This is a genomic window from Gloeocapsopsis sp. IPPAS B-1203 (assembly GCF_002749975.1).
Lineage (GTDB): Bacteria > Cyanobacteriota > Cyanobacteriia > Cyanobacteriales > Chroococcidiopsidaceae > Gloeocapsopsis.
The window spans coordinates 1-57,671 of sequence record NZ_PEIG01000009.1 but is presented as its reverse complement, the minus strand read 5'-3'; the positions used below and the strand labels follow the sequence as shown (position 1 = coordinate 57,671).

Below are 57,671 nucleotides of genomic sequence, written 5' to 3'. Positions count from 1 at the left end.
ATCCCCAACACAAAGGTGTAGGGCGCGTTGCTTCTTGGGCACTCAAGCGAGCCATTAAATGAATTGGCTGATAAAAACCAGGTATGACTTCTTCCCAGTAGCGCCCATGATGATAGGTGATACGCGCACCCTGCTGGCGACGCCAACTAGCCATTTCTTCTTCTGTCATTGACATTAACACAGAATCGGATACATGCCGTATCTGCAAGTCACTCATTAGCTGCTTTCCTATTGACATCTCGTTCAAGGTAGTCAACGCAGGTTTTTGCTGGAGTTTTAGACTAATTTATACAAAACAATCCAGCATTGTTAAATTCATTAAGAAACCTACTGAAGTCATGAGTAACATACAATATTATGCAATTCCGAACAAGTCAGGATAGAAGTGAGATTTTTTTATAGGTAGACAAAAAACTCAGTGTAATATAAGGCACGCTAATATAGTCACGGTTACGAAGGTACTCTCTGCAATTCTAGCGACTGATAAATAACAAGAAAAAGACTGCCATAATTAGCATGCAATATTTTTGATATACCAATAAATTATAGTTATTCTAGCTCTAAAGTCTGTCAAAAATATTTTTGACAACTTAGATAAGATTGCTCTAGAAAACACAGCAATTTACATAACATTACTTATCAAACGCTATTTTCCTCTTAAAAAATATTTACAAAAAAAATTGAGAAAATTCCGAAAAACTCGATTTGTAAATAGAAGACATTAATACACTCACAGATTAGTTGCAAAGCTAACTGTCACTATAATTTCAAAGGGTGAAGCATGATGAAGTCACCAAATTTTTCATGCAGATATCAGGTAATTCTAACAAAGTGCGATCGCTTTCATCTGAGAATTTACCTCTCAAATCTTAGGTAGCTCACTGTCTCTAGCTTCACAGATTCAATTTTCCCAATTGACCCCAATATCAACGACGAAAGTCAAAAACTATGAATATACAGCAAAAAAATCAAAGCAAAATTCAAGGTTTTACTCCACGTAGACCTGCGGGAGAACGTGTTGGGAGAATGCATGGCTTTGGTCCGCGCAAAGAAGACAATCAACCAATTGGTCAATTTGTCCCTACAGGAAAGTTTGGTAGATTATTTCCGGAACTACGTCCGCTAGCACCTGCAAATAAAAGTTTAGAAGAGTTTCAAAAGAGTTTGGAAGCCCTAGGAAATGCCATGAGCGATCCTAAATTTCCAGACGATCCGAGTGAAAATGATCCTGCAGGCGACAATAAAACAGTTCCTGCAGGTTATACATATTTAGGTCAATTTATCGACCACGACATTACTTTTGATATCACTTCGCTGCAAGAAACACTTAACGATCCTTTAGCCCTCAGAAACTTTCGCACCCCTATGCTTGACCTAGATAGCCTTTATGGTGCAGGTCCAGAGGTGCAACCCTATCTCTACGAACTGGAAAGACCAGAATTTTTCTTAATCGGACAAACAACTGAAAGCCCTACAGGAAGACAAGGCGAACAATTAGGCATACTACCAAATGATATTCCTCGCGCCTCAAGTAAGCTAGGGCTACTCGGCGATCCTCGTAATGATGAAAATCTGATTGTTTCCCAATTACATCTTGCGTTCCTCAAATTCCACAATAAGGTAGTGCAAGGCATTCAAGATGACACAATTCAACAAGAATCTCCTATCCGTAAGTCTGCGTTTGAAGAAGCCAGAGATTTAGTTATTTGGCACTATCAATGGATTGTTCTTCATGATTTTCTCAAGCGTATTCTTGACAACGAACAACTCAATCTTGTCCTCAACCAGGGACCATCTTTCTACAAACCTCAAGGCGATGCATTTATTCCCCTAGAGTTTTCTGTTGCGGCTTATCGCCTCGGACACAGTATGGTACGTACTGCTTATGATTATAACCGCGTCTTTACCTTCCTAGAAACAGATAGCAAGTTTGACAGTGCCACACTCCAACTCCTCTTTGAATTTACTGCCAAATCAGGAAGAAGAGATACACCGCTAGGACTTAACCCCACACTTCCTAGTAACTGGATTATTGATTGGAGAAGGTTTTTTGAAATTGATTCAAACGTACCAGTAGGTTTAAGTCGTAAATTAGATCCTTTACTTGTTGACCCGCTTAAAGACTTGCCAAACGTTCCAGAACCGAGATCTTTAGCAGTAAGAAACTTACTACGCGGACTAAAAGTAGGTTTACCACCTGGTCAAAGTGTTGCCAAATTAATGGGATTTCAACCCTTATCACCTGCCGATATTGCAACAGGAGAAGATGGCAAAGTTGCTAAAGAACATGGTTTTGATCTTGAATCTCCTTTGTGGTATTACATTCTTAAAGAAGCAGAAATTCAAGGCAACGGCGAACATTTAGGAAAAGTAGGCAGCCGCATTGTTGCTGAAGTTTTTGTTGGTTTATTGCAAAAAGATAGTAGTTCATTCTTAGTGAGAAAACCTGATTGGAAACCAACACTTCCTGCACAAAATCCAGGAACATTTACAATGGCTGATTTACTCAGGTTTGTTAGTGATATTAATCCAGTTGGTGATTAATTAAGCGCTCCGTACAAGAGCAAAGAGTAGGGTATATTCCCTCTTTACCCTACTCTTTCTTTATTATGAAGAGTGATTTTCAATGTTATTTGCATTCAGCAGGTAAATTGAAGTCAATTTGATTACTAATTTTACAATAGCTATGGTTAATACAGAATCTAATTTTATGGTTCCACAAGGTAAAACAGCAATTATTATTATTCATGGTATTGGCGATCAAAATCTTCTTGATACTTTAGATAATTTTACCCGTGGCTTAGTTGACTATTTTGGCGATAAATTATCTTTTGATTTATCACATAGAATTGCTAAAAGAAAACAAGCAAATGAATCAAGTTGGACAGAGAGTTTTGTTCGATTAACTTCAAAAAACAGTCAAGCAGACTGGTTGATTGACGTTCATGAATACTATTGGGCATATCAAACTGAAGAGAAAATTCAAATTTGTGAAGTTCTGCAATGGATGCAAAAAACTCTACACGGAACTTTCAAGTTTTACGATCAGCATCTAGATATGAAGGTACACCGGCGATTTCCTCTCAGAAATCTTGCTTGGCTTATGTATTTCTTTAGCCTACTATATCCCGTTTTGAGAGTAGGAGCATGGTTAGGACTTTCTACTCTAAACTTATTGCCAGTTGGTCCTTTTTTTAAATCAGCTTGGTCGTACAGCAAAAAGTTAGTCATTCCTAGCATTGTGGGTTATGTTGGCGATATTGCTATTTATACAACTACAGATCGCAAATCTCCTTACTTTAATATTCGACAAAAGATATTAGCAGAATCCCAAACTTTTCTAGAAGAAATTCTTCATGATAAAGAAGCCAAATATGACCAAGTTATCATTGTTGGTCATTCGTTGGGGAGTGCGATCGCTTATGATACTTTAAATGAATTGTGCATCAAAACTTCCCTTGATTTAAATGAAAATAAAGTCACACCTGAAGAATTACACTTAAATAAAATCCAAGGATTAGTTACTTTCGGTTCACCTCTAGATAAAGTTGCATTTTTCTTGCGAGAGAAAGTTGCAAAAACTCAGTATGTACGGCAGCGAATCATTGAACAACTTAGCTCTTTTCGGATGCATTCATCAGTTATTACTGATCAAACTAAATTAAATTCATTTTTTAGAAATAATCCAGTATGCTATCAAATGCAGCATCTAAAATGGTTTAACTATTATCATAGGAAAGATCCCATCAGTGGCTGTTTAGACTGTTACGAAAATGTAGCCAATAAACGACTGGATTATAGTGCAGCTTGGGGCACAAAAGCACATAGTGGTTATTGGAAAGATACAACCTTCTTTGACAGTATTGCTAAAAACTTTTTGTACGAAAAACCACAGAAAGAAACTTCTGTAAAACAAGAAATTAACGTTTAAAACAGCGTGTTGGAGAAATATTATGGCTTTAATTGATCAAGTAAAACAAGTCTGCGATCGCCTAGCGCTTCAAGGATGGCGAGACTTACTTTTACAACACGGTTTAGATATTACTGCAACTGACTTACAGCAAGAACTGACAAAAGAATTATCAACAATTGATCGCAATCTTCCTGGATTTACTGATTTTGCAGCAGATGGAACTCGCGGTATTGAACCAGGAAGCCCTGCACGTAGTTTGTTGTATCATGCGCTAGCAAGTTCAGCGGTGCATTCTGTAAATAACAACTCTGAAGCTTATCCTACCTTGGCAGAGTTGGATGTTGTTGAAAACTATATCTATAGCCTCGCAAATCGTAGCTTAGCCGATTTTCCAAATGCAGTTATTGCAGTATTTGCGTATCAGTATCGTATTGCAGCACGGAGTCCGCATGGAATTCATGCAGATATGGCATTTTCACGCACTGGAGTGGCGCGGGTGGGGACAGAAGTCGCAAATTACAGTGCTGCTCGACGTAGTTTTTGGGTAGAATCTGAAGACAATCGCCTTGCAGTCATGCCTGCACGTTATGCAGCTTTTCTTGCCGTAGAACGTCGTTTGAGTATCGATGATGCAATTTTAGAAGAACAATCAGGCGATCGCACGCGACAATTTTTGTTTCCTGTACATAAATTATTTCCTGGTGATGAATGCTTGCGCGATGCAAATATCAGCTTAGAGTTTCTCGAATATCACCGCAACGAAAAACTACAGCGAGTACACACCCGTGGTGGAATTCCTGTTTTAAGTGGATTTGATATCAATAAACATCCATTTGTGCGCGATTCGCGTAATTCGAGTGACTTAGTAAAATTACAACCTGTCAATGCCTCAGTTTTACTCGTACCACAGCCAACACCACAGTTAGTTTACACCTCAACACAGCAAAATTCTGTCACTGGACGCGATGAAATTGTCCGGTTTCAGGTACCACCAGAAAACTTTAACAATCGATTTTGGACATCTTATCAGATTGCCGCAAATGGTCGAGGGCGAGAAGCACCTGAATACGTCAATATGCGACATTTGGTAGAAACAAGTGCAACCGGCGAACAAAGATTAGTTGACTTGAATCAAGCGATCGCCTCAGAAGAAGAATTTTTACGATTTCTTGCTGATGGAAACTATGAAGCCGCACACTTTAGCGATAACTCCTGTGATGGTTGCATTAGTGTCAAAGTGAATGGTTTATCTAGAAATCTTGCGGTGCGTCCAGCATATTCTTTAGTCACAGCCCCAGATTTCTTTCCCCTCGCCGATCAAATCGCCATTGAACGTTGGGTAGATGAGTTTTTACCAACTTTACGCGATCACTTTAGTCAAGGAGGACCATCACCCTTATCTGAAGGTAGACAACCCCCAAATCCAGATTTATTTTTACCAGATAGTGAAACTAAAGCTTTTCAACGCAATGAAACGGCGATCGCTGCAATTGTTGGGACTGCACCTCGTACTAATAATTCATCTGTCACAAGTCAAGCTGATAGTTTAGTTAGTTTTCTTCCTGATGCAGCTTCTAACGTTTTTGCCCCTGGTTGGGATGTTTCATTAGGACAAGATCGCCAAGGAAACTTCTATGCGGCTTACGGTTTGGGTAGTCCTTTTCCTGAAGATGCTAAGCTTTGTGCGGCGCTAAATTCATTTTGGCCTGCGGTAGCCCCCGATGCTGCACGCACTTTTGCGATTCTTTCTGCGCCAACAGCGTTACCATTACTCGATAGCGAACTCGGGTATCATCCCCAGCATCCACAAGTCAAAGCTGGAGAAGTTACCTCACAACTGGGATGGGATGGTGAGTATGGTCCATTTTTTGAAGAGTTTGATGGGTTATTTGTTAATTTTGCCAATAAAGACCGTTCTGATTACATTTCTAATGCACTTGCAGGGCAAATTCACGTATCAGAACTCGCGCAAGTAGATAGTATAGAACTGATTCAACGCATGGAAGCCTTACGCTTTTGCATTCGCGTGTTACCGCCAAACGATACAGTCAGTACAACTCAGTTATTACTCGTCTGTGCAGAAAAAATTGCTGATTGGACACAAAGAAGCGATCGCGCCTCATCAACATTGCAAGGTGCGGGATATTTATACATCTTTGCCACAGTTCAAGGAAGCGAACAAATTACCAATGATGTCCGTCGCAAACATATCCGAGTGCGAAATCGTTTCACTTGCCAGATCGCGCAAAATACTTTGTGTTGGCAACAAGATGATGGTGCATTTCGATGTGAATTAGTGTCTAGTGGCTAGATGTACTAACACAAAAGGTTAGCATAGAAGGGGAGGAAGACTGAATCGGGAAATACACAGGAAGATGCGTCTCCATGCTAATGCGGCTCTAACTGTAAACAAAAGACGTGAAGTCAAATGACTGCACGAGGAAGAAGAAATGAAGATCAAAGCAATGGCGAAACAATTTCGAGTTCATAGCAGAACAATTCGACGCTGAGTAGAGTGCTCAAGTCCCGAAGAAAAAAGCAGTGCACCATTGCAAGTATCTGATTACCTAAGTAGTAGTGGTACTGGCGCATTTGTCCTGAAGCTACGTCTAAAAGCCGTTGCAGAGCTTTTTGACTACGTGCTGATCGATGAACCATCGCGATCGCAAATTTGTTTGAGTGGAGTCTGTTTTGATTTCAGTTGACACGTTAAGCTTCCTTCAAGAACAAGCTAGTTTAGTAGCATTCACAGGCAACATATTAGGAGTCATTCCGTTTAGAGATCGCTGGATTGGTCGAACCCAAAGTTTGGAAAGTAGAGAGAATGTAGAAGCAATGAAAGAGTTTATGGGTAAAATTCCTATCTTGCCTTCAATCCGAGAATCTGAGCAGTTCAAACGGGCATTGCGCCAAGGACATCTGTAGTCTGACTTAGGATACCTCCAGAACTCCAATATCCCTTCGAGCAAATTATAGACAAGCTTACTCGTGACACTAGCTTAACACCTATAAACCTAGATAACTTGGAATCAAACAGTATCTAGAAACCTAGAAGTACAAAAGTCTTCAACAACCATTGAATCCATTCCAATTGAGCCAATTCAAACAAAGCAAAGTCCCTTAAGGTGAGAGGCACAATTGAGCGATCGCATCAAGAGTGTATGTAGAGAGAACGGCATCAGTCGAGAAGTTTTACGGCAAGCCTTGTTTCAACACTATGAATCTGACCCAGGTGCATGGGAAGCAATATTAAAGGAAGCCAAACGAAAAGGCGAATATTTTTGTACTGGTACTACAGAGTTACGTTATCTCTAAGAAACTATTTTTGGTAAACGTCATGCTTGGCGTTATTGGACAATTACAACCGCTCCAGTGGTGCTACCTGATAATTCGACTTGGTTAGTAATGAGCTATTATACCTCTTTGCGATCGCTTTTCAAGATCGATTTTTTACCTAGCTTTCATGTCTGACACAATCTATTTGACAAATGGCAAGACTAATTTAGTTGAGCGCTTCAACTAGTTGTATTCTCAGGCAACGGGTTTCTCCTTTGGTAAGAGTTCTAGTACTAATCTGGTTCAACGCAGCCGCAACTGCATCGCGTTCAACTTGCTTGCTCATATCTAGTTACGCCGCTGATTCTGCTACTAGATTTAGTAGAGTAGATCCGATCGCCTGTGGATTGAGGATAAAATCTATTTTGCCTGTGTTGATTGCTGCTTGAGGCATACCAAAACACTCGCAGCTACTTTTGTCTTGAGCAATCGCGATGCCACCATACTTTTTAATTGTCAGCACTCCTAGCGCGCCATCACTATCTTTACCTGAAAGAACTACAGCGATCGCTCGTGCTTGGTAACTCGTAGCAACCGACCGAAATAGGATATCTGCACTAGGACGAACAAAGTTAACTTTTGCTCTATCACTGAGGGAAAGCGTGCCATCTGGTTTGACTACAAGGTGAAAGTTTGGTACTGGAACGTAAACTACTCCTGGACGTAATAAATCTCCTGATGTTGCCTGTTTTACGTGTAAAGCAGTACGGCGACTGAGGATTTCAGCCATATAGCTAGGACAACTAGGATACAAGTGCTGCACAATTATGATCGCTGCCGGAAACGATGCAGGCAAAGCAGATAAGATTTCGCTAATAGCTCGCAACCCACCTTGAGAAGCTGCGATCGCTACTACATTAAAAGCAACATTGGGGAAGTGGGACAGAATTCGGTGTTGCGTTTGAGCCACTGTTATCACAGCTAACGTTACTAGTCCCATCCGCTTGCTGCTGAGGCGGGGGTAGTGTCAACAATTAAACTAACTATGTCAGCTAAGTGACACATTCTTATTATATATGTAAGGTAGCTTACATATAGTATTTACAGTAAAATAAATCTCAAGTTAGAAGTGTTCGGTTGATGCTGTCAGTTATCTAGTTAAGATACAACTAGCTCAAAGAGGCTGCTAAGATTTGTGTCTAAGCTCCGCACTTCAGTTGAAAATCGGCTTTTAGCTGCCTTACCCGCTGAGGAATACTCGCGGTTAGTTGCTCACATGGAACCTATTGACTTACAACTTAGACAATCTCTCTACGAACCTGACGAACCGATTAAAAACGTCTATTTCGTCAGGAGTGGTGTTGTCTCTCTACTTAGCCTGATGGAAGATGGTTCAGCCGTCGAAGTAGGTACGGTAGGTAATGAAGGAATGGTAGGTTTACCCGTATTCTTGGGAGCCAAGAGTATTCCTGGTTTGGCAATGGCACAAATTCCTGGTGAGGCGTTGAAGATGCGAGTAGATGTGTTTAAAGCACAGGTCACTCCAAGTAGCGAACTTTATAGTTTGTTGCAACGCTACACGCAAGCACTGTTTAATCTCATTGCGCAAGTAGCTGCTTGCAACCGCTTGCACTCAGTAGAAGAACGATTGTGTCGTTGGTTATTGATGACTCAAGACCGAGTGGGAAGCAGCGAGTTTCCACTCACACAAGAATTCATAGCTCAAATGCTGGGCGTACGCCGCCCCAGTGTGAGTTTAGTTGCGGCAACTCTTCAGAAAGCAGGATTCATTCGCTACGTTCGCGGACAAATGACGATCCTCGACCGAGAAGGTTTAGAAGCAGCCTCTTGTGAGTGTTATGCTATCATCCAAAGAGAGTTTGAGCGTTTGGTTAATAGCTGATAAGATTTCCATCCAAAAGCATCTGAAGTCTATTGCGATCGCGTGCTAAGTACTTTTTGGGTTCAATTTAAGAAAGTTTCAAAAAAGATTTGACCCTTGACTTAAGCGCATCCGTAGCATCCGTTAACAGATGTCGCATTGGTTGTTGTGTCTGCAAAAAGACACGCGCGCAGTTGCGTCCAGGAATTCCCGAAATTGCTCCTCCAGGATGAGTTCCTGCACCTGTGAGAAATAAACCTTCAATGGGAGTTTTGTAGTTAGCAAGTTCTGGGATCGGGCGAAAAAACATCATTTGGTCAAACGTCATATCGAGGTGATAGTAATTTCCTTCTAAAACTCCTAAACGCTTTGCCAATTCTGCGGGACTTTCTACGTGTCGGGCAATCATGGCATTCTTAAGATTAGGCGCATAATCTGCGAGTTTATCGAGGACGCGATCGGCAACTTTATGCTTAAGTTCATCTGTCCAGCCTGTACCGTCTAACCCTGTTCCTTCTGCACCGGCAATTTGATAGGGTGCAAAAAACTCGATCCACAGAGTATGTTTACCTTCAGGTGCCATTGAGGGGTCTAGTACGGTTGGGACAACAAGATACATGGAAGGATCTGCATCAGGAATTTTACCTACAGTACAGTCGGTGTGCGCAACTTCGACATGACTCACTGAATCTGCAATAAGTACCGAACCAACTAAATAGTCATCAGTATGATTATGAGCACTAAAGCGGGGAGGTTCGGCAAGCGCACAGTCAATTTTAAGAATTGATTCATTATTATGTACAATGCGACGCGACAAGGTAGAACGCAATTGAGGATCGGCAGCGTCAGCGTCACTTTTGTCAATGAGTTGTAAAAACAGGCGCTTGGCGTCAATACTCGAAATTACGCCGCGATTTCCACGATATTCCTGGTTATTTGCCACCCGAACACCAACAGCGCGTCCGTCATCAATTAAAACTTTTTCTACGTGTTGGTCGGTGAGGATATCACCGCCAAGATCTTTTACTGCAGCAACTAAGGCTTGCGTTAGCGCACCAGTACCACCTTTGGGACGACTCACACCAGGATTGTGGCGCATTGCCATCATAATTGAGCCGATCGCACTCGTTTTTTGAGAAGGTGATGTGCTTAACTCTCCTGCCATTCTAGCTAGCGGCGCTTTGAGAAATTCGGCATCAAAATATTCTTCGATAATGTCTTTGGCGCTGGTAAAGAGCGATCGCATCAAGTTTAATGTTTTATCGGGAGGTCCCATCAAAGACAACATATCTTTGATTTTGCCAGCATCATAATTTCCCGCCATATCAATAATTGACTTTGGTGGAGCATTAAATATCGGGATAATCATTTGTGTTACCCGCTGCCAAAAATCGATATACTCTGCATATTGTTTGGCATCGCGAGGGCTGAACTGTTCAATTTCAGCACAGGTTTTTTCAACCGAACGGTGAGCGAGAAAATATTTACCATCAGGATGTGGGCAAAATGCGATTGGGTCGCAATATAAATATTCTAAGCCGTATTTATGTAGTTCTAATTCTCTAACAACTGGACCTAGATGAATGAAAATATGATCGATTGCACAAGGATTAAATTGAAAACCAGGAGCTGATTCTTGCATAATTTCTTGTGTTGTTGCTGCACCTCCTGGTATTGAGTTTTTTTCTAACAGAACAACACTGTATCCTCCTTTTAAAAGATACGCTGCGCAGACTAGGGCATTATGTCCTGCACCAATAATAACAACATCGTAAGCTTGCATTTGAAGGGATTTTTAACTATGTAAAATAATAAAAAAATGCCTCAGAAAAAACTGAGGCAGTGATGTAAGCACTCTTGCTTGCCGTAGTGTGTTTTTTCACCTTTTCATACTAGAATACTAACTCTTTAAATAACAGCTACCAAAAGATGGATAAGTTGATTTTTTTGCGAGTCAAAATATTGGGTAGTTGTTATAAAAGCTACTAAAAACCAGTTAAAAATTAATAGCTTTATTCGCACAGCAGATGAAACAGAAAAAGACTTTTATACATTAGTAGAGGTAGATGTAGTACTTGTCTCTGTTGGTTTACTAAAGGCAAGAAAGGAAAACGCGATCGCCGCAGTAATTCCATTCAACCACACATTATTTCCGTAAATAGGCATCAAACCAAAAGTTGTGTTGGAAAAAGGAAATAAACCCATCAAAGCGATGAGTGCATAGGCGATCGCATAACCGCGAGTAAATGTCAGCGCACCACTAGCACTGGTGTAAGCAGCGATTCCTAACAGCCCGACTACAATATGAACTGCATTATGTAAGGAATTGGTAGGAAATAACCCTAGTACATAGCCATATCCACTATCAAGTGCTAATCTCGGTGCATCAACTGCAACTTGGGGGGCACCGGCTGGTAGTGAAACAAGTCCTGGGACGAAGCCCGCTATGCCCAATAGCAGAAAAAGAATTCCTGTAATCAAGGCGAAATAACGGATTTTTGTACTATCAATTTGATTTTGTAGTCCACTCCAAAAATTTTGTTTAGTAGCCATATCACCTGAATTTGGTAGAGCAGAATTTGCTACTGAAAATGTTTTGTTACTTTTAAATGTTTGATAAGTTCACTTTAAATAAACTCTACCAAAAGTGATAATTCAATTTTGCATACTTTTGTATTTATTGATATACACTGTCTTAAAATAACTGTCATGCAAAGAAAAGCGGTCATTGGAAATCGGTAATTGGAACTATTACCCATTACCCAGCACTAAATATGACATACATTTGTAGGAACTTCTCGGCAGGAAACTAGTGTAGCAGCACTTGCACGCTTGCTGATGTACTTCTGTTGTTCATACCCTAGCAGCAATTCCCACGCACTTGCAGGATATTTTTCTATTAATGGAAAAGCGACTTCTTCTAGGATTCGGCGTTTGTAGGATTCATCTTCTGTAAGATACAGTTCCCAATAACTCGTGGTAGCTGGTAGCCCTAGTCGTTGTGCAGCAACTAAGTAATGTCTGTACATTGTAGATTTTGTCATTTCTGAATAAATCAGACCGCCGATGCAACGGAGAAACAAACGTTTGCAGTCACTTAAGAGAAAGTTGTGATTGGCATAAGCAAGTACTTCATAAGGGACAATGTTGAAATATGCTTCTGGAGTGCTGTCTAGCTGTAACTCACCTAGCATTTGCGTAAATAATGTCGAATGCTGAGTACTTAAGTAACTGCTGCTGTAGTCTTCTAGTAACAGTTGTGTTAGCTTTGACTCGACTTCGTTAACTGCATTAGTCAGCGTGCGAAAAAACTTGTTTCTTGCTTGTAAAGAATTGAAAGATGCGATCGCCAGCAGTTTGCGGTATTCAATATCAGTCATCTCCTGCTGTAGGTAATATGCTTGTTCAGAAGTACAGGAGTTGCGATCGCAGTTAGCCCTTTCGAGTAAAATTTCCTGAACATCTAACGTTTGCAGCGATAATACGCCAATATGGGCGAGTTCCCACTGTTGCCAAGCAGTCTCAATTTTTTCACGGCACAAATGCAGGTAAATTGACCTCTCATTTGTATAATGCTGTAAATTGTCATACCAAAACAGCTTTAATCGATTAATGCGATACAGTAAACGGTGCAAGAAATGTCGAGCTAAAATACAGTCTGCTTTCGATTGATAGGCTGCGGCAATTGCGTCTTCAAGAACTACTTCAAACTCACTAACCATCCAAGGTTGTGCTTGGATTCGCTCATCTAATTCTTCTAACTTTATGAGTGCATTGAGTTGCTGCTCAGTTTGAGCATATTTCCGAGCAATTACTTGTTTTTTAATCTTAGCCCTTGATTTATAGCCATTTTTACGAGAAATCATGATTTGACTCACTGGAGTAATCAAAAGCTTTATTCACGCCGCAATATCCTGCTTTTCTTCTCCTGAAGATCAATAAAACTCGATGCAGGATAGCCATTTAGGTTAACAGGCGTGAGCTGATGAGATGGTTAATTCACATTCAATGCTTGATTTAGTTAGTCTAACTTAGTCCAACTTTGTATTTTTGTTAAGAGCTTAGCTGATTTATTTTTTAACTTAATGCCTATATCCTCTTCAGCATCTCTAACTTTTGAGATAGGTTTGTATTAAGCTTCCCTGTGTTGCTCACTACAATAATATGTGACTCAGTTAATAAAATGCTTGATTCTAATAGCAATAACGCTAGAACATTGTAGCTAATAAAGATATCTTTCCGCAGTTGGATGTGAGAAAATGGCTTTTTTTAGAAGCTTAAAGAAAGCAAACTTATCTATTTTACTTTCAAAAAAAAAAACGGTTTAAGCATAAAAAACTTGTAATATTTAATACATTAAGTTCAGAGTATTATGAGTTATATCAAGAGTAGGAAATATACAGATTCTAGCTGTTTTTTTCTATATATGTAAAGGTAGCTTGGAAACTACGCTGATTTATTTTGTCTCAAAAAAAGTTAGAAATCACAGTTGAGCAAATGAGTTCGCAGCTAAATAAACTTAGTGTACTTTCGTATACTTTGCCTCAATAGCCCCGAAGAAAGTCGGAGATTGATTGAAACTACTTCTAACTATTTATCTCAGATATCACAAGAAATATTTTTCCCAAACTGGTTACTTTTCATATGGATATTGACAGATTCGTTCAACGAGTAAACAATATGTCTTCTCGGTTGGAGGTATTATCTAAAGATGCCAACGATTCTTTTGTGCCTCGTTTAGAGCTACTACCATCAGCATTTAAAGAACTAGGTATAGCTGCACAAGAACTTCAAATAGCTGCCAAAGAACTGCATAAACAGCAACAACAATTGATGGCTGCACAAGCAATCATAGCTGCGGAACGTCAGCGCTATTGTGATTTATTCGAGTTTGCTTTTGAAAGCTATATTGTGACAGATGATAAAGGCAAAATTCAAGAGGTTAATCGTGCAGCAACATTACTATTTGAACTTGCTTCAGAAGACTTAGTTGGGAAGAATCTAACAGATTTACTTACAGAAGAAAGCTGTCAGCATTTTAACTATAATTTAGCAAGAAAATATCAAAAAATTAAATTCACTCCGCCGTTCAAAGTTAACTTTTGGCTACCTAATGGCAAGCGATTGAATAATGTAGATATAAATTATATTACAATTTGTGATGAACGCGAGCAAATAGTTGGTTTGCGTTGGCTGTTACGCGAGAATGTACAGCGACAATCAATATCCGGTTCAAGTATTGATGACGAGATTCTGAGCAATAGCTATAAGGATCGCTACTATAAAGGGGAACTAATTCCGATTAATAATCAAGAAATTTATCAAGTTTGCCAAGGTGTTGTTAAGCTAAGTACGATGAGCGATACAGGAGAAGAAGTTCTTGTGGGATTAGCAAGTTCCTCAATGCCTTTTGGCGCAAGTATCACTTCACTAGATATTTATCAAGCAACCGCGCTGACAAATAACGTTGAGTTAGTTCGCTTTCCCTTAACTCAGTGGCTTGATTGCCCTTTTAGAGTTCAAAAACTAGTCCCCAAACTGACTTCTCGCCTCCTTCAAACTGAGTTACTTTTACACATTTCAGGTCAGCGACGAGTCAAGCACCGCTTGCACTATCTATTACAATTTCTCAAACAAGAAATCGGTCAGCCTGTAACGCAAGGAACTCGTTTAAGTGTGCGTTTTACACATGAAGAACTTGCGAGTGCGTGTTGTGCGACACGAGTGACAACAACTCGCCAACTCAACAAACTTAAAGAGCAAGGAATGATTTCGATTGATAACGAACATCACATCATTTTGTTGAAGTAGGTAATTGGTGATTGGTAATGGGTAATTGGTAAAGTCTAAAGATATTTCCACTTAATATTACCTATTTGGCAGGGAACACCTTCTATTCAATGACAACTTCATCCTTACGTCTTGGTTTGCCCTAACTCAAGGAATAGTTGTTCTTTAAGTTCGTTTGTGATTAAAATAACAAATTAAGTATAAATAGAGCTTTAAACATTTAACTTTCAAGCTTTTAATGCCTTCCGTGGTATTGCAAATTTATGGCAAACTGTGAATGATAGTAATACATCTTGGTGTATCTGCTGCAGCAAGAAGGATATGGCGATCGCACTCGTTATCCTTCGATACTGATAATTACCAAAGAAAATCTATGAAAACAGCCATTTAGGAGTGTTTCGGAACAGGTTTGATTTCACATTAACGTACAACTGCCTTGTAGCTTAATGTCACGCATTCTTTTAATTGATGATTGTCCGCGCGATCGCCTTCGTATGATCTCAGAACTCGAAGGCAAATTTTCTAACATTGATATAGTGCAAATTACTTGCGCTACAGATTTTGAACAAGCATTGTCAGCAGGGCAACTGAAGATCGCCGTTTGTGACTATCAACTACACTGGAGTGATGGACTAAGAGTTTTAAGCACAATTAAGAATCGTTATCCTGATTGCCGAGCGATCGTGTTTACAGATTGCGGTAACGAGGAAATCGCCGTCGAGGTAATGAAAGCAGGGTTCGACGATTACATAATTAAGTCACCACAAAATTACAGTCGTCTGTCTGCATCTGTCCGCGTGGCACTGGCACAAAAAACACGTATCGCCGAACCAGATCGCCTGGAAACGCTGCTCAACACTTTGAATGTTGGAGTTTATCGCCTGAGTGAAGATGGTGCTTTACTAGAAGGCAATCCAGCATTTTTGAGATTGTTAGGACTCAATTCGCTGACAGAAATTCCGGCGACACAGAAGCTTCTTGAGTTGTATTTCCAGCCCGAAGATTATACGAAACTCCTCAGTCAATTGCAGCAAGACGGACAAATTCGCGATCGCGAATTTCAACTGCGTCGAGTTGATGGCAGTAGAACCTGGGTAAGAATCAGTAAAACCTTCCACATCATTAACGGTGTGAGGGTAATTGATGGGTTGATGGAAGACATTAACGAAGTCAAGCAGCGCGAAATGGAATGTCAAGAAGCTTTGGAGGAACTCGCAGTCGTTGAAGAGGAATTAAGAGCGCAAAATGAAGAACTAGCGCAACAAAATCAGGATTTAGTTGCTGCACGTCAAACAATGGCAGCAGAACGTCAACGCTATCAAGAATTATTTGAGTTTGCGCCAGACGGTTACTTAGTCACAGATACAGCAGCAACGATCCAAGAAGCCAACTGCGCAGCTGCAAACCTGTTAGAAGTTCAACCGCATTTCTTAATCGGATTGTCATTTTTAGATTTTGTTGCTGAGACAGATCGCCACGACTTAGCAGCTAAAATCACTGAGCCACGTTCGGGAGACTGGGTGCGCGAGTGGGAAATATGTATCGTTCGACAGCGGAACCGTCGTGTAATTGATGTTATTTTAACCGTTGGTGCAGTACGCGATCGCACCGGACAACTGGTGGCGCTGCGCTGGTTACTCCGCGATATTACCGAACGCAAACAAGCATTAACCGCGTTGCAAGCAAGTGAAACCCGCTTTCGCCAGCTAGCAGAAAGCATTGAAGATGTTTTTTGGATGTCCGATCCGCAGCAAGCGCAATCGCTGTACGTCTGCCCTGCGTATGAACGAATCTGGGGGCGAAGTTGTGAGAGTTTAAAGGCAAATTGGCAAGAGTGGATCGACGCTATTCACCCAGAAGATCGCGAACGAGTACGCCAAGCATTTTTTACAAATATCTTACAGGGAAAATACGACGAAGAATATCGCATTGTGCGTCCTGATAGTACGGTTCGTTGGGTGCGCGATCGCGGATATCCAGTGAAAAATGACGCCGGAGCAATATTGTACGTCAACGGAATTGCTGAAGATATTACACAGCGCAAGCACGTAGCAGCCGAACTGCACCGCCGCGAACAAGAATTTCGCGCCTTAGCGGAAAACTCCCCTGATATTATTTCCCGATTCGATACCGAACTGCGTCACCTCTACATTAATCCTGCGGTTGAACAAGTAACCGGAATGCCCCGCTCCAACTTTTTAGGTAAAACCAATGCGGAACTGGGAACATTTACCTTTGAACTAACAGCAATTTGGGAAAATAGTTTGCGCGAAGTTCTGACAACACGACAATGCAGTTTTCTGGAATTTGATTTTCCCTCCTCCGATGGGATTCGCTCGTATCAATCACGCATTGCGCCTGAGTTTGCTCAAGATGGTTCAGTGCAGTCGCTACTCGTCATTAGCCGCGATGTCACCGAATATAAACAAGCAGAAAAAGCCCTGCGCGATCGTAGCGAACGACTCAAATTGCTCTTTGAAACTGCGAACACGCTGCTTTCAACACAACAACCGCTAACTTTGCTCAATCAGTTGTTTGAGAAACTCGCTGCGCAGCTAGACTTACATTTTTATTTCAACTTCTTGGTTGAGGAACGCGACAATCAACCGATATTACACTTAGCATCTCACAGTGGCATTTCAGAAGAAGTCGCGCAAGAAGTTCAATGGCTCGAACTTGGGCAAGGAATGTGCGGTATAGTAGCGCAAGAACGCCGTCAACTCCTCGTCAACGATGTGCAAGAGTCACATCTTCCGAATACGCAAGCGATCCGCGCACTAGGAATTACAGCTTATTCAGGTCAACCTTTAATTGTCCAAGGACGCCTCTTGGGTACGCTGTGCTTTGCCAGTAAGACTCGTACCAGCTTCACACCCGATGAAATAGACTTAATGCAAGCCGCCTCAGATCAAGTCGCAGTCGCGATCCAACGGGCTGAATTACTCGATTCATTGCAACAACAAACCGAACAGTTGACGCAAGCTAACCGCATCAAAGACGAGTTTTTGGCAGTTCTTTCGCACGAATTGCGATCGCCGCTGAACTCGATTCTAGGCTGGGCAAAACTTTTGCGCACTCGTAAATTTAATGAAGCAATCACTGCACGAGCGCTAGAAACGATCGAACGCAATGCCGAACTACAAACTCAACTCATTGAAGATTTGCTTGATGTTTCGCGTATCCTCCGAGGCAAACTGAGTTTGAATGTTACTTCAGTTGACTTGGTTGCAGTCATCGAAGCTGCTATGGAAACAATGCGTTTAGCAGCAAATGCCAAGTCAATTCAAACTGAACTACTGCTCGATCCGACAGTAGGGCGAGTTTCAGGAGATGCAACCCGCTTACAGCAAATTGTCTGGAACTTACTTTCTAATGCGATTAAATTTACGCCTACTGGTGGACGGGTAGAGGTAAAGTTAGAGCGTTATGAGTTCTCAGGTTTGAAAGATCAATTAAGGAATTCTACAACTCAAAACTCTCAAAGTTTTGCCCAAATTCAAGTCAGCGACACAGGTAAAGGAATTGGTGCTGATTTTCTACCTCATGTTTTTGATTACTTTCGTCAAGCTGATAGCTCAATTACGCGCACCCAAGGCGGGCTGGGGTTAGGACTTGCGATCGTGCGTCATCTTGTTGAAATGCATGGCGGTACGATTACTGCAGACAGCCCAGGAGAAGGACAAGGCGCTACATTCACGCTGAGATTACCACTGTTACCGCTACAGTCTGAAGTTACAGCAAGTGAGCCAAATAACGATGCGATCGCGCTTGATGGCGTGCGAATTCTTGTTGTTGATGATGAATCAGATTCCCGTGAACTTGTAACCTTCATACTTGAGCAATACGGTGCAGAAGCGATCGCCGTTGCATCTGCTGCTGCTGCAATAGAGAGCCTGCAAGACTTTTATCCAGATCTGGTTATCAGTGATATTGGTATGCCCAACGAAGATGGCTATTCACTCATTCGCCGAATTAAAGTTTTAGCCTCAAGCCAGGGTAGACAAATTCCGGCGATCGCCTTAACTGCGTATGCTAAAGAAGAAGATCGGCAAGCTGCTGAAATTGCAGGTTTTCAACTACATATCTCTAAACCAATTAATCCGAGTGAATTGGTGAGTGCGATCGCGCGTTTAATCGGACAGCGCTGACTAAAAGCGATCGGATTATTGCTCTACCCCCAAGGGATGATGCCGATCTCTCTCAAAAGCAGGAGTGAATAGATCTTTGGGGAGGATAGATATAAAGCAAAATCAAAATAGATAGCCCTTTTAGAAGGTTTCGTGTTTGTGCAATCTTCTCGCAACTACCGGATCTTGGTTGTAGACGATTTAGTAGATAATCTGTTTTTACTACAAACTTTTTTAGAAACAGAAGGATTTGAGGTAGAAACTGCAACCAATGGCAGCCAAGCCCTCAACCAAGTATGCACTAAGCCACCCGACTTAGTGTTGCTAGATGTAATGCTACCAGATATGAATGGCTATGAAGTCACTCGACAAATTCGACAGAATCACACTTTACCCTTTATTCCCATTCTGTTGGTTACAGCCCACGAGCAAATTGATGCAAGAGACGGATTTTATGCAGGAGCCAATGATTTTATCCGTAAACCCATTGATTTTGAGCAACTCTTATTAAGAATTGCAGCTGCTTTGCAGCTTGATAACTACAGTCGTGGTTGAACTAATGGTTATATCAACTCCGGTTGAAGAACTAGGCATGATTGAGTGGCTAGTGAGGAGTGAGGAGTGAGGAGTGAGGAGTGAGGAGTGAGGAGGGGCTACTTACTCATTATTTAAATGTAAGTCATTAACCGGATTTTATTTTAAATTATTTTTAATGATGTATTTTTGATCACAAGATATTTTAAAAGTAATCTCTACCTTTAGTTAGAAAAATAACTTAGTAGCAATTGTTAGCCTTCCAATTACTGATGTTTTAGCAAAACATCAGTAACGATTAAGTATAAATACATTTTATTCTAGTTAGAATGTTTTTTGATTATTTCTGTATTTAGCTACATTAGGTTTCTGAGACTAGGCAGTAAAAACACTAACTCAATTATTACAATCCTCAAAAAATAGCTGTAAATCCTGTTTTTCTAGACTAGAACTTTTGCATAAGTCGAAGTTTATGAATGTCATTCTGAGCGGAGTGTAATGTAGCACAGAATCTCGCGAGATGTTACGCTTGGCTCAACATGACAGTTTAAGTACTTTTGCAAGAAGTCTACTGATTCCTCAAATTACGAAGAAGCATTGAGGTAATTAATCTACACCAAAAAACTTAGTTTTACAGCTATATTTGTTTGGCTAATTTTAATTACAAGTCAACGTAAAAATGATCACAAATTTAGTTTATATTCTTGAATATTTCATTTCTTTAAGAAAGTTATTTAGTAGTAAATTGCTTTATAGAATGACTTAAATAAGAGGATAGAGGTATTGCCTTTATCAAACAAATTGACCTCCAATTGAAGCCAGAAAGGGGACTTATTTATTGCTACGTGTTGCTCGTTGGCTGTTAACGAGTAACAACAATTTCCTGAATGGAGGATTTTAGTAAAGCATATGGCAACAAAATTTCCTAAGTTTAGCCAAGATCTCGCGCAGGACCCGACAACACGTCGCCTGTGGTACGGGATTGCCATGGGCAATGACTTTGAAAGCCATGATGGGATGACCGAAGAGAAGCTCTATCAAAGGATCTTCGCAACTCACTTCGGTCATGTGGCAATCATTTTTCTGTGGACATCAAGCTTGCTGTTCCACGTCGCTTGGCAAGGTAACTTTGAACGATGGATTAAAGATCCATTAAATGTCCGTCCTATTGCTCATGCAATCTGGGACCCTCATTTTGGTAAAGCCGCAGTTGATGCGTTTACCCAAGGAGGTGCTAGCTACCCAGTCAATATTGCTTACTCGGGTGTCTATCACTGGTGGTACACGATCGGGATGCGGACAAATAACGACCTGTATAGCGGTGCAATATTTCTGTTACTGCTAGCAGCATTATTCTTGTTTGCTGGTTGGTTGCATCTCCAGCCAAAGTATAGCCCTAGTTTGACTTGGTTTAAGAGCGCGGAGCCTCGACTAAACCACCACTTAGCAGGTTTATTTGGCGTCAGTGCCCTTGCATGGACTGGTCACTTGGTTCACGTTGCGATTCCCGAATCGCGCGGACAGCACGTTGGCTGGGATAACTTCTTAACAACACTGCCGCACCCAGAAGGATTGAGACCATTCTTTACTGGAAACTGGGGTGTTTACGCCGCCAACCCTGACACGGCAAACCATGTATTCGGTACATCGCAAGGTGCAGGAACAGGGATTCTGACGTTTTTGGGTGGTTTTCATCCACAAACACAGTCGTTGTGGCTGACAGATATGGCGCATCACCATTTGGCGATCGCTGTTATCTTCATCATCGCCGGTCATATGTACCGGACAAATTTCGGAATTGGTCACAGCATCAAAGAGATGCTCAATGCCAAAAACTTCTTTGGTGTTAAAACTGAAGGTCAATTCAACCTACCCCACCAAGGACTGTACGACACCTATAACAACTCACTGCACTTTCAGTTATCGATCCACCTAGCAGCACTCGGTACTGCACTTTCGCTGGTGGCGCAGCATATGTATGCCATGCCTCCCTATGCGTTCATTGGGCAGGACTTTACCACACAAGCCGCGTTGTATACTCACCATCAGTATATTGCTGGGTTCTTCATGATCGGTGCGTTTGCTCACGCCGCGATTTTCTGGATACGCGACTACGACGAGGAGCAAAATAAAGGTAACGTACTCGACCGCGTGTTGCAGCACAAAGAAGCGATTATTTCGCACCTCAGTTGGGTATCGCTATTCTTGGGTTTCCACACTCTAGGACTTTATGTACACAACGACGTTGTTGTTGCCTTCGGTACACCAGAAAAGCAAATTCTAATTGAGCCAGTATTTGCTCAGTTCATTCAAGCTTCGCACGGTAAGGTACTGTATGGCTTTGACACTCTATTGTCGAATCCAGATAGTATTGCGTCTACTGCGGGTGCTGCATGGCTACCAGGGTGGTTAGATGCAATTAATAATGGTACTAACTCGCTATTCTTGACGATTGGTCCTGGCGATTTCTTAGTACACCATGCGATCGCGCTTGGTCTGCACACGACTGTTTTAATTTGTGTCAAGGGCGCATTAGATGCCCGTGGTAGCAAGCTGTTTCCCGATAAAAAGGACTTTGGCTTTACCTTCCCCTGCGATGGTCCTGGTCGTGGTGGTACTTGCCAAACTTCCGCTTGGGAGCAGTCTTTCTTCCTGGCTACTTTCTGGATGCTTAACCTGCTGGGTTGGACTACCTTCTACTGGCACTGGAAGCATCTCGGTATTTGGCAAGGTAATGTCGCCCAGTTCAACGAGTCTTCAACTTATTTAATGGGCTGGTTGCGCGATTACTTGTGGCTCTACTCGGCGCAGTTAATTAACGGTTACAATCCCTACGGCATGAATAATCTGTCGGTCTGGGCTTGGATGTTCTTATTTGGACACCTCGTTTGGGCAACCGGCTTCATGTTCTTGATTTCGTGGAGAGGATACTGGCAAGAGTTAATCGAAACTCTCGTTTGGGCGCACGAACGCACACCACTAGCAAACCTAGTTCGCTGGAAGGATAAGCCAGTCTCTCTATCTATCGTTCAAGGTTGGTTGACTGGTTTAGCTCACTTCACGGTTGGCTACGTCCTCACATATGCTGCGTTCCTGATAGCCTCAACTGCTGGTAAATTTGGCTAATCAAATTAAGTTAGCTAAATTTCAGTTTTAAATAAGTCATATTTCCTCGTCGAAAGGCGAGGATTTTTATTGCAAAATTAATAGCCTGGATTTAATATCCATGACAAGTTAAATGAGTTTAGTAAGTGGGTGAAAATAAACGTAATTAAAAGGTTGGTAACTGGTCATTGGTCATTGGTAGCAATTCGTTTGTGTGGCTAAATGCTAATTGCCAAGTGATAAAAGCTTTTTAAGTTCCCTATTACCCATTACCCATTACCCATTACCGACCTTAACAAGTGTGATATTTAATTATGTCCACCTACTTTGCTGTATATTGACCAACTTAGAAACTTTTCACATTTTGTTAAAAGACTTATTCACTATGACTTGAACAAAGCAGCACAGTTATAATATTTTTATTTATTAAAAATTTAGTAAAATATGATAACTTCAACCAAAGGTTTAAAAGTTATTTTAATAAACTAACCTACAGTGACTTAATAACAGCATTTTGTATCTTTACCAACACAAATATTTAATAGACATCTACTTCTTTAGTTATGGTTTTAGGCTAGTAATACCGGTTATTTTATGTATTAGTGAATTCCTGATCAATGTGTACCTACTTGCCTGAAAGTGGTTAAGATACAAAGCCTACAGAAATGTAGCTCTGCCAAGGCTTATGTATTTGTCAACGCTTCAGGCTTTTTATTGTTAGTAAGCTGGCGAATAGATAAAATTATAATATGATTGAAAGGAGTTGGATGTAAAAAAACAACTATCGGTAATAAAATATACTTTTAGTTTTAAAAGAATTTAAATATAGCACAGAATTACTTAACAAAAAATAGTAATATAGCTTAAGAAGGATTGAATTCTATAAAATATTTTAAGTCTTACTCAGTTTTTGCAGAATATTACTGATGATTGTTATTGGCACTACAAAAAAACAATTCATCCAAAGCTAAGAAACCTAGTTAGCTTAATTAACATAGACGTATTAATTAATGTAATTTATTTTTGAACTCATTAAAAATTAGCATTGGAGCAAAGCGTGAACACTGTAGTTAAAGAACAGCAAATTAATTTAAATGGTTTCACAATTCGTTACTTTACAGCAGGCGAAGATGGTTTACCATTAGTGCTCTTACATGGAAATGCTGCCAGTGCTATTGATTGGTCTTGGGTATTGCCTAGACTAGCAAATCAGTATCGCGTCTATGCGCCAGATTTTCCTGGTTTTGGCGACAGTAGCAAACCTAATCTCAACTATTCACTAGACTTTTTGACGCAGTTTGTCAGTGACTTTCTCAATGCACTGAACATAGAAAAAGCGGTATTGGCTGGAAACTCGTTAGGTGGTATTGTTGCTTTGCGGTTTGCATTATCGAATAGCGATCGCGTTGCGTCACTCGTGCTAGTAGACAGTTCAGGATTGGGTTATGCTGTCACTCCACTGCTATCGCAGTTGACCTTACCTGGATATGGGGAGATTATGATCGCGGGATGTAAAACTCCTTTGGGCGCAAAGCCGCGATCGTGGTTGCGAGCAACATTACTGTTTACACATCCTGGAAAAGTCCCAGCAATATGGATCGCCGAACAAGAGCGAATGTCACTACTCCCTGGCTTTCTGGAGGCTAGCTTATCCGCGTTACGAGCGCAGTTAAATTTCATAGGACAGCGTGAGGTATTACTTGATACACTAAATCAGTTGACGATCCCAACGCTTGTTGTCTGGGGTACGAATGACTCGGTTTTCCCCAAATATCAAGCAGAAACCGCCGTCAGCCGATTACAGCGAGGACAACTTGCTTTGATACCCGATTGCGGTCACTTACCCCATGTCGAACGTCCTGATCTGTTTAGTAACGCAGTGAATCAGTTTTTAGTTGAAGTTAAGTAGATGAAAGTAGGTAACTGGTAATTGGTAATTGGAAAGATTACTTATTAAAAATTACCTGTTACCCATTACCCATTACCAACAACCAAAAGTATGCCTGCCCCTTCTGTCCTGATTTCAAGTATGACAAGCGCCGTTAACACGCAAGACTGTACCTGTAACATAGCTACTTGCAATCGGTGAAAGTAGAAATGCTACTGCCCAGGCAACTTCTTCGGGCTTGCCAAAGCGACGTAGAGGCACCTCAGATAAAATCCGTTGCTTTACTTTGTCGGGTACACTCTGGAGCATATCTGTATCGATAAATCCTGGTGCTACCACATTAGCTCGGACTCCGTATCGCGCCGCCTCTAACGCTAGTGTTTTCGTTAGACCAATTAAACCTGCTTTGGATGCAGCATAGTTAGTTTGACCAACATTACCACGTTCGCCGGAAATTGAACTGATACAGACAAGCGATCCTTCACCCCGCTCGTACATTTTGGGAATCACAGGCATGAGTGTGTGATAGACTCCCTTTAAATTCGTGTCAATGACTGCATCCCAGTCTGAAGTTGTTTGTTTGGGGAAAAAATTGTCGCGCGTAATTCCTGCATTTGCCACAACTCCGTAGATCGAACCTAATGTTTGTTCAATCTTTTCGACGACTTGCTCCATCGTTGCAGGATCAGTAACATCAGCTGCGATCGCCATACCATGTGGATTAATGCGATCGCTGCGATGCGTATAAGCAACCTTAGCACCTAACTGTTCGAGTAACGCAACAGTAGCGGCTCCAATCCCGCGATTACCACCAGTAACTAAAACAACTTTATCCTCTAGTCCCAAAGATACCATCAGTTACTCTCTACAAAGTGAATATAAATTTAAGACTGGTAATAGGTAATTGGTGATTGGTAATTGGTAATGTATTGAGAATATCTATTACCCGTTACCCATTACCCGTTACCCGTTACCCATTCCCCAATCTTTATTGCAATCGTTCTACTGCGATCGCTGTCCCCCCACCAGTACCATGACAAACCGCCGCTAACCCTAGCTGCACATCGCGTTCCTGTAAAGCATTGAGTAGCGTCACAATAATTCGCGCCCCAGAAGCACCGATCGGATGTCCCAGTGCGATCGCGCCTCCATGAACATTAAGCTTCTCGTAGGGAACACCCAGAAGTCGATTAAATAACACGTTGCTTAAGGCAAACGCTTCGTTGTTTTCAAACAGATCAAAATCGTAGATTCTCATCTTTAACTTGGCTAATAGCTTTTGCACTGCCACAATTGGCACTTCTGGAAAGCGCCAAGTTTCTCCACCTACCCACGTCCCGCCAAAAATCCGTGCCATTGGTTTGAGTCCGTGCTGTTCCACGGCTTTTTTGCTCGCTACAACCAGCGCTGCGGCTCCATCTGAGAGTTGGCTGCTGTTACCAGCCGTGAAGATTCCATCTTCGATAAATGCAGATTTGAGCCTGCTGAGGCTTTCTAATGTGCTTTCTGGGCGAATTCCCTCGTCTTTGTCTACAAGGAGGGTTCCAGTTTTACTTTTGACTTCAATCGGGGCAATTTCGCGTTTAAAAGTTCCTTGTGCGGTGGCGATCGCTGCTCGTTGGTGTGAATATAAGGCGACTTCATCTAACTCCGCCCGCGCGATATTGTAAGCTGATGCCAGGCGCTCAGCTTGTTCTCCCATAGTTTCTGAGGATGTGGGATCGGTAAGACCGTCGTAGAGTAGGATATCAGTGAGTTGCTCTGGCGAACTCAGCGATTTGTATCCCCACCGTGCGCGGTGTGATATTAAAAAGCCTGTCTGCGACATTGACTCCATTCCGCCTGCAAGCACGAGATCTGCAGCTTGGGCGTTAATCGCAGTGGTTGCATTAATGACGCTCATCATTGCTGAAGAGCAAACCATGTCAACGGCGTATCCGTTTACTGATTCTGGAATTCCAGCTTTTAAAGCTGCTTGACGCGGTAATGACTGTCCGTGTCCGGCGCGAAGTACGTTACCCAGGATGTACAAATCTAAAGATTCACCTGAGATTCCGGCTTGTTTTAAGACTGCTTGGATTGTGTGTGTACCTAACTCCACCGGAGAACAATTTGCAAGTACTCCTCCGAATCGACCCAGGGGTGTACGTGCTGTGGAGATGATGTAGGCTTCTTGCATATAACTTTGTTGAGTGAAAGGGATTTTTAACGAACCACAGAGACGCAGAGGAGCCAGTGCGTTGCGGAGGTTTCCTCCGTTGTAGCAACTGGCGTAACGCAGAGTAAGAATAAGAGGAGATGTATTAATTTATGTTTTATCTTTGTGAATGTAGTGTTTGTGCTTGCGTATTTGTCAACATTATTGTTAATAGATAGTTAGGATATTTCATTTAAATGTAGGAGCGATCGCTATGGATTGGTCAAGTAATGTTGAACAGTTTTTTCGACAGTTAAGTGAAGTTCAAAAGGCTGCTTTTAATAACTGGAATGACACGATGCCGAGTATGGAAAATGTGAATACACAATTTTCTGATACTGTTGAAAAAACATTGAACTTTCAAGAGGAATTAATCAAAAACTCGCTGGAAACTCAAGCTCTAATTGCTCGTATGTCGATTGAAATTCAGCAGCAATTGTGGAATGGATATTTTCAGACAATACGGAAATCACAAACGCAAAAATCTGAATGAGTGTTAATATAAGAAGTTAACCTCGATCAAAAAAACGTCAGAATCCAGAGCAAAAGCTACCTATATAAATTCCTGGATTCTGATTTATTAGAACTCAACTAATATGAATTGAATTTATTTTAGCCATTTATTTATATTATCCTCAAAAAATAGTGAAAATATTGTCCTCCTCAACCAAAATAATGGTAAAAACTTGATAAAACTTCTATCGTAAGATTCAGCCTGTTACAACCAAAGAGAGAAGTTCATATCAAGTTAGTATGTGAGAAAAAATACAAAATATTATCAAATTCAGTCAATCACTTATAAGGTTCGTTAATTTTCCTCTCTTATTCTCAACCAATCAGCGATCGCTATAGGCAGGTTTTTTTGTACTTTACTACTCACATACATCCCAATATGCCCAACCGGAAAAGAGCTTACAGTGTAGTCGCTAATAGTAATGTATTTCTCCAAAGCCAATGAAGAAATAGGCGGTACTAAATGATCCTGCTCAGCGTATATATTGAAAACTGGCATGCGAATATTTTCTAAATGTATTGGATTTCCTTCTATTTCTAGCTGACCTTTAATCAGTTTATTTTCTTGATAAAAGTCCTTCATATATTGTCGAAAGGTTTCTCCAGCTAGATCGGGACTATCAAAAATCCACTTTTCCATGCGGAAGAAGTTGATAATTTTTTCCTCAGAGTCACTACTTTCTAAGAATTTGATATACTTTTCAACTCCTAATTGAAAAGGTTTCAGCATCAGAAATTGGAAATTTAGCCAGTCGCCAGGAACGTTACCTAAAGTATTAATCGCAAGATCTACATCTAGAGCTTTTGCGCCTAAAGTACAGCCACTCCAAACATTAAGTAGTCCCTCTTGAGTATGAAAATCAACAGGCGTAACCATCACAATTAGGTTTTTCACCTTCTCTGGATAAAGCGAACTGTAGCAAAGGCTAAAGGTTCCTCCTTGACAAATTCCTAAAAGATTAATTTGCTCCAGGTTGTGGCGATCGCATACGACATCTATGCAGTTATTAATGTAGCCATTGATATAGTCGTCAAGTGTCAGCCAACGATCGATCCGAGTTGGATAACCCCAGTCAATTAAGTAAACATCAACACCGAGTTTGAGCAAATTAGCAACAAGCGATCGCTTCTCTTGTAAATCAACAATATAAGGACGGTTAACTAAGGCATAAACAATCAGAATCGGGGTGCTAAGTAAATTTTTGACTTGTGGAATAAAGCGGTACAGTATTACCTTGTCTTCGCGATAGACTTCTTCCTTCGGCGTCACTCCAATTAAATTGTCTTCTTCGCGCAAACGGCTAAAAATTTCACCACGTTGCCAAAGTTCGGCTATTTCTGTAAACATTATTGCCTTTTTAAACTATTCTCCCCACACTCCGCCCAAAACACTTGCAGTTCTAATGTTCTCTTCTTTAGTTGGTACGGCTGGTTGTGCCTTTGTTTGCGATGTTAAAGCTTTTTTCAGGCTTTTAACTTCCTTGCGCAACTCGTAGATGCTGCGGTAAAGTTCATCAATTTCACTTTTAACTGGCAGGTCATACATTTTGAGAAATAGTTCTATCAACTGTTGCTGATAAAACCGATATTTCATGGCTGTGTTCAAGAAGTTCCCTTGAATTTGTAGGGCTTCTTCCGAACGAAATGTCTGTGCAAATATGCGGTCAAATGAGTGACTCCAAACTTGCAATAGCTTTCGCCAGTTGGGATCTTGTTTATTGAAATCCAATTGCTGTATTTCTGCGAAGGTTTTTACCCAAACATCAGTAATGACAATTTGATAGTCAAAGCTTGCTTTACAGAAGTTAAGCCAGGTATCGATTCCTTGAAATAGCTTGTGATTGAACTCACGGGTAATTCCTAAACTGGGACTTTGTAACCATTGACTAAAAGTCTTTTCATAAATATCCCAGTAAAGATCGTTTAACTCCAGCAATAGTGAGCGATCGCCAAATTTACTATTATTTATCACTAATGCTAATAGATCTATCCAAAGTTGATTGAACTCTTTTGTAGTTTGCCATAACTGAGCATAGTTACTCTCGATCTGCCCGTCTTTATTGGTATTGCATTCTAGGGGTGTTGCTTGATCCATCTTATGTTTTTCCCCCATTTTTGAACGCCTGTGTAGCTAGAAATACTAGTGTAGCCGTACTCATGATTGCACCCCACTTGAGGAAGGGATTCTTATCTAACCAGTCACCGATACTCGGTATTGCTAAATTACCAAAGTCTCCCTCAACTTTGTCGTTGGCTGGAATTGGTTCGTAAAGATTATTAGGTGCATCTTCAGATTTTGGTTCTGACGTGCGCTGGAGTTGATAGCCAACGTTGGCTAGCACAAAATCGACTAACGAAGGTGACAATCGCTGAAGGAGATCGGTGACTCTGGCTACATCTCCGACGAGAAAGTCACGAGTAGGATGAGTTGCAGTATAAACAATTGCGTCAGCAACTAAGCTAGGTTCGTAGTAAGGTGGTGCACCTGATGGTTTGACACCTAATCTTGTCAGCACATTGTTGTAAAAGGGCGTGTTAACTGAAGCGGGTAATATACTTGTCACACTAATCGGTATTTTTTCATGTTGTAGTTCGACGCGCAGGGCTTCTAGAAAGCCTTCAACACCATGTTTTGCAGAACAATACGAACTTTGCAGCGGTAGACTTCGCCTACCCAAAACTGACGAAATATGAATTAACGCCCCTCGTCCCTCACGCTTGAGATGCGGTAGTGCTGCCATTGCACCGTATGCTTGTCCTGTTAAGCCGATATCAATAACACGCTTGAACTCATCAGGCTTTGTGTCTTCAAAACTCGCAAATACGCCAGTAGCGGGAGTATGCACCCACGTATCTAGTCGTCCATACGCTTCAACAGCACGATCTGCGATCGCTTTAACTTGATCGAATACTGTCACATCAGCAACGACTGCGATCGCCTCACTCCCCAATTGCCGAATTTCTTCTACTAAAGATTGCAGTCCCGACTCACTCCGTGCAGCGACAACAAGTTTAGCTTTATGTTTAGCAAATTGCAGCGCCGCTTCGCGTCCAATCCCGCTGGAAGCCCCAACGACGACAACGACTTGTTGATCAATCGGCTTCAGTTGCATCAATGGTACTCCCTAATTCTTTATCATTACTAAAGCTTGGATTACTTTCTTTATAGTCATAAATGGAAGTAACTAATAACTTTATAATTTTTGGGATAAATTTTATGTTCTTTTTCTTCTTCAAAGTAGTTTTTTGTTTGCAGTAAATTAACTATATTGATAATTAAAAAAATACTGAAAATGACCATCCACAAAGCCTCTTAAATTTGCCAGTTGAGTTTTAAACAACAAATATAATTCCTATTCTTTCAAGTAGCAGCGTCTGGAGAATGCTGGGCGAATGAATTCGCTTGCTAAATAAACAAAGTCCACCTCCGTGGACTTTCTGCTAAAAAGCTTTTGAGTGTACGAAGGTACACTTTGCTTGGATAGCCTTAACTTTAGTCGTAGAGCAATATGTGATTCATCCAGGAGGTCTACTAATAATATGCATAATATCGTACTCTTCTGAAAACTTATCAAATCGATCTACTCAGCTTTTTCTATCTAAAGAAATGAATTAGTTTTAACAAAGTTAGTATTTTTTATTACAAATAATAGAAACAATTTAATATTATCTTTGAATTCATCAAATCAACTGTTTATTGAACTACATAAGTCATTAAAGTTATAGGTGTTTTTATAATTGCCAAACAACTTAAACTATAATACGATTTAAGTAACAGTAAAACGAGAAAATTGTGCAGGCTATGAGCAACAATTCCTCTACTCTGTAGCTGTTTGAGTACGATTGTAAGAGTTTAAAAAGATACCAAAGAGAATAGCAAAAGTCAGGTCAATCACACCTGGAATTAAATAAAAAGGGTGAAGATTGCTGATCAAAGTATGATAAGCCAGCACAAGGAAGACCGAAGATTGCGCAATAATTCCAAGTTTCACGATGCCATGATTGCGGGAGATGTCGTTACCAACCCACCAATAGCCAATCCCGATCGCAAATACTAATGCGAGAAATAGGTGTGAATATTCAGAATTGATGAGAGGTTTTTCGCCAAGCACCTCGCGAATCCATTGGTCGGATAGTAGCAAAAATATCGATTCAACCCAATTAATGACAGCCTTGAGTTGAAATATATATTTCCAGGTCATTTGATTGTTCATAATTGCACAAAGTACACAATATTTTTGGCTATAACTATCAATTTAATTAGTTTTCTAAATCAGCCATTGAAGATTGTAATTTGCTTTTAGCTGTTTTAAACTCAGTTGCCATTTGGAGAAGTTGCTCATGGCTAAAATTGTCACGGAGTTTGGGGAATATATCGTTTTCTTCTTGATTAATATGGGTTCGCACTGCAGTTCTTAGCTGCTCAATGTTTGCTTTAAACTCAGATGAAGTAGGATCTAGAGGTTTAATTTCATCTAACATATCCATCACTTCATCGGTCTGATCGAATATCTCCTGTGTGTGTTCATAATACGGACAAATTGCTGGGTAAAGAACTTGTTCTTCGGCTGTACCATGAACTTTTATGTCTTTGTAAAGTTGTCCAAAATATTCTTGGATTTTTTGCGGATCTTGAGCATTCAAAATTTCCCTAAACAGGATATCGGCTTTAGTATGATCCATCAGCAGCAGTTCGCGGATGCTCATCTCGTTATCGGTGCGCGTGATTACACTACCCACGACACCAGTTAAAGCCGCAACAGCATCTTGAACCCGCGCCCACAATCCCTGTTTTGCCTCAAGCCCTGTCAGTTCACGAACGCCTAAGATTTCTAAAATTCCTTTAAGTTGCTCTTGATGTGCGCGGTTTTCAAAGTTAACTGTATTTAAAGGAGCGATCGCCGCTTCAACATCAGCACCAACAACTTGCGCAGCCTTGTGAACAAGCAATCCTGCCATTACTTGCTTATGCTTGAGCAGTTCATGTTCTTGTACTTTCTCAAACAAACTCACATCGGAACTTGCCATGCGTTCTTGAATTTGCTCAATTATTTTCTGAGTGGTTGTTGTCGGTTCACCTTTAACACCGTACTGAACGATCGCAGTATCGAGAACACCTAGATTTTTGCGATCGTCTTCTAGCATATTCTGTAGGCGAGCGCGAATATCATCAGTGCAATCCTTGATAAGTTGCTGCTCATTGTTAATCAGCAGATTTTGTAGTGCTTTCATATCTGCTAATTTTGTGGCAATTGCCAGGCGCTTGGTGTCATCAAGACTCGATACCATTTTTGATTCTCCCCTTATAGTTGTGAACCAATAAAATCTACATTGGCTTCAACCTTGTCCTCTGTAATGGTTTTTGCTCCGCCATGAACAATGATGGCTACTGTCATCTATGACTCCTACTCAATTCTTGTCAGATACGATCGCGATCGCCACGTGAAGGAGACGTACTTGATACGTGAACTCTTTATTCAGCTAGCATTTAATACTTGTTTTACATTCAAACACACCCAAAAAAATCGCAGCTTCATCCTGAGAGGTGTCTTAGCTGCGCTTAAGGAAGGCTTTTTTATCAAGTAACTTTGTTATTTATGATACAAAATTGACTAATACCAATTTCCTAAATTCTAGCCACAAATTAATCCCGCGTCAGCCATCTGTAGCAATCTTAAGCCGGATTGTGCCACAATTTCAGGGGTGGTTTACGGCGGCAGTACCGAACCAGAATTGACGAATCCTGCGTCTTGAATTGCCGCAAAAGCAGTGTCTCCTAAAATGCGGTGCGCCTTTGTTGTTGGATGAATGCCATCCCAGAACAAAAACGTGTCTGGACTACCACAGCTTGAGCCAGCTAAACACGGACTGATGACATTAGTAAAGCCAAAAGCAGCGGGATTTGCGGTTGCTTCTCGATAAAGTGTATTGGCATCTAGAGTAGCGATCTGAATGTCAGAATGCTGTTGAGATATTTTTAGCGATCGCCTCAAGCCTTGATTGTGTGTTTGTGTTAAGGCACTAAGTCTCACAGAATTCACAGTAGTTCGCGTAGTTGGTAACTGTCCCAAATCTGGTAAATTTGCGACCAGGATCTTTTGAGCACCGACATCAGCTAGAGAGGCGATCGCCCTGGAAATATTTTCAACAGGTAAAGTAGTACTGCTTGCTCCCTGCAAATAATCATTCGCCCCTGCCCATACAACATACAGTACATTAGAATGCGTCTTTTGATGTGTCTTTACATGTGACTGCACCTGTGTCAACAACCCTGGTACAAAATTGCGATCGCTTCCAGTCGTAGCTCCTCCGTAAGCAAAATTGTGGACTTGATTCGAGGAGAGATGCAGGCGATCGGCAAGATACTCAACCCAAACTCGACCATTTGAATAACGCCCCTGAAAGTAGGGTGGTGATGGTGGATACATCCCTCCTGTTGCTCGGAACACCGTACCCGCATCCGAAAGACTGTCCCCAAACACATAAAGTTCTGTGATGGAAGGAGTATTCTGAATAGATGTCGTCAGTACAACCATGACAAAAGTCAGGAGCGCAAGTCCTGCTACTAAAAAGTTCTTTGCTTGCATGAAATTCTGCTGCAAACTACCAATGGTATTTCTACTTCCATTCTCAAAACTAACTGCAACCGTTGTTAATGGTTTTAGTTCTGAGTAAGGATTGAGTCTGCAATAAATTGCTTCTCTAAGGTAACAAGCGAAATTAATGCCGTGGAGGACGCAACCGAATACTTTTAGGTGTGGATTTTGCCAATCGTCTGAGTGACAACTGCGCGCATAATACCAAGTTAGCCATACAGCCCACCTGCGGATTGATTCCCCCTCTCATAGCTCAAGTCCACTCAAAGTGGACTGAAAAGCTGATTTTTGCTGTTAGCCCGCACTTTATAGTGCAGGGTGGGCAATCGGGTAACAGATGAAAATGGTGCAAAATTTGAATTGAAAGTAATGGAAGTTGTGTGTTGAGTTCATATGATATTTGTTGTTACGACTTTTGTGTTACCACAATAGCTGCAACAGCTTCATCTATCAGTTGTAGCGATCGCCACTTGAAATCTAAACCCAAACGCTCAGTTGCAAAAATCAATACCGCTTGGGCATACTCTATAGACCTCCTGCGTGAATACTAGGCGAATAAATTCGCTGCTATCTAAACAAAGTCCACCTCCGTGGACTTACTACTAAAAATCTCATTTTAGTGTACGAAGGTACACTTTGCCTGGATAGCCCCGACTTCAGTCGTAGGGCATCTACGATTCATGCAGGAGGTCTTATCTATCAGTCAATGTCATAATTCAACACTCAAGAACTAAATAGGTTGTCTATCGTTGATGGAAACGGAAGTTGAACCTTCTCTACTAGGAGCTTTGCTAACATCTGCTTTCTGCTTGTAAACGGCTGGAAGTTGCCACCAAGATACGTGGGGAAACTCATGATGTTCTTGATGGTAGCCAAAGTGGTAGCAACTGATGAATGACCAAAAAATTGGCAATGCAATCGTTTGAGCGCAATGAGGACGAATATATCCTTCTTCGGGTTCTCGATGGGGCAAAAACGTACCAAAATAAAACAGTTGAACGGAACTAAGAATTGAAGGCACAATCCAAAATAGAATGAGATTTGTCTGAGCAATCGGCAACATATAGTTAGCTAGATTGAATGCGATAACCATACCTAAAAATTGATTCCAACTCCAGTAGTTCTTCATGAAGTGGAAATACCAATAGATGGGATTGCTGCTATTGCCATCATGATGATCGGGGTCAAGTTCGCTAGCAGGATGATGATGATGTAACCAATGTTTTTTCAGAAGCTGTCGATATGAAAAAAAGGCATAAAAAAATACAGCTAACGAACCGATAAAATGATTGATTTTCTTGTTTTGCTGAAAAACAGAGCCATGCATAGCATCATGAGCAGTAATAAATAGTCCCGTATAAAGAAACGTTTGCCACGCTATGACGATTGGTAGCAACCAGCTTGAAAAATTAGCAACGTTAAGGCAAAGTAGCAAAGTTAAACTAGCTGCCCAAAGACTAATAATGAGTAAAGCAACAGCAAGCCCATAAATATTATTATTTTGTTTATGAAAAATTTGCTCGAACTTTGCATTGTCAAAGCGCAAGCTATTGTGCACAGCGCAGCATCGGAAGCGATCGCAGATATTCAAACAGATACTCCTCGTGTAATCAAACGAAAGCATGAATTGCCCAATCTAGATTCGGTTTAGTGAACCGAACTCTAAGCATAAAATGAGTTCTCTTGACTTTTACAAGTTTAAAAACTCATTTAACTAACTATTTGTGCAACATTTTCATTCTATTGAACTAACAAGTTTCTACTTATATCTGTAGTTCTACTTGTAAATCATCCTAAATATTTATTTGTGCAGAAACAGTCAATTTATAAATATGAATTTTCTGTTAGCAAAGACGTCAAGCTAGGTTAATATTAGGCTAGCGTTACCAGATATTGGTAATAGTCTTCCTCTAGAAACTCAATTTCCATAGGTAACACTGTTGCTACTCAGACTTCCTCTACTTTCTGAAACAGATTAATGTTAAATATATTTGTATTGCTGAAAACAAAATTATCAAGCAAGATCTTTCCTTAGATGAGATGCAAAGGAAAACAATTGTCTCCTAATAGCAATACTACCTACAGTAAGAAGAAGTAAATTTGGATAATTTGTACTCCTTAAAAAAACTCTTTGTGTGAGCTACTAACGTCTGATGCCTTTAATATTTCAAAATGGCAATTCAATGGACACTACATATTCCACCTGCAAAACAAAGCTAGGGATTAGCCCGAACTAAAGTCAAGTTGTATTTATAATTACAACTGATTTGTAATTTTGACGTTTAATTGTGAGAACAATCCTAAAAATTGCGATCGCTGTATTTTCATATACTTCGTGGCATTAGTTGGGAAAAGGAGAAAGGGACATGGTTAAAGACAAGGAACATTTAAGTCATCTCAATTAATAGCTTTAAAGGTAGCTCTCTTGATACCTTTAGCATAAATATGCATTAAAAAATAGTGATTTTTTAAGGGTTGTTCAAACTCAAACTCTAGGTTAACTAATGAATTCACTGGTCTAAATTTATTTAAGTTATCAGGAGCAATTTGAAAGCTATAATTTGGTACATCTACCATTAGCTTCCCCTCTTTAAAGAATAGTTGCCAAACTGTCTCTGTTACCTGGTTGAGGAATGTAATATCATGGTTTGGAAATTCCATCTTAGGAGGTTCAACAAACTTAGATTCAGAATTCATAAAGTTTAGATGACTAAGAATTTTGCCGACTGATTCTTGCCGTTCATTGTAAATTTCTACGAGCTAGTATCCTAAATTTATATTAGTTTTTTTTGATTTAAACCGTCATTTAATTAAGCAGAATACAGACTTTAAAAACCAAAAAACATAGCAGACTTAATAATATAAGCCTTTCGTAAAATTACATCTATTAATTAATATACTTTTATTGTTTTGAATGGCAGCTTTCTTAAGACAGAAACGAGTGTTAACTTAACAAGTAGTCAGGAATACAAATAGATAAAAAAGCTTAGTAGAGATGATTAGACCTTCTGTATGAATGGCAGATGCCCTACGACTAAAGTCGGGGCTACTCAAGCAAAGTGTACCTTCGTACACTCAAACAAGGTTTTTATGGGTAAGTCCACGGAAGTGGACTTAGTTTATGTAGCAGCGAATTCATTCGCCTAGTATTCACGCAGGAGGTCTATTGAATTCAACTTTGCGAGTTGTCTTCATATCGTCTCATCATTACCGTAAACTTATCATCTTGTCTAACAAGTGTTGGTTTAAACTACTTCACAGCAGTCTAAGGTAGTTTACCTCAAGTACTCACCCACTGCTTTATGGTAGAAGCAATTTCGCTTAGTGGCAGGACGAGATCTACAACCCTAGTGGCGATCGCAGCACTAGGCATCTCGAAAAACTCGGAAGTATTTTCATCCTGGGCAATAACTTTACCACCCGTCTTGTGAATGGCTTGCACTCCTGTGGCACCGTCGTTACCTTTACCAGACAGCACAAACGATCGCCCGTTTTTTAAAACTAGCCGCTACTGACTGCAACAGTAAGTCAGCCGAGGGACGTGCCAAGTCTACAAATACTGCTTCAGATAGGCAAATACCGTTTGAGGTAACGAACAGATGCGAAGTAGGAGGAGCGATATAAACTATACCCGATCGCAATTGCTCGCCTGCTTGTGCCTGCACTAATTCTTTCTTTCGTGCACCTGGAACAGGGAACCGCCACACTCTGGTCAAGTCAAGGCTGCATCTGTTTCTGGGAAACCTCGGTTGCGTAGAGCCACCCCATCAACTTCTACAACATCGGGTTCCTCCCGATTGCGATCGCTATTCACAGCAATAGCTCCTGACTCAACTATTGGTTCATTATTAAATTGCTTGACGGCTGACTTTCTAATAATTATTGATATCTGCATATCCAGCATAATAACAACGCAAAGGCACTGCATCTGTCATTACACTACTAAAGCCACCAATCACCTACAAGAATATGTAAGTAAGCATAAGTCAATAGATTTTTAGCCTTGGTTTAGTTCCTTTTCCATTGACTGGAGTGCAGGCGGGATCTCCATTCCCATTGCTTGTGCAATCTCTTGCGGTGGCTTTTGACGCGAAGGCGATCGCAGGTATTCACCCGTCAGAATGCGATCGCTAACTTTCATATTGTGCCTAGTGCTGTAGAAGCGATGTGTTTGCTTAATCTTGCTTCGCTCTTGGATCGATTCATTGGCGATTTTTTTGCGAAGTTTGACAATCGCATCCATGATGGCTTCAGGACGGGGAGGACAACCAGGGATGTAAACATCAATGGGCAGAATTTTATCTGCCCCGCGAACTGCTGTAGGAGAATCAGCACTGAACATACCACCCGTAATCTGCACGCTCCCATTGCAATAACGTACTTTGGCTCAGGCATTTGTGCGTAAAGACGCATCGTCGGTTGAGACATTTTCATGTTCAGTGTGCCTGCCAAAATAATTAAGTCTGCTTGACGCGGGCTAGCACGCGGCACTAAACCAAATCGGTCAAAGTCGAACCGCGAACCAATCAACGCCGCAAATTCAATGAAGCAGCAAGCGGTACCGTACAACAGAGGGTATAGACTGGATAATCTAGCCCAGTTATAGACATCATCTAGTGTCGTCAAAATGACGTTTTCGGAGAGTTTCTGAGTGACTTCATAGCTCGCTGGAGCGATTATTCTTTCTTTTCCAAAAGAGTCATCTGAATTGAAATCGATAGAACTCATAATTTATTTACGAAAGTGCGATGAATAGCTTGAATAAAAATCTTAATTGACGTTAATGACTATGTTTGTCTTTTACCCAAGATTAAGCTTCATAATGTACGCTCCCTTCTACCTCCAGGCATGGGTATTTATCAATTTAGTTTGTTGTAAAAAATACATTTTTTTAATCGAAAATGGCTGATTTGCGATCGCAAGTAAAATACTAAATTTGCAATTCTGATTTGACAATTTTACTTGGATGTAAACTTAGTTTGTAGCCTTTCATACAAATAACAATAAGACTACTTCTTGTATTCAACCAAACATACAAACTTCACACCAAAATATGTCTCAAGTACAAGGATAATAAGCTGTAAGGATGAAGCTGCCATTTTAAGAAGCACTCATAATCAAATTACTAGAAGATGCTTCAATATTGATGAATATTTACTCAATATCTAAAACAGATTAGTAAAATAGTTAGGTACAAAAAATAGAAGTTTAATAATGCTAACACAGCACGGTTCAATCAATATCTAATTGTTTACTAACTTTTGAAAAGGACAAAGTTGTGCAAAAGAAAACTTATATCTAGGCAGTCTAAAATCGCCTTAAATTAACACCAGATAAACAGAAAATTGCCTTAAAAAAACGTAAAAACTATGGCAGAACTAGATTTGACTATGGAGAGTAAAGAGGATAGGCGACACGTGCAAGATAAACAACTATCCCAAAATCACATTTTGATCCAAAACCTCATCCGTGCTGGGGTACCTTCAGAAGAAGCTTATCAAGTTGCACCGCTGTTGAAAAAGGTACAGCGATCGCCAGATGAAGAAGCTTTGGTTAAGAAAGTTTGGCTGCGGGTTAGAAGCCAATAATAGGAACTAAAATGCGTCCAACATAACCGGCGTGGTTAAATTGTTCGAGGACATCAGTTGCGATCGCCTCCGGTGCTACGCTGCGCGCAATCGCTTCCTCACCCGATGCAATCAAAGCAACGCAAGCCCCGCCAAAACCTCCACCTGTAAGACGTGCGCCAAAGACTCCTGGGGTTTTCTGCAAAATGGCGACTAAGGTATCGACGGCGACGACGGAAACTTCGTAATCATCGCGCTGACTTGCATGGGAAGCATTCATTAATTCGCCAAAGCGTTCAGCGGATACTCCTTGTGCAGCTTCTAGCACTCGGTTGTTTTCGGTAATGACATGACGCGCACGACGTTTAAGTGGTTCGGGTAAGAACTCTACAGCTTGTGGATCGGTGATGTCGCGCAGTGCTACAAGATGCAATAGCCGCGCCGCCTCCTCGCATTCAGCCCGACGTTGATTGTAGCCGCTATCTTTTGCGAGTGCGTGATGGACGCCACTATCGATGACTAAAATTTCCGCACCTTTGGGAAAAGGTAACACTCGCCGTTCTAAGGTGCGCGTGTCAAGAAATAGCATCGAGTCGATATCAGCTAAGCTAGACGCCATTTGATCCATAATGCCGCAGTTTAAACCTGCGTACTGAATTTCTGCTTGTTGTCCAATTTGGGCAAGTTCAACATCATTAAGTGGCAGATCGAAAAGCGATCGCACTCCCCTTAGTGTTGCGACTTCCAACGCGGCGCTACTGGATAAACCTAAACCGATTGGTACGGTAGAGTTAACCCATATATTTAGTGGTGGTATTTTATACCCTGATTTGACCAATAAGTCGATACAGCCAAAAATATAACTTGCGAATCCAGACGACGGGCGATCGCCAGAAATACTTATTTTCTCGTCTAAATTTTCCGAGTAAAAGTGATGCTGCAAATCGCGACTCAAACCTATTTGTACGGTTGTGCGTTGGGGAATTGCAGTGGGGAGAACAAATCCATCGTTGTAATCAGTATGTTCGCCAAGTAAATTGACTCTTCCAGGCGCACTTGCTTCAGTTTCAGGTAGACTATCAAATATCTGTTGAAAGTTCATAAGTTCGTAGGTGGGAATAAACGGAATCGTAGAAACTGGTAATTGGTAAATATCTTTTTGTTTCTCATTACCCATTACCCATTACCTATTACCTATTCCGCAACCATAGAGTTGTGTCATCACTATTAATAACGACAGCTTGTAACTCTTTTGCTTTTTCCTCTGGTAGGGCATCATTAGCAAACATCCCGGCGGCGAGTTCAGTTCCTGCTAAATATTTCAGGCGATCGCTTGTCCGATAGGGAGGATAAAATTGGGCGTGCAAATGTGCTTCGGGATGCGCTTCGCCATCGGTAGGTGCTTGAAACCACGCCATCAAGTACGGAAATGGGCGCTGCCATAAGCCATCATATTTAAGTGTCACCGTTTTTAAAGCTTTGGCAAGACTCCAGCGTTGCGCTGCACTCAGGTCACAAAAGGTGGCAACGGGTTGAATCGGGGCAATCCAGACCTCATAAGGATAACGCGCACATACCGGCACGAATGCGATCGCTGCTTCATCTTGATAAACGATTCTTTGGTTGTCGGCAATCTCCTTGACAATCAAATCTTGCAGCAAACCCCGTTGATGTTCTGCGTAAAAGCGCCGTTGCATCTCTAGCATGCGTGCGGGTACGGGTGGAATAAATGGATAAGCATAAATTTGTCCGTGGGGATGGTGTAACGTTACGCCCACCTCCACACCCTTATTTTCAAACGGTAGGACGTACTGAATTTGGGAATTTCCCCCAAGGACGCGCGTGCGATCGCCCCACACTTGCAACAGCAAATCTAAGTGGTCGAGTGCCAATGAACCCAGTGAAGCTTGCGGATCTTGCGTAAATACCACCACCTCACAAGCACCATGCGCGGGTAAAGTTTCCACAATCGACGGCGGCGGATCGTGTGCAGCCACTGTGAGTGAGGGAAAGCGGTTCTCAAACACGGCGACGTCATATCTACCTAATGGTAGTTCCGTCGGAAACGTGGGATTGCTGGTAGGTGCGAGGGGGTTATATTCTGGAGGCGGCATGAATGTCCGCGCTTGACGGTGACTCGCGTAGGCTACCCATTCACCGCGTAAGGGATGCCAGCGCAGATGCGGATTTGCTTGCACTGGTTCATTACTGGGGCTGACGGCTGTGATATTGCTATCAATTGGGTAGCGACTGTATAAAGTTAAATGACGACCATCTGGCTTTAGCAGCTTGTGGGAGTACATACTCCTCCTGATAAAGTTGCCTGACGAATTGCCTCAATCGAGATTTTGGGCGTGCGATCGCTATACACTAACCCGTTAGCTTCTTGAAACGTATCTGCAAACTGCGTGTAACAAAATCCGCTGAACATTTCGATATTATTCACTGTTTCCAAGAGTGCCGTATACTTCATTTCGAGTTCGGAAATATTGAAACATCGCTCATATCCCCAAGCTTTATCAGCATCCGGTTTATCATCTGGGGCGTAGGCAATCCCGCCAAACTCGGTAAGCATGACAGGTTGCCCTTGATGCGGATAGTGATCTAAGGTTAAGATTCGTCCTCCAGGACGCCGCCGTTCAAAAAGATCTGATAGCTTGACTTCTGGTCCATAACGATGCGCTAACCGCAAAGCGTTGGTTTCGTAGTCATGAATTGCGAGAATATCGGTATCAGTACTTTCCCAACCATCGTTACCCACCACCGGACGCGATGGATCGAGCGTCTTGGTAAGGTGATACATTGCCAGAACATAGTTGCGGTGTGCTGGTGTTTCAACTAAGTTCGGGACTCCCCAAGATTCATTAAATGGCACCCAGACGACAATACACGGGTGACTGATATCTCGCTCAATCACCTCTGTCCACTCTTTGGTAATGCGTTCTACAGCTTTGGGAGTAAAACGGTAAGCGCTGGGCATTTCCTCCCAAACAAGGAGTCCTAAGACATCTGCCCAGTACAAGAAACGCGGATCTTCAATTTTTTGGTGCTTGCGAACTCCATTGAAACCCATTGCTTTGACAAGTTCCACATCGCGCCGCAGCGCCGCATCTGAAGGTGGAGTCATTAATGTATCTTGCCAGTAACCCTGATCGAGAACTAACCGTAAGTAATACGGGCGACCGTTGAGCATAAAGCGATCGCGTTGTATCCCTACTGTCCGCATTGCCGTGTAAGATCTTACTTCATCTAAAAGCTGATCGTTTTCCCATAATTGAATTTCGGCATCGATCAGTGTTGGTTTCTCTGGACTCCAAAGCAGTTCGTTGCGGTAGTCGTCGATTCCTGGATCGGAAAGCGCTATGCGGCGATGAATCTCTCCGTTGAAAACTTCGTAAGTATCTTTTACTAATACTGTATCGCCAATACTCAGTTTTACCTTAAGCTGGATACCATCTTGGCGATTGCCAGCGATCGCAGCATAAAAACCAATTTCCCAACGTTCAAATTCTGGTGCCCAGCGAATGCGATCAATATAAGTTCCGCTTACACGTTCAACCCAGACTGTCTGCCAAATGCCACTCGTGCGCGGATACCAAATACTATGTGGTTCTAACTGCCAATCTTGCTTACCACGAGGCTTAGCCAAGTCATGCGGATCGTCCTGCGCCCAGACTGTAACTTTCGTTACCCCACTGTTATTTAACACAGGTGTAATATCAATACTGAATGGAGTATGTCCGCCTTCATGATCAGCCATGAAGTGCCCATTAACCCAAACACGAGCGCGATAGTCTACAGCTCCAAAATGTAGCAACAATCTGCCTTCACCCGACGGCGTTGCAAATTCTCGCTCGTACCAGCAGTTGGAGTGAAAACCTAGATCGTTAATACCACTTTTGGTAGATTCGGGAGCAAATGGAACTTCTATAGTATACATCCACTCACTAATATCACTAGGCTGAACAAACTGCCCTTTGTCGTCAAACACAAATTTCCACACGCCGTTTAAACTATGCCAGTTCTGACGTTGTAGTTGTGGGCGTGGGTAGCCATCTACCACTAACTTAGTCCTATTAACGTCAGCATTACGGTGTAATTCAATCTCCCCACTCGACATCTCCAATAACAAATTCATTAAAACATATCCTTTAGACGCTACACGAAAAATTCTTTTTCCTTAAACCGAGGGCAAGCCAAGCTCAACTATACTTCAGACATATAACATTTTTTGCAATATTGTTGAGGGAGTAATCTAGGTTTAATTACTTATATCAACTACTAATATTCAGTGCTAGTACTTGCCATTGAACAAGGCAAAGTACCTCTCTTAAGAGAATAGGATTGCATTAACGATGCTTTAAAGATTCAATAGCACGCTAAATATGTTTAAATTGCGTATTTAAATATATTATTCAAAAGTTTTGCGACTTCACACTAGCGAGAATGGCATCCTATATTTTGAAGATTTTAGGCAAATCAAGTAGTGGCTATTTTGTTAATAGCAAAATAGTTCAAAAGTTTTATGTATACAATAAACTTAGGAACTAGGAATAATTTATTTGCACAAACTAAATTTGTAACTCTTCAAAAGAACTTAGGAGCCAAGTCTATCGCCCGTCTAAGGCTTTAAGTTGTTGACCAATCCAATAAGCGCCCATAGCCGCGCACTGAGGGCAAATATCTCCATAACTATCACCCTGGTCATTGCAGACAATTAATCTTGCCTTCTGCATCTGAAACTGCTTTGTACATATCAAGCAAGTTTCACTATTTTTCAAGGTATTACATTCAATTTGAAATTGCATATTTTAGTTAGTAGGCTAATAAGTTATTCATTGTCAAAAAAATGCTGCTAGTAGTAGGTTAAGTATTTTACTTAAATGTCACTTCTACCTTAAGAGTAAAACTAATATAAACTAAGATGTATCTATAAAAACGATTTAATTAAAGGTTACAGATAAAGCTAGGCTTGAGGGAATTGTAACGGCGTTTCACAACTTGGACAACCTATCGTTAGTACTCACAGGCTTGCATCAGAGCATTTTGCAATAAACTGATAAATTCCAATGTTGCATATTGGAGGCATGAATTCACGTCATTTTCCATAAGTGAAAAAATGAATACAAGATTACGTAAACTTAAACTAAAACTTTAGGTAGAGTTTCCTTGAATCATTTGTTGTACACGTTGAAGGCAATAGATTGCTCTGAGCAGCAGTTTTGTCTTGGCACTTAGGCAAATTTATGTTTGTTAAATAGTTTTTTGGTGTGGAGTGCAGATTCAAATTAATTGAAAAGAATCAACCTAGTTAAGTTTATAGGAAAAATAAATTACTACCAATAAAAAACATAGTTCTATTATTAAGCCATTACAATCGTTTGTATTTATGCTTACAAATAAAAATCATACAGTTTCTTCCCTTTGATATAAACAAATATGCTCTGTAATGTAGATGTTAATTGATTTAATGTAATTTAATCTCTAATTTAGAGTTACTAATCTAAAAGCAGTAATTTATTCCACTCAATAATCATGGCAATAGTTCTTGAGGTGAAGTGCAAGAACAAGGCAATTTTGTGTTTATCTAGTAAGTCTCTTCATAATCACTTTAATTAAAAAGCTTGAAATAATTTATGCCCAGAGAAAACGCTCAATCAGCAGAGAATGGTAGTAATGGTGCGGTGTCATCCAGCGTTGATGAAGCCAAGCTATCAATAGCAACAGAACCACTAGACTCATCATCAGGCTCCAAAACCGATTTCAGAACAATAGAATTTACAGAGATAGCAGATGTCATTTGTTTATCTCACTTGCGCTGGAAGTTTGTTTATCAAAGACCTCAACATCTTCTAAATCGCTGCGCTCAAAGAAAACGAGTCTTCTTCATTGAGGAACCTATTTTTAGCTCACATCAAGAAGAAAGGTTGGAGATCAATCGTGATGAAAGTGGGGTTTGGGTTGTTGTGCCGCACTTACCAGAAGCATTGAGTGAAGAGGCGATCGCTCCCACCTTACAAAAATTAATTGATAATTTGTTTGCCCAGCAGAACATCAGCAAGTACATCTGTTGGTACTACACTCCAATGGCGATCGCCTTTACACGTCATTTGCAACCTGAAGTAGTGGTATACGATTGCATGGATGAATTGTCTGCATTTAAAGGGGCATCCCCTGCTTTAAAAAACTATGAAGCTGAATTATTCCGTCGTGCAGACTTAGTATTTACCGGAGGACAAAGCCTTTACGAAAGTAAAGTCAACCAGCACCCGAACGTTTATGCTTTTCCTAGCAGTGTTGATGTAGCCCACTTTGCCCAAGCAAGATCTCAAGCAGAGGAACCAGCCGATCAAGCTCATATTCCTCATCCCCGCTTAGGCTTTTTTGGCGTGATTGACGAACGCATGGATATCGAGTTAGTCGCTGGAATTGCTGATGCGCGTCCCGACTGGCATTTGGTGATGCTTGGACCTGTAGCAAAAATCGATCCGGCAACTTTACCACAACGCGCAAACATTCATTACCTCGGTGCGAAAGATTACAAACAGCTACCTGCGTATTTAGCTGGATGGGATTTGGCGATACTACCGTTTGCACACAACGAATCAACCCGCTTTATTAGCCCGACGAAGACTCCGGAGTATCTCGCTGCGGGTAAGCCTGTGGTATCCACCTCAATTCGCGACGTGGTGCGTCCCTATGGTGAGATGCAGTTGGTGCGAATTGCAGACACAGTTGAGGAGTTTGTCACCGCTGTGCAAACAGCAATGCAAGAGGATGTTGCATTGAGATGGTTAAGCCGAGTAGATACCTTTTTAGAACAGATTTCATGGGATCGCACTTGGGGATCAATGATCCAACTCATTGATTCAGCGATCGCGGCTAAACATGACAGCACGACCAGTATTCCACAAGCACCAAGCATTATTACTAGATTTGTCTTCGATTACTTGATTGTCGGGGCGGGGTTTTCTGGCAGTGCGATCGCCGAACGGTTGGCAAGTGATGGCAAAACAGTGCTGATTGTAGACAAGCGCAATCACATTGGTGGCAACGCCTACGATTGTTACGACGAGCATGGCGTCCTAATTCACAAATATGGTCCGCACATTTTTCATACCAACTCCCGTGAAGTCTTCGAGTATCTTTCACGTTTCACACAGTGGCGGGCTTACGAACACCGCGTTCTTGCAAGTGTAGATGGGCAACTTGTCCCGATTCCGATTAACCTCGACACCATCAACAAGCTGTATGGTATGAACCTCAATTCATTTGAAGCAGCAGAATTCTTTAAATCGATTGGGGAATCAAGGGAATACATCCGCACGAGTGAGGATGTCGTAGTGAGTAAAGTCGGCCGGGAGTTATACGAAAAATTCTTCCGAGGCTACACGCGCAAACAATGGGGACTCGATCCCTCAGAACTCGATAAATCGGTAATCGCGCGGATTCCCACTCGTACCAACCGCGACGATCGCTATTTCACCGACATCTACCAAGCGATGCCACGACACGGTTTTACACGGATGTTCGAGAATATGTTGGCTCATCCCAACATTAAAGTCATGCTAAATACGGATTATCGAGAAATTGCCAAAGCGATACCTTGCCGCGAGATGGTTTACACTGGACCGGTTGATGAGTTTTTTGATTTTCGCTATGGTAAGTTACCGTATCGATCGCTCGATTTTAAACACGAAACGCATCACGCTGCTGTGTTTCAACCAGCACCAGTCATTAACTATCCCAACGAACACTTGTATACTCGTGTCACAGAGTTTAAATACCTAACTGGGCAAGAACACCATAAAACAAGCATCGTTTACGAATTTCCCCAAGCTGAGGGAGATCCTTACTACCCCGTACCGCGCCCTGAGAATCAGGAAATCTACAAGCAGTACAAAGCACTCGCTGATACAACACCACGAGTGTATTTTGTCGGAAGGCTAGCAACGTACAAGTATTACAACATGGATCAATGCGTTGCCCAGGCGCTGGCGGTTTACAAGCAAATTGCACTTAAAGCTTGAATTGGTAATGGTGAAACAAGTTGCAATCAACACATCACCTGTAGTAAGGGTCAGTGTTAAAAGCTAGTTAGGACAGCGGTTTGCGTTGCGTGCGGGGTTTCCCCGTTGAGCAAACTTTACAAGACAAAGGCTCTGAGCTTCCATAATGTTCTCACCTATACTTCGACTGCTGTATTTAAGCAAGCTGCTGTTTGCTTAGAAATTACGGCTTGTGTTTTTAACTCATCAAACTTCCTGTACGAATGCGATTGCGAATGAATTCGTAGCTAAACAAACCACATTTACCTCCGTGGAATTGCTGCTAAATGTTTTGTTTGAGTGTACGAAGGTACACTTTGCCTGGGTAGCCTCGACTTCAGTCGGAGGGCATCTTACCAATCGTCAGTTTTAGTTATTTAAATGTCACAATCATTCAACCAAATGGTATCAAAACATCCCGTAGAAATCTGGGCTGGATTGGAGTGTACAGTTAATCGTGTGGGTGATGAGTATTTCGATCAGTTGCAACGCAACGGTCATGCAACCCGCGTGAATGACTTGGATTTATTTGCCGAACTGGGGATACGTACGATTCGTTACCCAATTTTGTGGGAGCGGATCGCACCCAATGGCATCGAGAATGCTGATTGGACTTGGGCTGATGTACGGCTAGGTCGATTGCGAGAACTGGGCATTTGTCCCATTGTCGGATTAGTGCATCATGGTAGTGGTCCTAGCGATACCAGCTTGGTAGATCCAGAATTTCCAGAGAAACTCGCTGCGTTTGCGCGTGCGGTTGCTGAACGCTATCCTTGGGTGACACATTACACGCCAATCAATGAGCCATTAACAACGGCACGATTTAGTGGATTATACGGTCATTGGTATCCTCACGGCAGAGATGAATTAACTTTCATCCGCGCTTTGTTAGGGCAGTGCCGAGCGATCGCACTTTCAATTTTGGCAATCCGCGAAGTCAATCCTCATGCTCAACTCGTGCAAACCGAAGATTTGGGTAAAATTTTTAGTACGCCGTTGTTGGCATACCAAGCAGCGTTAGAAAACGAGCGCCGCTGGCTAAGTTTCGATTTGTTGTGTGGTAGGCTGTCTCCAACGCATCCGATGTGGCACTACTTGCATCAGTGTGGAGTCGATGAAGCTGAACTTGCGGGATTTTTAGAAAATCCTTGTCCGCCGGATATTATGGGAATTAATCACTACCTAACAAGCGATCGCTTGTTGGACGAGCGGATCGAACGCTATCCAAGTTGGTCGCATGGAGGTAATGGCAAGCATCAGTACGCAGATATCGAGGCGGTACGGGTATGTGCTGAAGGCATAGCTGGACATCGCCGCTTGCTTGCAGAAGCGTGGGAACGCTACAAATTACCGCTGGCAATTACTGAAGTTCACCTCAACTGCACCCGTGAGGAACAGTTGCGCTGGCTATACGAAGTATGGAATACCACACAAGAATTGCGCGATCGCGGTGTGGATGTTCGCGCTGTTACCGCTTGGTCGCTGTTAGGTAGCTACGATTGGCATAACTTAGTCACTCGCTGTGACGGCTATTACGAGCCAGGTGTATTCGATGTCCGTTCGCTGCATCCCCGACCGACAGCGATCGCTAAAATGATCTGCGATCTTGCTGCTGGACATACTCCACAGCACCCATTACTAGCAACCCCAGGATGGTGGCATCGGCAAGCGCGGCTGTTATTTCCCCCTGTTTCAACTCAGGAGAAAACGTCTTTTGAGCCTCCTTTAGGAGTTACCTCTAAACCGATTGCGATCGTGGGAGCAACCGGAACGCTTGGTCAAGCTTTTGCACGCATTTGCGATCTACGGGGGATCTCGTACCAGTTATTGACGCGCCAAGAGATGGACATTACCGATCCCATCGCTGTTGATGCATTTCTCACTGAGTTACAGCCGTGGGCAATTGTCAATGCCGCTGGATATGTACGGGTAGACGACGCGGAACGCGAACCGGAGATTTGTATGCTGGTCAATACGCAAGGACCCGCAACTTTAGCCGCTGTTTGCGCTCGACATAATATAGCATTGCTGACTTTCTCATCAGATTTGGTGTTTGATGGTGCGATATCCACGCCATATGTAGAAGACGATCCAGCGACTCCGCTGAATGTGTATGGACAGAGTAAAGCTTTAGCCGAAGAGCGAGTATTAAGTGCTTATCCTGCATCATTGGTAATTCGCACGAGTGCCTTTTTCGGACCTTGGGATAATTACAACTTTGTGACGATCGCATTGCGTGAGTTGGCTGCGGGGCGGACGTTTATTGCCGCAGAGGATGCCATCGTCTCACCCACATATGTCCCCGATCTTGTCCATACTAGCCTTGACTTGTTAATTGATGGTGAGTGCGGCTTGTGGCACTTGGCAAACAAAAGTGCGATCGCCTGGGCTGACTTGGCACGACTAGCTGCCAAAACAGCCGGTTTGAGTACCAGTAACGTGATTGCTCGTCCGTTGCAAGAACTAGGCTTAATCGCTCCCCGCCCAAGTTATAGTGTTCTTGGTAGTAATCGCGGCGAGTTGCTTCCTGGCCTTGAGAGTGCGATCGCTCGTTACTTCGATGAACTCAAATAAATTCGCAGATCAACAAACACTTTCCACCTCCGTAGACTTATTGATAAGCCTACTATCTTACTTAGTGTGCGCAGGCACACTTTGTCTCAGTAGCCCCGACTTCAGTCGTAGGGCGTCTGTGATGCTTGTTAATAACAAAGTAAATTAAGTCCCTGAGTAGTAAGATTCACTATTTAGATATTTTACTATGACCTTGCCACAGATAATTCAAAAAATAGACAAATTCCTAATTTTTTAGTACTTATTTGTATAAAAAGCACGTAATCTTATCAAGCTAAACACACAACTTTTGATAGAGATTCAAAAACAAAATATTAGTTGAAGTAAATAGTATTGAGTGCCTATTTAGCTAGAGAAATTAAATTACTTTTGTATGCAATCTCTAGTTGAATTAGTATGTCTCGATCAAAACACTCTCAGAAATTGACGAACAAGGAATCAACACGATGGAAAATACAAATACAGCAAATCTCACTGAGCGGTATTGTGCGCTCATTGTCGGTGTTCTCTTTTTAATTGTTGGCATAGCTGGATTTATTCCTGCATTTGTTTCTGTTCAAGGATCAAACGCTCTTGATGTCCCAGCGAATGAAATTCATAGTGCCTATAATATAGGCTATGGCTATGTCTTTGGGCTATTTCCTACTAATCTTTTGCATAACATTGTCCGCACTGCTGTAGGATTATTAGGAATTGCCTCATACTATAGTTTAAGTAGTGCCCGCACATTCAATCGCGGATTTGCGATCGCTTATACCTTGCTAGCGATTATGGGTTTATTACCCTTTGCGAGAACAACATTTGGCTTAATGCCGATTTTTGGTAACAATGTCTGGTTTAATGCTTTGACTGCGATCGCGACAGCTTACTACGGAATTGTTCTCCCCGCGAAAGTCAAAGGGACTAACTTACGCGAACAATTATAATTCGCCCATACCAAAAACCTGCCGGAAGATAGGGTTCATCACGCCAGAAAGCGTATGATGTAAGGTTGTCCACAGTTTGGCAGTGCCCACTACCACATCTTTGCGTCTACGCTTAACGGCTTTCCAAACAGCTTGAGCCACATCTTCCGGCTTCTCTAATATTAGTCAACAGGTTCTAGCGTTCATAAACCATAAAGGCAGTGCTTTAGACATTGATAATGCCGTAATAGGTACCTATAACAAATATGATGATTGCTATAGCGATCGCTGTAACAGTAATGCGAAAGCCTAAGTTGGGTATATCTTTACGAGTGATGACGCTATCTGCCTGAACCTGAGTTAATGGCTCTGATTTTGATGCAGGATTATGGGCGGACACTGTGTTCTGAGCTATGGGAACATTATTCTCTGTCTTTGGGGTTTGATTTTCATCAGATTTCATAAGCTTGTTTGATTTTATTTAGTAATGCTTGTGCTGACATAGTTTCAAATCATCGCTCAAACTCACATCTTTCTTAAGAAGAACTTTAGTTTGAAAGATATTCTGCTCAAAGAGTTAACTTATTGTAAATTTGTGTTGTAGCTATAAACACACTTGGAATTGCGATGAATTTACGCTTATTAAGCAAGATAGAACAAACCCATTAAATAACAAACATTTTGTTGCTTTGTTATAAATAAAATATTCTTTAATTAAAAATGGCTTAGCTACTTTACACAAATTTATGAGATTTTATTAAGTAACTTCCTGTCTAACTGTAGCGCAGGTATCTTTCAGTTACACCTACTTAATACTGGTAATAATATTAAGGTATCACTGTATTTTTGTATACAAAATCTTTATTTAGAGAATCATCCTTTAGAGTTGGTTGCAGTTTAAGCCTGAAGGTAGGACTCGGAGTTTTTTTAAGTAGATACTATTAGAAAAAGAGTATAAAATTAACAGTGACTGAGGAGTATTAACAACAATGAATCAACGTTCTTCTATCGATGTACCACCTGTAGCTCCAGCATACAACGGTGTTGACCGTAATGCTTGGATCTTTGGCTGGAATCCTCAACAAGAGTTATGGAATGGGCGCTTAGCAATGATTGGATTTGCTGCTTACTTACTGTGGGATTTAGCTGGTTATAATGTCCTACGTGATGTACTCCACTTAATTGGCTAAGCAGTATCAGGCATTCAACAGCAGCCTAACATTTTGACTAACATGTTTATATTGGCGTAAAAGTATCTGAGAGATAGCTACAGTTGGTTGCAAGTGTTTACTGTTATTCATTGATATAACGTGAGTTGATTAACAGTATCACTTATCTTTACCAAATAAACTCTTCTACAAAAAGCCATACAGTTTTTGGTAGTTTATATCAAATGTTTAGCGTTGCTAATCTACTAATCTCTATTATTCTAGGCTTTAAATCCAAATACAATACAAGCCTCAATAGAGAAAACTATGATGCAAATAATTAAATGAACGCATTTGAAGGAGTTTAAGATGTCAGGACAAATGTGCTGGTTACCTACACCTCAATCAACGGAAGAAAAGATTTTACACTTACGAACTCATGCGGGTGAAGATTGGCGACCATATAAATTTTTTCCACAATATGCTGTCCCAGATTACGAGATATCTGGCGGTTCTAGAGGTTGGGCAACTTACCAAAAGTTACTGCGAGCAGGTTGGAAACTAGTACCAGATACACAAGTTAACAAGCAATTTGTGTTGTCTCGATAATGGTTAACTCAAAAATACTGCAACGCTCAAATTACGCTCCAATCTCAAATATAAGTTTTGAGTCAGTGCTATTACACAATGAAGCAAAGATTTAGGAGGGGATGATTAATCTGATGTCCCACTTTATACCTACTTTGATTCTAACCTTACAACCTGCTTTAAAGCTTGTTTACTTCGTAATTGCTTGGGCAGTCGTTGTTCTATTCCTATTAACAATTTGGCGAACGGTGCATGATACCTTTACCCAGGCAAAGCAGATGCATCGAATTCCCTGTTCAGGATGTCAATTTTTTACAGGTAGCTATCAGCTCAAGTGTACTGTGCGTCCTGATTCCGCTCTGACAGAAGAAGCAATTGACTGCTCTGATTTTTATCCTAAACGGTAGTTGAATGTCAGTTCAGAACACAAAACTGACTTAACACTACTAGAACTCCTACACGAATCGAAAAATGATCAATGAATAGACTTCGTGGGATTTGTCGGGAAAAGGAGAAAGGGACATGGTTAAAGATAAGGAAATTTCCTTTCCCCTTACAGAAGTGCAGAATGCTTATTTTTACTGTGTAGACCCTGCAAACTCTTGTTGGATATTGCTCTTGGCAGCTTTGAATTCAGTCGCCATTTGCTCTTTTTGCTCGTTGCTGCAATTGTTGTCAATCGCTGCAAACATCGTGCTCTCTTCTTGACGAATGTGGTCGCCAACCACATCCATTAAGTCTTTAACTTTCGATCTAAATTCGTCAGCAGAAGCAGGGTCAATAGACTTAATTTCATCTAGCATCTGTTTCATTTGAGCTTGTTCATCGTAAAGCTCTTGAGTGTTGTCATCACCATAGAAAGAGCGTACTTTTGGATAGACGACTTCTTCTTCGGCTTGAGCGTGTGCTAACAAATCTTTGTAAAGCTGTCCGAAATACTCTTCGAGCTTTTGAGGCTCTTTCGTGGCTCCGATTTCAGTGAAGATGGTATTTACCTTGTTATGATCCAGCCGGATTAAGGTCTGGATATTCATATCCTGTTTATCAGTGTTTTGGGTAATCACACTACCAGCCACACCCGACACTGCAGCGATCGCATCTTGCACCCGTGCCCAGATTCCCTGCTTGGCATCTTGACCAGTCATTTCGCGAACACCCACTTGTTCGAGCATCCCCTTGAGTTGTTCTTGGTGAGCGCGACCCTCGAAGTTGACGGTATTAAGAGGAGCAATTGCCACTTCAATATCAGCCCCTACCACTTGAGCGGCTTTGTGAATCATAATTCCACTCATGGCTTGACCATGCTTCATCAGTTCATGGTGAATGAGTTTTTGATAAAAAGTAAACTCATCTAAGGTTGCCGAAGTAAGTCAGTGCATGGCACAACTAGAACCAGGGAGGAAGTGCTATGACATACATCGAGTTACAACAGCTTGCGGATGCGGAGTTCAAACGCTTGTGTGGAGTTAGTCGAAACACCTTTTCGGAGTGAGTTGGAGATTGCACGAAACGACTGTCGGACGAATTGTCAGAAAAGTCGAAGACCTGCTAATTCAATGCGGTAAATTCCGGCTTCCCAGCCAACGGCAATTGTATCAACCAAATTGGGAATGGAAAGTGATGGTGCTCGATGTAGGCGAAATGGAAATTGAATGTCCCCAAAAAAATAGAAACAATACTATAGTGGCAACCATAAATGCCACACACTCAAAGCACAAAAGTTTTACAACTACTGAAGCAAGCTCGATTGATTGAGAGTATTGAACGTCCAGGAAATACTACGCTTCGCCGCCCAAAACCTCAATCTGAGTGGGTCGCACCTGATCGCTTGCAAGAATTGCGTTCATTATCTACCCCTACTAAATCTGACAGTACCCTCCTACCAGAATTGATAGCACTACCCCTTATCAAATTTGACAGATAAAGGTATTCCTAATAAAGTAAATCCCTCATCTCCCCTAACTCCTCACCATGAATCAAGCAAAGAGGGGTTAGAAAAAATGAAGCAAGTTGTTCTGGATAACACGGAGCGATTAGAGTTTCTCACTCAAAGACTGGAAATAAAAATTTTACACGAACTACCAACTGCGCGTCACTCCAGTTCACTCACCGATTTTAGAAGATTTAGCACTCCTCGTTGACGAACCTATTGACAGTTTGCGCATCAATCCCAATCTATGTGCTGTTTTAGAACAACATCCCAACAGTATTGAGGATGTGTTGGCGTACTTTAAGCAAACTTCAGCTTAGCTTCTGTCAAAGCTCTGTTGTATGGAAAATAGCGCGATTAAGTTATAAATGAAGTGTTAAAGTTGCTCAAACTCAAAAGTTGGAGCGTCTACTGTCGCTAGCATATTATGTACAGCAGTGTCATATTTCTAGGTTATGCCATCTAAGCGAGTTCATGTTCGAGAATACACAGTAAGGGCACACGAGCGAGTGATTCATACGCGCGTATATAAGTTCATCTGCAAGCAATGTAACAAAGACGTTAAGCGCGAAACTTACGGTCCGCGTCCGCTGTACTGCGATTGCTGCCGACCAAGTATGGCTCGCACTGAGGTGGTTAAGAAGAAGAAACCTAGACCAGTTCTCGTCAAGCAACAGAAGCGGCGTCGTGCTAGTTGATAATATTAGGTGTGCTCTTGACACCAGATTTATCGCTATAGTTAAAGACAACTTTGCTTCCCTACAACTAAGTATGAATTCAAGCAAAATCATTAGAGTCAACCAGCCTATTAAGAAGTTAGTAGAAAAGCCCAAACAACCTGATTTGCAAACTGCACAAGCAGCAGAAGTTGAAATTGACATAGACAAATTGGAGTTCGAGCTAGAGCAACCTAAATCTGAAGTTAAGCTGGAGTCATTAGCACAAAGCTATCCAGAAGATTCAGTGTATGGCAGTGGTTGGAGTATTACCCAATTGCGTGAAGAGTTTAGAGGAATATAAAAACGATAAACACCATGAAGCCGTAAGTACCTACAGTGAGGCGACCTTGAAGGACTTCTCGACCGCCTAAGTACAGCGTCATCACAAACCCTAGCAGGATGAAGAATCGCAACACTGGTTGAAAGGCAACACTCAGGGCGATCGCTCTGTGATTACTGCGACGGTAGGCATCACTTTCGGTGTAAACCCGATCGCGCTCGTAGGCTTCAGCGGTAAAGCTCTTGATTGTAGCAATGCCAGAAAGGTTGTGAGAGAGGCGATCGCTCTTTGATTCCTGCATAATTGCGTACAGTATCATAACGGGGAGCTAGTCGGGATTGAAAGGCGAATGTCCCCCACCAAATGAACGAGATGGGCAACATGGCAAGCCACGCAATGCCAGGAGCCAGCAGCACAAAGCTGAACCCAACCGCAAACACGCGCGTGAAGCAGCTGATGAGATCCTGGGCACCAAAGTTGAGAAACCGCTCTAGCTGGTTAATGTCGTCGTTGAGAATCGATCATTGCTGCAATGACAATTCATTGTTCAGCTTTAATAACGGCTGATCAAGAGTTTGCTAAAGTGAATGCGTTAACTGTTGTTAATTGGTAGAAATCCCCCTCGATTGCCCCAATGTCTGTTAGGTGCGAGCGCTTCTCGCTCCCTCCTAGTGCTTCACTTGATCCTGGCGATCGCCCTTACTCTCTTACTGCTTGACCAATGCGATCGCCACTGAAAAACGAAGGTATATTCGCGCAGCATATGTGTTCGCGTAGTGTCTTGAAGAGAAGTATGATTACAGGATTTTACAAAGAGATGAGCGCCCTCATCGCCCTCCTAGCGCTTTACACATTTGATCGCCGGTTCATTTTTATTCCTAGTTGAAGTAGTTTATAGCACACTACCGCCAAACCATGCTGTTGATCGCATCAAAATGAAAGTCATACGTCCAGATCGGAACTCTCAAACGCTGAGAAATTGCGGCTATAGTGGCATCGAACAGTGTAATTGCTTGGTCTGGATAGCGTTGAATGATTTGGGTAGCCATCTGACAATCCTCGAAAGCGGGTTGCAGTTGTTCTGTCCCAACGGAAATTTCCTGAATATTGCGAAACCCTATTTGAATTCCTAGTCGTTTGAGAATCAGGCTGTGAGTCTTCAGGAAAATCGGATATGGGATCAATACCGTGAGATTTTGTTCGCCAGACGTTCTACTTCTGCTAGAGCTTGTGAGTGATAGCTATCGCTTGGATCATAGGCAGCATAGAGAGGATCAGTATCAGAGATCGCGCTTCTCATGCTGAGGGGTCTTGATCAAAGTTAGCGAGAACGCGATCGTGATCAATTGAGGTATCGCTGTAGCCGCTACCCTGAGAGGCAGGGGTAGGGTTAAACCTGGTATGTAGATTGGTGGAGCCTCGGTTACAGATCTGTTCATGTTTTTGGCGGGATATAAAATGGCACAACAGGAGTTTGGTGTTCCGCTAACTGACGCAGAGAAAAGATTTTACCGAGAGTTTCAACCTTGGTTACAGCGTCGATTGGGGATGACGACTTCTCGATCTTGGGCAAAGATGCTGGAATTTCGTTCCATTAATCAGCAAGAGGCGTTTGAGTCCTTTTTCAAGCTACTAAATGAGTTTTGCGAAGGTGAGTAACTCTCGAACCCTGAATCGGTTGGCAATGAAACAGAGCAAATGAAGGCGAGTTGATTTTGCTCCTAGCACTTTGCCGATTTAATTGAACGCCCAATTTATACAAAGCGCGATAACGCAGCCCGTGCATGGTGCGATCGGTTTTTTGGGAAATGGTTTAGTTTGAATAGCATAGAGAGAGCATTACGTTTACACCTAGGTAATTTTCGCGCTTTACTATGAGCGTAGCCAAACGTTTTTCTGCAAAGGAACGGAGGCATGATTTACAGACAAAAAAGATGTGTTTGAATATATTTGAGGATGTGTTGACTAAATATTTATATAAATCATTAATCACAATATTAGCTGCAAGTGGGCTATTTCCTGCCCATGCATTAACACCAAAAAGATAAACCTGCCTTTTTGAACAGCTTTTAGGTTTTTCCAAAGAGGTTT

47 protein-coding genes and 5 pseudogenes (1 of these 52 running past the window's edge) are annotated in these 57,671 nt (G+C 41.6%); 24 read left to right on the top strand and 28 right to left on the bottom strand.

What is annotated here, in order from left to right; genetic code table 11:
* Window positions 1-217, bottom strand: the start of a protein-coding gene (locus tag CSQ79_RS16480) for a hypothetical protein (protein WP_289501224.1). It extends 644 nt beyond the left edge of the window; only the first 217 of its 861 coding nucleotides appear in the window; its start codon is at window positions 215-217; its stop codon lies off the left edge, out of view.
* Between the two features lie 731 nt (window positions 218-948).
* On the opposite strand from CSQ79_RS16480, the gene CSQ79_RS16475 reads away from it, so the two are divergent.
* The 6 genes from CSQ79_RS16475 (at window position 949) to CSQ79_RS27905 (ending at window position 7,228) form a co-directional block, all read left to right on the top strand.
* Window positions 949-2,544, top strand: a complete 1,596-nt coding sequence (locus CSQ79_RS16475) for a peroxidase family protein (protein WP_099702257.1) — start codon at window positions 949-951, stop codon at window positions 2,542-2,544.
* A 142-nt stretch (window positions 2,545-2,686) separates the two neighbouring features.
* Window positions 2,687-3,931 (top strand): alpha/beta hydrolase family protein, encoded by a 1,245-nt coding sequence (locus CSQ79_RS16470; protein ID WP_099702256.1) that lies wholly within the window; start codon window positions 2,687-2,689, stop codon window positions 3,929-3,931.
* Window positions 3,932-3,953: 22 nt separating this feature from the next.
* Window positions 3,954-6,224 carry a hypothetical protein gene (locus tag CSQ79_RS16465; protein ID WP_099702255.1) on the top strand — a complete coding sequence of 757 codons (2,271 nt, stop codon included), beginning with the start codon at window positions 3,954-3,956 and terminating at the stop codon, window positions 6,222-6,224.
* A gap of 238 nt (window positions 6,225-6,462) precedes the next feature.
* Complete coding sequence (locus CSQ79_RS27915) at window positions 6,463-6,618, top strand: hypothetical protein (protein WP_289501223.1); 156 nt, start codon at window positions 6,463-6,465, stop codon at window positions 6,616-6,618.
* Window positions 6,605-6,838, top strand: coding sequence for a hypothetical protein (locus tag CSQ79_RS27910; protein WP_289501222.1), 234 nt, complete (start codon window positions 6,605-6,607; stop codon window positions 6,836-6,838). Before CSQ79_RS27915 ends, CSQ79_RS27910 begins: the two co-directional genes overlap by 14 nt.
* A gap of 213 nt (window positions 6,839-7,051) precedes the next feature.
* On the top strand, window positions 7,052-7,228 hold the full coding sequence (locus tag CSQ79_RS27905; protein WP_289501260.1) for a carboxysome distribution maintenance protein McdB: 177 nt from the start codon (window positions 7,052-7,054) through the stop codon (window positions 7,226-7,228).
* A gap of 313 nt (window positions 7,229-7,541) precedes the next feature.
* Here CSQ79_RS27905 and CSQ79_RS16455 read toward each other — a convergent pair whose 3' ends face one another.
* Window positions 7,542-8,189, bottom strand: a complete 648-nt coding sequence (locus CSQ79_RS16455; RefSeq protein ID WP_099702254.1) for a chemotaxis protein CheB — start codon at window positions 8,187-8,189, stop codon at window positions 7,542-7,544.
* A 195-nt stretch (window positions 8,190-8,384) separates the two neighbouring features.
* On the opposite strand from CSQ79_RS16455, the gene CSQ79_RS16450 reads away from it, so the two are divergent.
* The gene (locus tag CSQ79_RS16450; RefSeq protein ID WP_289501221.1) at window positions 8,385-9,092 is read left to right on the top strand and encodes a Crp/Fnr family transcriptional regulator; all 708 of its coding nucleotides are present in this window, start codon (window positions 8,385-8,387) and stop codon (window positions 9,090-9,092) included.
* Between the two features lie 67 nt (window positions 9,093-9,159).
* Here the strand turns inward: CSQ79_RS16450 and crtO are convergent, their stop codons facing one another.
* The 3 genes from crtO to CSQ79_RS16435 form a co-directional block, all read right to left on the bottom strand.
* Window positions 9,160-10,854: a beta-carotene ketolase CrtO gene (gene crtO / locus CSQ79_RS16445; RefSeq protein ID WP_099702253.1), complete on the bottom strand. Its 1,695-nt coding sequence runs from the start codon at window positions 10,852-10,854 to the stop codon at window positions 9,160-9,162.
* A 263-nt stretch (window positions 10,855-11,117) separates the two neighbouring features.
* Entirely contained in the window at window positions 11,118-11,624 is a 507-nt protein-coding gene (locus tag CSQ79_RS16440) for a DUF4383 domain-containing protein (protein ID WP_099702252.1), read from the bottom strand.
* A 215-nt stretch (window positions 11,625-11,839) separates the two neighbouring features.
* Complete coding sequence (locus CSQ79_RS16435; protein WP_143755465.1) at window positions 11,840-12,937, bottom strand: iron-containing redox enzyme family protein; 1,098 nt, start codon at window positions 12,935-12,937, stop codon at window positions 11,840-11,842.
* An 814-nt stretch (window positions 12,938-13,751) separates the two neighbouring features.
* On the opposite strand from CSQ79_RS16435, the gene CSQ79_RS16430 reads away from it, so the two are divergent.
* The 5 genes from CSQ79_RS16430 to CSQ79_RS16410 all read left to right on the top strand — a co-directional run bounded on the left by CSQ79_RS16430 (window position 13,752) and on the right by CSQ79_RS16410 (window position 24,536).
* Window positions 13,752-14,882, top strand: a complete 1,131-nt coding sequence (locus tag CSQ79_RS16430; RefSeq protein ID WP_289501220.1) for a helix-turn-helix domain-containing protein — start codon at window positions 13,752-13,754, stop codon at window positions 14,880-14,882.
* A gap of 425 nt (window positions 14,883-15,307) precedes the next feature.
* Complete coding sequence (locus tag CSQ79_RS16425; protein WP_099702249.1) at window positions 15,308-19,009, top strand: PAS domain S-box protein; 3,702 nt, start codon at window positions 15,308-15,310, stop codon at window positions 19,007-19,009.
* 138 nt (window positions 19,010-19,147) lie between these two features.
* The gene (locus tag CSQ79_RS16420; protein ID WP_099702429.1) at window positions 19,148-19,543 is read left to right on the top strand and encodes a response regulator; all 396 of its coding nucleotides are present in this window, start codon (window positions 19,148-19,150) and stop codon (window positions 19,541-19,543) included.
* A gap of 888 nt (window positions 19,544-20,431) precedes the next feature.
* Entirely contained in the window at window positions 20,432-22,648 is a 2,217-nt protein-coding gene (psaB, locus tag CSQ79_RS16415; RefSeq protein ID WP_099702248.1) for a photosystem I core protein PsaB, read from the top strand.
* A 1,036-nt stretch (window positions 22,649-23,684) separates the two neighbouring features.
* Complete coding sequence (locus CSQ79_RS16410) at window positions 23,685-24,536, top strand: alpha/beta fold hydrolase (protein WP_099702247.1); 852 nt, start codon at window positions 23,685-23,687, stop codon at window positions 24,534-24,536.
* Window positions 24,537-24,650: 114 nt separating this feature from the next.
* Here the strand turns inward: CSQ79_RS16410 and CSQ79_RS16405 are convergent, their stop codons facing one another.
* Both CSQ79_RS16405 and CSQ79_RS16400 read right to left on the bottom strand, forming a co-directional pair.
* Window positions 24,651-25,370 carry an SDR family oxidoreductase gene (locus tag CSQ79_RS16405; RefSeq protein ID WP_099702246.1) on the bottom strand — a complete coding sequence of 240 codons (720 nt, stop codon included), beginning with the start codon at window positions 25,368-25,370 and terminating at the stop codon, window positions 24,651-24,653.
* 133 nt (window positions 25,371-25,503) lie between these two features.
* Complete coding sequence (locus tag CSQ79_RS16400) at window positions 25,504-26,694, bottom strand: thiolase family protein (protein ID WP_099702245.1); 1,191 nt, start codon at window positions 26,692-26,694, stop codon at window positions 25,504-25,506.
* 232 nt (window positions 26,695-26,926) lie between these two features.
* Here CSQ79_RS16400 and CSQ79_RS16395 point away from each other — a divergent pair, with 232 nt between their 5' ends.
* On the top strand, window positions 26,927-27,205 hold the full coding sequence (locus CSQ79_RS16395) for a hypothetical protein (protein ID WP_099702244.1): 279 nt from the start codon (window positions 26,927-26,929) through the stop codon (window positions 27,203-27,205).
* Between the two features lie 315 nt (window positions 27,206-27,520).
* On the opposite strand, the gene phaC is transcribed toward CSQ79_RS16395, so the two are convergent.
* From phaC to nuoB, 11 genes and pseudogenes are all read right to left on the bottom strand, one after another.
* Window positions 27,521-28,573: a class III poly(R)-hydroxyalkanoic acid synthase subunit PhaC gene (phaC, locus tag CSQ79_RS16390; protein WP_099702243.1), complete on the bottom strand. Its 1,053-nt coding sequence runs from the start codon at window positions 28,571-28,573 to the stop codon at window positions 27,521-27,523.
* A 15-nt stretch (window positions 28,574-28,588) separates the two neighbouring features.
* Window positions 28,589-29,320, bottom strand: coding sequence for a poly(R)-hydroxyalkanoic acid synthase subunit PhaE (locus tag CSQ79_RS16385; protein ID WP_289501219.1), 732 nt, complete (start codon window positions 29,318-29,320; stop codon window positions 28,589-28,591).
* A 1-nt stretch (window position 29,321) separates the two neighbouring features.
* Window positions 29,322-30,338 (bottom strand): SDR family oxidoreductase, encoded by a 1,017-nt coding sequence (locus CSQ79_RS16380; RefSeq protein ID WP_099702241.1) that lies wholly within the window; start codon window positions 30,336-30,338, stop codon window positions 29,322-29,324.
* 705 nt (window positions 30,339-31,043) lie between these two features.
* Window positions 31,044-31,439 carry a hypothetical protein gene (locus CSQ79_RS16375; protein WP_099702240.1) on the bottom strand — a complete coding sequence of 132 codons (396 nt, stop codon included), beginning with the start codon at window positions 31,437-31,439 and terminating at the stop codon, window positions 31,044-31,046.
* 46 nt (window positions 31,440-31,485) lie between these two features.
* Entirely contained in the window at window positions 31,486-32,514 is a 1,029-nt protein-coding gene (locus CSQ79_RS16370; RefSeq protein ID WP_099702239.1) for a hemerythrin domain-containing protein, read from the bottom strand.
* A 419-nt stretch (window positions 32,515-32,933) separates the two neighbouring features.
* The gene (locus CSQ79_RS16365; RefSeq protein ID WP_289501218.1) at window positions 32,934-33,812 is read right to left on the bottom strand and encodes an SGNH/GDSL hydrolase family protein; all 879 of its coding nucleotides are present in this window, start codon (window positions 33,810-33,812) and stop codon (window positions 32,934-32,936) included.
* Window positions 33,813-34,551: 739 nt separating this feature from the next.
* Window positions 34,552-35,412: a beta-carotene ketolase CrtW gene (crtW, locus tag CSQ79_RS16360; protein WP_502693937.1), complete on the bottom strand. Its 861-nt coding sequence runs from the start codon at window positions 35,410-35,412 to the stop codon at window positions 34,552-34,554.
* An 806-nt stretch (window positions 35,413-36,218) separates the two neighbouring features.
* Window positions 36,219-36,518 carry a hypothetical protein gene (locus CSQ79_RS16355; RefSeq protein ID WP_099702237.1) on the bottom strand — a complete coding sequence of 100 codons (300 nt, stop codon included), beginning with the start codon at window positions 36,516-36,518 and terminating at the stop codon, window positions 36,219-36,221.
* Window positions 36,519-37,101: 583 nt separating this feature from the next.
* Window positions 37,102-37,486, bottom strand: a pseudogene (locus CSQ79_RS27895) (chemotaxis protein CheB).
* 47 nt (window positions 37,487-37,533) lie between these two features.
* On the bottom strand, window positions 37,534-37,716 hold the full coding sequence (locus CSQ79_RS16340) for a hypothetical protein (RefSeq protein WP_099702234.1): 183 nt from the start codon (window positions 37,714-37,716) through the stop codon (window positions 37,534-37,536).
* 102 nt (window positions 37,717-37,818) lie between these two features.
* Window positions 37,819-38,549 (bottom strand): annotated as a pseudogene (gene nuoB / locus CSQ79_RS16335) (NADH-quinone oxidoreductase subunit NuoB).
* A 641-nt stretch (window positions 38,550-39,190) separates the two neighbouring features.
* On the opposite strand from nuoB, the gene CSQ79_RS16330 reads away from it, so the two are divergent.
* Window positions 39,191-39,409: a hypothetical protein gene (locus CSQ79_RS16330; protein WP_099702233.1), complete on the top strand. Its 219-nt coding sequence runs from the start codon at window positions 39,191-39,193 to the stop codon at window positions 39,407-39,409.
* On the opposite strand, the gene galK is transcribed toward CSQ79_RS16330, so the two are convergent.
* From galK to CSQ79_RS27890, 4 genes are all read right to left on the bottom strand, one after another.
* Window positions 39,396-40,490, bottom strand: coding sequence for a galactokinase (gene galK / locus CSQ79_RS16325; RefSeq protein ID WP_099702427.1), 1,095 nt, complete (start codon window positions 40,488-40,490; stop codon window positions 39,396-39,398). The two genes, CSQ79_RS16330 and galK, sit on opposite strands and share 14 nt — an antisense overlap.
* An 88-nt stretch (window positions 40,491-40,578) precedes the next feature.
* Window positions 40,579-41,691 carry a galactose-1-phosphate uridylyltransferase gene (gene galT / locus CSQ79_RS16320; RefSeq protein ID WP_099702232.1) on the bottom strand — a complete coding sequence of 371 codons (1,113 nt, stop codon included), beginning with the start codon at window positions 41,689-41,691 and terminating at the stop codon, window positions 40,579-40,581.
* Entirely contained in the window at window positions 41,670-43,526 is a 1,857-nt protein-coding gene (locus CSQ79_RS16315) for a glycoside hydrolase family 2 protein (RefSeq protein WP_099702231.1), read from the bottom strand. Before CSQ79_RS16315 ends, galT begins: the two co-directional genes overlap by 22 nt.
* Window positions 43,527-43,998: 472 nt before the next feature.
* Complete coding sequence (locus tag CSQ79_RS27890) at window positions 43,999-44,124, bottom strand: hypothetical protein (protein ID WP_289501215.1); 126 nt, start codon at window positions 44,122-44,124, stop codon at window positions 43,999-44,001.
* Between the two features lie 900 nt (window positions 44,125-45,024).
* On the opposite strand from CSQ79_RS27890, the gene glf reads away from it, so the two are divergent.
* The 3 genes from glf (at window position 45,025) to CSQ79_RS16295 (ending at window position 50,936) form a co-directional block, all read left to right on the top strand.
* Window positions 45,025-47,418, top strand: coding sequence for a UDP-galactopyranose mutase (glf, locus tag CSQ79_RS16305; RefSeq protein ID WP_099702229.1), 2,394 nt, complete (start codon window positions 45,025-45,027; stop codon window positions 47,416-47,418).
* Between the two features lie 399 nt (window positions 47,419-47,817).
* On the top strand, window positions 47,818-50,010 hold the full coding sequence (locus CSQ79_RS16300; protein ID WP_289501214.1) for a family 1 glycosylhydrolase: 2,193 nt from the start codon (window positions 47,818-47,820) through the stop codon (window positions 50,008-50,010).
* A 446-nt stretch (window positions 50,011-50,456) separates the two neighbouring features.
* On the top strand, window positions 50,457-50,936 hold the full coding sequence (locus CSQ79_RS16295) for a DUF4383 domain-containing protein (RefSeq protein WP_099702228.1): 480 nt from the start codon (window positions 50,457-50,459) through the stop codon (window positions 50,934-50,936).
* On the opposite strand, the gene CSQ79_RS27885 is transcribed toward CSQ79_RS16295, so the two are convergent.
* A complete protein-coding gene (locus tag CSQ79_RS27885; protein WP_289501213.1) occupies window positions 50,931-51,077 on the bottom strand; it encodes a hypothetical protein in 147 nt (48 codons plus the stop codon). The genes CSQ79_RS16295 and CSQ79_RS27885 overlap by 6 nt on opposite strands.
* A 64-nt stretch (window positions 51,078-51,141) precedes the next feature.
* Window positions 51,142-51,378 carry a hypothetical protein gene (locus CSQ79_RS16290; RefSeq protein WP_099702227.1) on the bottom strand — a complete coding sequence of 79 codons (237 nt, stop codon included), beginning with the start codon at window positions 51,376-51,378 and terminating at the stop codon, window positions 51,142-51,144.
* 526 nt (window positions 51,379-51,904) lie between these two features.
* Here CSQ79_RS16290 and CSQ79_RS16285 point away from each other — a divergent pair.
* The 3 genes from CSQ79_RS16285 to CSQ79_RS16275 all read left to right on the top strand — a co-directional run bounded on the left by CSQ79_RS16285 (window position 51,905) and on the right by CSQ79_RS16275 (window position 53,058).
* Complete coding sequence (locus CSQ79_RS16285; protein ID WP_099702226.1) at window positions 51,905-52,105, top strand: chlorophyll a/b-binding protein; 201 nt, start codon at window positions 51,905-51,907, stop codon at window positions 52,103-52,105.
* A 327-nt stretch (window positions 52,106-52,432) separates the two neighbouring features.
* Window positions 52,433-52,672: a hypothetical protein gene (locus CSQ79_RS16280; protein ID WP_099702225.1), complete on the top strand. Its 240-nt coding sequence runs from the start codon at window positions 52,433-52,435 to the stop codon at window positions 52,670-52,672.
* Between the two features lie 113 nt (window positions 52,673-52,785).
* On the top strand, window positions 52,786-53,058 hold the full coding sequence (locus CSQ79_RS16275) for a hypothetical protein (protein ID WP_099702425.1): 273 nt from the start codon (window positions 52,786-52,788) through the stop codon (window positions 53,056-53,058).
* 171 nt (window positions 53,059-53,229) lie between these two features.
* On the opposite strand, the pseudogene CSQ79_RS16270 reads toward CSQ79_RS16275, so the two are convergent.
* A pseudogene (locus CSQ79_RS16270) lies at window positions 53,230-54,003 on the bottom strand (hemerythrin domain-containing protein); the annotation flags it as partial.
* A 136-nt stretch (window positions 54,004-54,139) separates the two neighbouring features.
* On the opposite strand from CSQ79_RS16270, the gene CSQ79_RS27100 reads away from it, so the two are divergent.
* From CSQ79_RS27100 to CSQ79_RS16255, 3 genes are all read left to right on the top strand, one after another.
* On the top strand, window positions 54,140-54,406 hold the full coding sequence (locus CSQ79_RS27100) for a hypothetical protein (protein WP_289501211.1): 267 nt from the start codon (window positions 54,140-54,142) through the stop codon (window positions 54,404-54,406).
* 630 nt (window positions 54,407-55,036) lie between these two features.
* The gene (locus CSQ79_RS16260; protein WP_099702223.1) at window positions 55,037-55,279 is read left to right on the top strand and encodes a hypothetical protein; all 243 of its coding nucleotides are present in this window, start codon (window positions 55,037-55,039) and stop codon (window positions 55,277-55,279) included.
* 73 nt (window positions 55,280-55,352) lie between these two features.
* A complete protein-coding gene (locus tag CSQ79_RS16255; protein WP_099702222.1) occupies window positions 55,353-55,601 on the top strand; it encodes a hypothetical protein in 249 nt (82 codons plus the stop codon).
* 1 nt (window position 55,602) lies between these two features.
* Here the strand turns inward: CSQ79_RS16255 and CSQ79_RS28930 are convergent.
* Both CSQ79_RS28930 and CSQ79_RS16245 read right to left on the bottom strand, forming a co-directional pair.
* A pseudogene (locus CSQ79_RS28930) lies at window positions 55,603-56,098 on the bottom strand (ABC transporter transmembrane domain-containing protein); the annotation flags it as partial.
* Between the two features lie 384 nt (window positions 56,099-56,482).
* Window positions 56,483-56,764, bottom strand: a complete 282-nt coding sequence (locus tag CSQ79_RS16245) for a hypothetical protein (protein ID WP_099702221.1) — start codon at window positions 56,762-56,764, stop codon at window positions 56,483-56,485.
* A gap of 274 nt (window positions 56,765-57,038) precedes the next feature.
* Here CSQ79_RS16245 and CSQ79_RS16240 point away from each other — a divergent pair, with 274 nt between their 5' ends.
* Window positions 57,039-57,239 carry a hypothetical protein gene (locus tag CSQ79_RS16240; protein ID WP_289501209.1) on the top strand — a complete coding sequence of 67 codons (201 nt, stop codon included), beginning with the start codon at window positions 57,039-57,041 and terminating at the stop codon, window positions 57,237-57,239.
* Window positions 57,240-57,393: 154 nt separating this feature from the next.
* On the opposite strand, the pseudogene CSQ79_RS27875 reads toward CSQ79_RS16240, so the two are convergent.
* Window positions 57,394-57,671: pseudogene (locus CSQ79_RS27875) on the bottom strand (hypothetical protein); the annotation flags it as partial.

Bases quoted from the DNA above. Each gene is read 5' to 3' on its own strand.
- CSQ79_RS16260 (WP_099702223.1), top strand. From the start codon at position 55,037: ATGCCATCTAAGCGAGTTCATGTTCGAGAATACACAGTAAGGGCACAC.
- CSQ79_RS16440 (WP_099702252.1), bottom strand. From the start codon at position 11,624: ATGGCTACTAAACAAAATTTTTGGAGTGGACTACAAAATCAAATTGAT.
- CSQ79_RS16475 (WP_099702257.1), top strand. From the start codon at position 949: ATGAATATACAGCAAAAAAATCAAAGCAAAATTCAAGGTTTTACTCCA.
- CSQ79_RS16355 (WP_099702237.1), bottom strand. From the start codon at position 36,518: ATGAATTCTGAATCTAAGTTTGTTGAACCTCCTAAGATGGAATTTCCA.
- psaB (WP_099702248.1), top strand. From the start codon at position 20,432: ATGGCAACAAAATTTCCTAAGTTTAGCCAAGATCTCGCGCAGGACCCG.
- CSQ79_RS16470 (WP_099702256.1), top strand. From the start codon at position 2,687: ATGGTTAATACAGAATCTAATTTTATGGTTCCACAAGGTAAAACAGCA.
- CSQ79_RS16425 (WP_099702249.1), top strand. From the start codon at position 15,308: ATGTCACGCATTCTTTTAATTGATGATTGTCCGCGCGATCGCCTTCGT.
- CSQ79_RS16375 (WP_099702240.1), bottom strand. From the start codon at position 31,439: ATGAACAATCAAATGACCTGGAAATATATATTTCAACTCAAGGCTGTC.
- CSQ79_RS16240 (WP_289501209.1), top strand. From the start codon at position 57,039: ATGGCACAACAGGAGTTTGGTGTTCCGCTAACTGACGCAGAGAAAAGA.
- CSQ79_RS27890 (WP_289501215.1), bottom strand. From the start codon at position 44,124: ATGCAGAAGGCAAGATTAATTGTCTGCAATGACCAGGGTGATAGTTAT.
- glf (WP_099702229.1), top strand. From the start codon at position 45,025: ATGCCCAGAGAAAACGCTCAATCAGCAGAGAATGGTAGTAATGGTGCG.
- CSQ79_RS16380 (WP_099702241.1), bottom strand. From the start codon at position 30,338: ATGCAACTGAAGCCGATTGATCAACAAGTCGTTGTCGTCGTTGGGGCT.
- CSQ79_RS16290 (WP_099702227.1), bottom strand. From the start codon at position 51,378: ATGAAATCTGATGAAAATCAAACCCCAAAGACAGAGAATAATGTTCCC.
- crtO (WP_099702253.1), bottom strand. From the start codon at position 10,854: ATGCAAGCTTACGATGTTGTTATTATTGGTGCAGGACATAATGCCCTA.
- CSQ79_RS16400 (WP_099702245.1), bottom strand. From the start codon at position 26,694: ATGCAAGAAGCCTACATCATCTCCACAGCACGTACACCCCTGGGTCGA.
- CSQ79_RS16385 (WP_289501219.1), bottom strand. From the start codon at position 29,320: ATGGATCAAGCAACACCCCTAGAATGCAATACCAATAAAGACGGGCAG.
- CSQ79_RS16405 (WP_099702246.1), bottom strand. From the start codon at position 25,370: ATGGTATCTTTGGGACTAGAGGATAAAGTTGTTTTAGTTACTGGTGGT.
- CSQ79_RS16315 (WP_099702231.1), bottom strand. From the start codon at position 43,526: ATGAATTTGTTATTGGAGATGTCGAGTGGGGAGATTGAATTACACCGT.
- CSQ79_RS16435 (WP_143755465.1), bottom strand. From the start codon at position 12,937: ATGATTTCTCGTAAAAATGGCTATAAATCAAGGGCTAAGATTAAAAAA.
- galT (WP_099702232.1), bottom strand. From the start codon at position 41,691: ATGTACTCCCACAAGCTGCTAAAGCCAGATGGTCGTCATTTAACTTTA.
- CSQ79_RS16300 (WP_289501214.1), top strand. From the start codon at position 47,818: ATGTCACAATCATTCAACCAAATGGTATCAAAACATCCCGTAGAAATC.
- CSQ79_RS16340 (WP_099702234.1), bottom strand. From the start codon at position 37,716: ATGCAGATATCAATAATTATTAGAAAGTCAGCCGTCAAGCAATTTAAT.
- CSQ79_RS16255 (WP_099702222.1), top strand. From the start codon at position 55,353: ATGAATTCAAGCAAAATCATTAGAGTCAACCAGCCTATTAAGAAGTTA.
- CSQ79_RS16285 (WP_099702226.1), top strand. From the start codon at position 51,905: ATGAATCAACGTTCTTCTATCGATGTACCACCTGTAGCTCCAGCATAC.
- CSQ79_RS16430 (WP_289501220.1), top strand. From the start codon at position 13,752: ATGTCTTCTCGGTTGGAGGTATTATCTAAAGATGCCAACGATTCTTTT.
- CSQ79_RS16465 (WP_099702255.1), top strand. From the start codon at position 3,954: ATGGCTTTAATTGATCAAGTAAAACAAGTCTGCGATCGCCTAGCGCTT.
- CSQ79_RS16275 (WP_099702425.1), top strand. From the start codon at position 52,786: ATGTCCCACTTTATACCTACTTTGATTCTAACCTTACAACCTGCTTTA.
- phaC (WP_099702243.1), bottom strand. From the start codon at position 28,573: ATGTTTACAGAAATAGCCGAACTTTGGCAACGTGGTGAAATTTTTAGC.
- galK (WP_099702427.1), bottom strand. From the start codon at position 40,490: ATGAACTTTCAACAGATATTTGATAGTCTACCTGAAACTGAAGCAAGT.
- CSQ79_RS16365 (WP_289501218.1), bottom strand. From the start codon at position 33,812: ATGCAAGCAAAGAACTTTTTAGTAGCAGGACTTGCGCTCCTGACTTTT.
- CSQ79_RS16455 (WP_099702254.1), bottom strand. From the start codon at position 8,189: ATGGGACTAGTAACGTTAGCTGTGATAACAGTGGCTCAAACGCAACAC.
- CSQ79_RS16395 (WP_099702244.1), top strand. From the start codon at position 26,927: ATGGATTGGTCAAGTAATGTTGAACAGTTTTTTCGACAGTTAAGTGAA.
- CSQ79_RS16330 (WP_099702233.1), top strand. From the start codon at position 39,191: ATGGCAGAACTAGATTTGACTATGGAGAGTAAAGAGGATAGGCGACAC.
- CSQ79_RS16370 (WP_099702239.1), bottom strand. From the start codon at position 32,514: ATGGTATCGAGTCTTGATGACACCAAGCGCCTGGCAATTGCCACAAAA.
- CSQ79_RS16295 (WP_099702228.1), top strand. From the start codon at position 50,457: ATGGAAAATACAAATACAGCAAATCTCACTGAGCGGTATTGTGCGCTC.
- CSQ79_RS16280 (WP_099702225.1), top strand. From the start codon at position 52,433: ATGTCAGGACAAATGTGCTGGTTACCTACACCTCAATCAACGGAAGAA.